We start from the raw sequence: 57,671 nt of genomic DNA on the forward strand, positions 1-57,671 counted from the left end.
GATAATTGGTTGTGCCATACCATCTACAACCCAGAAACAGAAGCAATGACCAAGCGTGATGTAAACATGGAACCGATTCATCGTGATACGTTCCCGCCTAAAGCGCGTACATACTAAGGGAGGTAGATAATTATGAAACTGAATTTCTCTGTATATCGTTACAACCCGGATGTTGATGACGCGCCGCACATGAAAGGGTACACCCTTGAAGTGCCAGACGGCTCGGACATGATGGTGCTGGATGCCCTGATCTTGTTGAAAGAACAAGATGCAACACTCGCGTTCCGTCGTTCTTGTCGCGAGGGTGTTTGTGGGTCTGACGGCATTAACATGAACGGTAAGAATGGATTGGCGTGTGTCACGCCGTTGTCAGCACTGACTGATAAATCCAGCATTGTTATCCGACCATTACCAGGTCTACCCGTTGTGCGTGACTTGATTGTAGATATGACGCAGTTCTACACGAATTACGAGCGCGTGAAACCGTTCTTGATTAACGATGGCACACCACCATCGCGTGAAAATCTGCAATCACCGGATGATCGTGCACACCTTGATGGGCTGTATGAATGCATCATGTGTGCGTGTTGTACAACGTCTTGCCCATCGTTTTGGTGGAACCCAGACAAGTTTATCGGACCTGCTGGTCTCTTGGCGGCCTACCGCTGGCTTATCGATAGTCGAGACACTGCGACGGACGAACGTTTATCAGATCTGGACGACGCTTTTAGTGTTTTCCGTTGCCATAGCATAATGAACTGTGTAAATGTTTGTCCTAAAGGGCTTAATCCGACAAAAGCGATTGGTCATATTCGATCGATGCTGCTCAAACGAGCTGTCTAAGCCGCCGAATTGATAAAAATCTAGATTTAGGCTCCTCGAAAGGGGGAGCTTAAAAGGAGCCCGGCTAGTCCCCAGGCATCGCAACACATATAACTAAGTGGTTAAGGGATAACAATGCAAAATGGCGTGATGAAGGCTTGGCTTGAGTCTTCTCATTTGGCTGGCGCCAATGCAACTTACGTAGAAGACCTCTACGAACTGTACCTCAGTGACCCCGAGTCTGTAGAAAGCGAATGGCGAGTAATTTTTGATGAATTGCCCGTTGTGAATGGAAAAGCACCCGAGCAGCCCCACTCAAGAGTTCGTGATTATTTCCGTAGACTCGCTACCGAGACAGCGCATCATAGTGCCTCAGTCAGTGACCCAGATGTAGACGCGAAGCAGGTTAAAGTATTGCAACTTATCAATGCTTACCGCTTTCGAGGACATCAACAAGCAAACTTGGATCCTTTAGGTATTTGGCAACGCGACCGTGTACCTGACTTAGATCCATCATTCCACAATCTCAACGAAGATGACTTCGAAGAGACCTTCAATGTTGGTTCTTTTGCTATTGGGCAAGAGAACATGAAACTTGCCGATTTGTATGACGCTCTGAATAAAACCTACTGTGGTTCTATCGGTGCAGAGTACATGCATATTACAGATACCGAAGAAAAACGTTGGCTCCAGCAACGCATCGAATCTGTAGTAGGTCAGCCTGAGTTTTCAACCGACGAAAAAATCACCTTACTTGAAGAGCTAACCGCAGCGGAAGGTCTTGAGCGCTATCTAGGCGCAAAATTCCCAGGCGCAAAGCGTTTTTCTTTGGAAGGTGGCGATGCCCTAATCCCAATGGTGAAAGAAATTATTCGCCAAGCGGGTGCAAACGGCGCACGCGAAGTTGTCGTTGGTATGGCTCACCGCGGTCGTCTGAACATGTTGGTCAACGTTCTTGGTAAGAAGCCTTCAGAATTGTTCGACGAATTTGCCGGTAAGCATGATGAAACATGGGGTACGGGTGATGTGAAATATCACCAAGGTTTCTCCAGTGATTTTGCAACGCCGGGTGGCGATGTCCACTTGGTCATGGCATTCAACCCCTCTCACCTAGAAATCGTGAACCCAGTTGTTATTGGCTCAGTTCGCGCACGTCAGGATCGTCTTGGTGATAAAGATGGTTCAACCGTCTTGCCCATTTCTATCCACGGTGACTCTGCGATTGCGGGTCAGGGTGTGGTTCAAGAAACGTTCAATATGTCGCAAGCGCGTGGTTATCGCGTGGGTGGTACTATTCGGATTGTTGTCAACAATCAGGTCGGTTTCACAACGTCTAACCCGAGCGATACGCGTTCAACACAGTATTGTACTGACATTGCAAAAATGGTTCAGGCACCAATCCTTCACGTAAACGCAGATGATCCAGAAGCGGTCGCTTTTGTTTCTCGCTTAGCGTTGGATTATCGCAATACGTTTAAGCGCGACGTCGTTATTGATTTGGTGTGTTATCGCCGTCATGGACATAACGAAGCTGACGAGCCTAATGCAACTCAGCCTCTGATGTACCAGAAAATCAAAAAACACCCAACACCTCGCAAACTTTACGCTGATGTCTTAGCGGACCAAAAAGTGGCAGACATTGAAAAGGCTACGTATCTCATCAACGAGTATCGTGATGCCTTGGATCGTGGTGAGCACGTCGTTAGAGAATATCGCCCGATGGCGCTTCATTCGGTCGATTGGTCTCCTTATCTTGGACACGATTGGACTATTGAGTGGCCAAACACGTTTGATATGACGCGGTTGGTTGAACTTGGTCATCGAGTATGCCAATACCCAGAAAGCCATGTATTACAAAGCCGTGTGAACAAGCTTTACAACGATCGCATGTCGATGGTTAACGGTGAGAAAGCACTTGATTGGGGTATGGCTGAAACGCTCGCTTACGCAACCTTGGTTGATGAAGGTAAACGTATTCGTATCAGTGGTCAGGACGCGGGTCGAGGAACATTCTTCCACCGACATGCGGTATTGCACAATCAAACCGATGCAAGCACCTATATTCCGCTATCGAATATTCACGACAACCAAGGACCATTCCAAGTGTTTGACTCCGTGTTGTCTGAAGAAGCGGTATTGGCTTTTGAATATGGTTATACCACGGCAGAACCAGGTGGTTTAACGATTTGGGAAGCACAATTCGGTGATTTTGCGAACGGTGCTCAAGTCGTTATTGACCAGTTTATTAGCTCTGGTGAGCAAAAGTGGGGTCGCATGTGTGGCTTGACGATGCTTCTACCTCATGGCTATGAAGGTCAAGGTCCTGAACACTCGTCTGCACGTCTTGAACGCTACTTGCAGCTTTGCGCTGAGCAAAACATGCAAGTCTGTGTGCCTTCTACGCCAGCACAGATTTATCACATGATTCGTCGTCAAGTACTTCGCCCAATGCGTCGTCCATTGGTTGTCATGTCACCTAAATCTTTGTTGCGTCATCCGTTATGTACCTCTTCGCTCGAAGAACTTGCCAATGGCAATTTCCAAGCAGCAATTGGTGAAGTGGATGATCTGGATGCTGAAGCAGTGAAGCGCGTAGTCTTTTGTTCAGGCAAAGTTTACTACGACTTGCTTGAAACCAGACGTAAAGAAGAAATTAAAGACGTTGCAATTGTACGTATTGAGCAGCTGTACCCGTTCCCGAAAGAGGACGTTCAAGCGGCGATTAGCCAGTATGTCAATGCGAAAGACTTTGTGTGGTGCCAAGAAGAACCTCAAAACCAAGGTGCTTGGTACAGTAGCCAACATAATTTCCGTCTCGCTATCCCGGCGGATGCCACGTTGAGTTATGCAGGACGCGCAGCGTCAGCATCTCCCGCTGTTGGTTATATGTCGGTGCACCTAAAACAACAAAAAGCGTTAATCGAAGACGCGCTTACCCTGAATTAAGAACTAGAAAGCTAAGGAAAATAACGATATGACAATCGAAATTCTGGTTCCCGACCTACCCGAGTCTGTTGCGGATGCGACAGTGGCAACATGGCACAAGAAACCTGGCGACGTTGTTGAACGCGACGAAGTTTTGGTAGATATCGAAACCGATAAAGTGGTTCTTGAAGTGCCTGCACCTGAAGCTGGTGTGTTGGAAGCTATTATTGAAGAAGAAGGTGCTACGGTACTTTCAAAGCAACTGCTCGCGAGAATCAAAGCGGGCGCCGTTGCTGGTGAACCAACGCAAGACTCCACAGCATCGACTGAAGCATCGCCAGACAAACGCCACACGGCGTCGCTGACGGAAGAACAAAGTGACGCGCTAAGCCCTGCGGTTCGCCGCTTGCTTGCAGAGAATGATCTGAAGGCTGAGCAAGTGAAAGGCACAGGTGTTGGTGGCCGTATCACACGTGAAGACGTGGAGGCGTTCGTTAAGCAAGGTGGTGCGAAAAAAGCAGCACCTGCGCAACAGGCAAAAGACGATACGCCATCTCTTGGCCACCGCAGTGAGAAGCGCGTCCCTATGACACGTCTTCGCAAGCGTGTTGCTGAACGTCTGCTTGAAGCGAAGAACAGCACTGCAATGCTGACAACGTTCAACGAAGTGAACATGAAACCTATCATGGACATTCGTAAGCAATATAAAGATGTGTTTGAAGAGCGTCATGGTATCCGTTTGGGCTTCATGTCTTTCTACGTGAAAGCAGTAGTAGAAGCATTGAAACGTTACCCTGAAGTAAACGCATCTATCGACGGTGATGAAATCGTCTATCACAACTTCTTTGATGTCAGCATGGCTGTTTCAACCCCTCGTGGTTTGGTAACACCAGTGCTTCGCGACTGCGACCGTCTTGGTTTGGCAGACGTTGAAAAGGGCATCAAAGAATTGGCGCTTAAAGGTCGCGACGGCAAGTTAACCGTTGACGATCTTACGGGTGGTAACTTCACTATCACCAATGGCGGCGTTTTTGGTTCATTGATGTCGACGCCAATCATTAACCCACCACAAGCTGCAATTCTTGGTATGCACAAGATCCAAGAGCGTCCAATGGCAGTGGATGGCAAGGTTGAGATTCTACCAATGATGTACCTTGCTCTTTCTTATGATCACCGTTTGATCGATGGACGTGAGTCTGTAGGTTTCTTGGTCACCATTAAAGAGCTTTTAGAAGACCCAACGCGTTTGCTGCTTGACGTATAAGCAGTCCGACTTCTGTCGGTAACAGGGGACATGACGTCCCCTGTGTGGAAAGCAATATTAGACTTATAACATGGAAACTGACACGGATAGAACATCATGAATCTGCACGAATATCAGTCAAAACAGCTGTTTGCTGAATACGGGCTGCCAGTATCGGAAGGGTACGCCTGTGACACTCCTCAAGAAGCTGCGGAAGCAGCGGACAAGCTTGGCGGCAACAAATGGGTTGTAAAATGCCAAGTACACGCTGGTGGTCGCGGTAAAGCGGGCGGCGTAAAGCTTGTTAGCACAAAAGAAGAAATCAAAGAGTTTGCTCAAAACTGGTTGGGCAAAAACCTTGTCACTTACCAAACAGATGCGAACGGTCAACCTGTAAGCAAAATCTTGGTTGAAGATTGCACTGACATCGACAAAGAACTTTACCTTGGTGCTGTTGTTGACCGTGGCACACGCCGCGTTGTTTTCATGGCATCAACGGAAGGTGGTGTGGAAATCGAAAAAGTTGCGGAAGAAACGCCGGAACTGATCCACAAAGCCGCGATTGATCCATTGGTTGGCCCTCAGCCATACCAAGGTCGTCAACTTGCATTCAAACTTGGCTTGCAAGGTGACCAAATCAAGCAGTTCACCAAAATTTTCATGGGCATCGCTAAGCTGTTCATTGAGCGTGACGTTGCATTGGTTGAAGTTAACCCGTTGGTGATTACTGACAAAGGTAACTTACACTGCCTAGATGCAAAACTGACCATCGACAGCAACGCTGTTTATCGTCAACCAAAAGTGCGTGAAATGCACGATCCTAGCCAAGACGATGCACGTGAAGCGCACGCAGCTCAGTGGGAACTGAACTACGTTGCTCTAGATGGCAGCATTGGCTGTATGGTTAACGGTGCAGGCCTTGCCATGGGTACGATGGACATCGTAAACCTGCATGGCGGTAGCCCAGCAAACTTCTTGGATGTTGGCGGCGGCGCGACAAAAGAGCGCGTTACTGAAGCATTCAAAATCATCCTATCTGACGATAATGTAAAAGCCGTTTTGGTGAACATCTTCGGCGGTATCGTACGCTGTGACCTTATTGCAGATGGCATCATTGGTGCTGTTGAAGAGGTAGGCGTTAAGGTACCTGTTGTTGTTCGCCTAGAAGGTAACAACGCAGAACTTGGAACTCAAAAATTGGCCGATAGCGGCCTGAACATTATTGCTGCGACCTCACTGACTGAAGCAGCTGATAAAGTTGTTGCTGCAGCGGAGGGCAAATAATGTCTGTTTTGATCAATAAAGATACCAAAGTTATTTGCCAAGGTTTTACCGGTGGTCAAGGTACGTTCCACTCTGAGCAAGCGCTTGAGTACGGTACGCAAATGGTAGGTGGTGTTTCTCCTGGTAAAGGCGGCACAACTCACCTTGGTCTTCCTGTATTCAACACAGTGGCGGAAGCTGTGGAAGCTACGGGTGCAACAGCATCTGTTATCTACGTGCCAGCACCATTCTGTAAAGATGCAATCCTAGAAGCGATTGATGCAGGCGTTGAGCTAATCGTCACCATCACAGAAGGCATTCCTACGCTAGACATGCTAGAAGTGAAAGTGAAGCTAGATGAAGCTGGCGTTCGCATGATCGGCCCTAACTGCCCAGGTGTTATCACCCCAGGCGAATGTAAAATCGGTATTATGCCGGGTCACATTCACAAGCCAGGCAAAGTGGGTATCGTATCGCGCTCAGGTACATTGACTTACGAAGCTGTTAAGCAAACGACAGATGAAGGTTTCGGCCAATCTACTTGTGTAGGTATTGGTGGTGACCCAATTCCAGGTTCAAACTTTATCGACGTTCTAGAAATGTTCGAGAAAGATCCTGCGACTGAAGCGATCGTAATGATCGGTGAAATCGGCGGTACTGCAGAAGAAGAAGCTGCTGCATACATCAAAGAGAACGTCACTAAGCCTGTTGTTTCTTACATTGCAGGTGTTACCGCGCCTCCAGGTAAGCGTATGGGTCACGCTGGTGCGATCATCTCTGGTGGTAAAGGTACTGCGGAAGACAAATTTGCGGCACTTGAAGCTGCAGGTGTGAAAACCGTTAAGAGCCTTGCAGACATCGGCAAAGCACTTCGCGAAAGCACTGGCTGGTAATACAGCTAACGCGCTGTCTTCGGATACGCTGAAAAACAAAAACCGCTCTTATGAGCGGTTTTTTTATGCGTTCAATACGGCGTATTGGCTTATTCCACTTGTCGGCGGAATTGGCTAATGAAAAACAATAACCCGGCAAACACAACCACTGATGGGCCTGCTGGCGTATCTTCAAACCAAGACAGCGAGATGCCACCAAGCACTGAAAGTACACCAATCACGCTGGCGAGTATCGCCATTTTTTCTGGGCTGGTAGAGAAACGTCTCGCGGTTGCGGCAGGAATGATCATCAAGGAAGTAATGATCAGCGCACCAACGAATTTCATCGCAATGGCAATAACCAACCCGACCATGAGCATGAGCACTAGGCGAAGTCGATCCACATTGTATCCGTCCACACGCGCGAGTTCTTCATTGACCGTAATGGCAAGAAGAGGACGCCACATTTTTATCAGTGTAAGCGTCACTAACCCACAGCCAAGCGCAATCCAGCCCAGATCAGTGCTTGAAACGGACAGCAAATCACCGAATAAATACGCCATAAGATCGACACGTAAATCATCGACCAAGCTGATAGACACTAAGCCTAACGATAGGGATGTGTGCGCGATAATGCCAAGGAGCGTATCGGTCGATACACTGCTTTTTCGTTGTAAGCCGACCAACAACATGGCGATCAGTAAACAACTCGCAACCAGCGCGACGTTCAAGTTAACTTGAAAAATAAACCCAAGCGACAAACCCAGCAGCGAGGCGTGCGCTAACGTATCACCGAAGTAAGCCATTTTTCGCCATACGACAAACGAGCCAAGGGGGCCGACTGCGGCTGCGATCAAAATGCCCGCGAGAACAGGGATGGTCAAAAACTCAAGCATCTTAATGATCTCCATGCTGGCAAGGACCAACAGGATTGCCTGATAGATCGTGGTCGTGATTATGGTGATGATGATACAAAGCGAGTTGCTCGCTTTCTTGGCGGCCAAACATCGCGACATACTCTGGGTGTGATGAAATTGAATCAGGCGCACCTGAACAGCAAATGTGGTGTTGCAAACAAATGACTTCATCCGTTTTTGCCATCACAAGGTGCAGGTCATGAGAGACCATTAAAATGCCACAGTGCAGTTTGGCTTTCAGTTTGGCAATAAGGCTGTAGAGTGCGAGTTGACCTGTGACATCAACACCTTGAACTGGCTCATCAAGTACCAACAAATCAGGTTTTTTCAGCACAGCATTTGCCAGCAAAACGCGTTGTGTTTCACCGCCTGAAAGTGTGTGCATGTTTGCGTTGAGTAACTTTGTTGCGCCCACGAGTGACAGGGCTTCGTTAATAGAAGCGGATGTCGCAAATGGGTTTAGCTTTAGAAAGCGCTCTACGCGAAGCGGCAGCGCATCGTTGAGGTGAAGTTTTTGGGGAACATAACCAATCTTCACATTGCGGCTGCGTTCAACACTGCCTTCCGTGGGTTTGTTTAGGCCTATAACCGTTTTGACCAATGTCGACTTTCCTGCACCATTGGGACCAATAAGCGTGGTGATTTTGTCTCTGTATAGGGAAAACGTAACCCTGTCCAGAACGCTTCTGCCATCAAACACGACGGAAACGTTATTGAGTGTAACAAGAGGTGCGGACATAAATTCGACATGATGTTTAAAAGGAAGTGTTATATTATAACACTTTGCGCTACGATCAAATCACCAACCGTCGGAACACTTATGAGATTGAATCTTCCCCGTCTCCTCGCTATTGCTAGCTTGGTTGTTACTTGTGCTGCCTCAGCATCCCCTCTATCCATTGTTACCACCATCAAACCGTTGGCCTTGATCGTAAATGATATTGCAGGCGAGAGAGCCAATGTTGATGTTCTGCTGCCAACCAATGCCTCGCCGCACGACTATGCGTTGAAGCCTTCTGACATTAAAAAGATAAAAACGGCGGACATGGTGGTTTGGGTTGGTCCTGAACTCGAGTTGTTCCTTGAAAAAATATTATTAACTCAAAAGAATGCACTGCAGCTAACCAATTATGATGGCATGCCAGTGATGTATTACGGAGAGCAGGTAGGGCATGACGATCACGATCATCATGGTCATGATCACGCAGGTATCGATGGCCATATCTGGTTAGGACCAGAACAAAGCAAAGTGATTGCAGAAGCAGTACGTGAATACTTAGCGAGAAAAGACCCGCAAAACGCCGCCGAATACAAAAATAATTACGATAAGTTTGTGGCTGAAATATCCCAAACGCAGCAGGTACTAACGGATAATTTCGCTGCGATCGAAAACAAAGGCTATTTCCTGTTTCATGATGCGTATGGTTACTTTGAAAGTGCTTTCGGTTTATCTCCGAGAGGGCACTTCACCGTCGATCCAGAACGTAAACCTGGTGCAAGAACCTTGGTGACCATTCGTACAACATTGCAGAATAAAGAAGCACAATGCGTGTTTACTGAACCTCAATTCAATCCGTCTCTCATAAAGAGTGTGACCAAAGGAACGGGTGTGAAACTTGTTGAGCTAGACCCAATGGCGCAAGATCTGGATCTAAATACTCAAGGTTATAAAGACTTCCTGCTGTCTTTAGGATCGAGCTATTTAGAGTGCTTTCAGCCTTAATTAAAAACGCGCACGACCATTTAATACCGTGCTCGATATCTTGGCGCTGAACCCTCAGGGTTTGGCGCTTTTTATTTTCCCTTCGTCATCCCCGTCTCAATCGAAGTGCTTCTTAAGGCTGTTTATTGGTTTCCGTATAGGCTTCATCCTTGTCGCGTTCAATGTTGTTTTGTTTGTGTGATCACTGTTGCAGTAATGAATCGCACTTGGATAGCAGTAAATAAAACCTGAGAAAATCTGCGGAATCAAAAATACGCGTTACTGCGGTGGAGCCCCCATGCCTCGCTTTTTGCATGTTCGAACCTTTTTCCGTTACTTTATGGCTTTTACACTGCTGATTGCAGCTCGTCTATCGTTTGCTGACCCTATTTTCTATGCCTTTCCTTTTCAGCAGCCGAATGATACGACGTCCGTCGAATCCATTAAGTCGGTGGGGAACTCGGGGATGTGGTTGCTCGATACCGCGGGTAACGTCAGCTATTACGACGGCGTTCACTTTCATGCACTTGAAGCGTTTGTCCCTACGCTGTCTACGCCTGTTTCTTGTATTGAAGTCTTTGATGGTGCCTTGTGGTTGGTCGCTGATGGCCATTTGTACGAATACAATCAAAATGAAAATACGCTGACAAGACATGACGTTGACGGTCCTACTCAAATCATCGCGAATAGAGAACGTCTATGGGTCTCCACCAAAAACGCCGTCGTTGCGTTTCAAAAGGGCCAACGAATACCTGAAACGATCTCTCTCCAACCCGTTAAGCGAATTTTCACGACGGCAAAGCGCACATATTTTCTAAAAGACAACGACCTCTATTTTGAAGAGAACACCGCCATTCCTGTGTTTTCACATGCATCAATAACAACGGTACAAGATGTCGATGATGCAATATGGGTTGGTACTCGTGAAGGTGTCTTCGTTTTACACCACGATGAACTGGCGGTTGCAAAAGGAAAGACATCGCAGCATTGGTATTTAGGGGGAAAGCTTCTCAGCGACTCAGTCATTTCAAGTATCAACGTCAACGATGAGGGGGTATGGGTTGGAGGGCGAGACGGCTTGCGCGTTAGCCTACACCTTGATTACTCATCTGTTCAATTTCGACAGATCGAGAATAATGCGGATGACATGTACGGTTTTGCTGGGAAGAACGTTTATGACATTGAAATCGCGGACAATGGTGACTTATGGGTAGCGACTGATCGGGCACTAAATTATCGTTCTATCATCGCAATCAATATTGCGCGCTTTCCGCTCCATGATGTTCGTGACGTGATGAGTGAAGGACGCGTAAGCGGCTTAGAAAAAGATAGTGATAGCTATTTTATGAGCGTAAGGAACAAGTTGATTGCACTGTCCTCCACTACCCTTGAAAAGCAACGTGTTGCCACATTAAACATTGTTGTCGAAAGTATGGATAGGTTAGATGCCACCCTTTGGGTTGCTGCATCATCGGGCCTGTATGCGTATTCATCAGCAACGTTAGAAGAAGAGCATTGGCGTGTACCATCGATGTTCACTCGACAGCCAATTGACCGCGTGATTGCGGATTCTCATTCGCTTTGGATCATGGCTGGAAGCAGTGTGTATCGTTATTGGCCAAAAACAGAAACGATCGTTAACTACGGCAGCGAGTGGTCGGGGGATGAGAATACACGTTTACATGCTGTGGTTGATATGGACGATGAAGGTATTTGGTTGGGTACGACCAATGGCATTTTTCATTTCTATGATGGTGCTTTCAAGAAAGTCGTGTCTCGCGAACAAATTGGTGCCGTTCAGAGTTTGGAGGCGGATAGCTATGGTTATCTATGGGTGCTAACGAATCGAGGCGTTTATCGCCGATTGCATCAACCATCGGCTGTGGGAATTGAACCGCTGATGTTCAATAGCGCAGAAGAGCGTACACGGTGCATTTCACTTACTGGTGAAGCAGCGTTGCTGGTGACCAGTAAGGGCTTACGTAAACTGCCTATGCTAGTTGGTGTACCAACTGTCGCTTACAACGCGAGCCAATTCAATCAAGCTTCGACATTGCCGCATTATTGCCATTTTAGTGATGACACCCTCGCGCTTGCTGGAGACTGGGGTGTGTTTTCCTTTAATCTACAAACAATGGGTGACCTGTTTGAACGGGAAGTGTTTGAAGCCAGCATCGGCGCGTTATTTGTAGATGGTCAGCCTTGGCGCTTAGGGTCTAAGCATAACGAGCCATTGGCACTTTCAAGTAAAAGTGCGTTGATGGTTGACGTTGGTCTGATGCCATTTGGAAATCGAAAAGAGCTCCAGTACCGTCTGGAAGGGCGTGGTGCCGGTAATTGGTACAGTACGCAAGATCAGCGTTTAGTCTTTGATTCCCTCGAACCTGGGAATTATGCCCTCATTGTAAAAAGCCCGACGCGCTCAGAGCCAGAACGTGAAGTAACATTGTTGTCTTTTTCGATCAACGCACCATGGTTCTATAACCCTTGGTACTACATCAGCTTTATGCTTTTGATGGGTGTGTTGGGGTACCTTGTGGCCCGAAAACGAACAATGGTTATCAAGGCTCAAAATAGACAACTTAGAGAAACGGTACATAAGAAAGTGGCAACCATTGCAAAACAGCAGCACTTTGTTGAGGTGACGCCGCAGGTCAGCGACGATTACCGCCACTTGCCTTTGCCTCAAATGCTATCGTCGATTGAAGAAACGCCGTTACTCGGGGAGTTGGAACGCTTAGTAGAACATCAGGAAGACGATCTTGATGAGTCCAATGAATGGCGAGCATCAGTCAGCGCGCATATTGGTACTCATTTCCATGATCCTGAATATTCACCATCTATCCTTGCAAAAGCACTGTTTATCTCAGAACGAAGTCTTCAACGGCGCTTTAAAGTAGAGTTCGGTTGTACGTTTAAGGAAGCGTTGATTACAACGCGACTGGAACAGGCAGGTTGTATGTTGCTGCAAGGGGATAAGATTTCCGATGTTGCTGTTGCATGCGGTTTTAATGAGCCGTCTTACTTTGCCAAATCGTTCAAAGCAAAATACAACTGCACACCTTCGCAGTTCAAAGAAGATAAAAATAAAGAAGGGATTGAGAAAAAAAAGAGCGTGGTATAGCCGCCAAGCTATACCACGGGTGCCAAAGACACCTTCGCTTGCTGCCGGAGGTGTGTGGGTAACCACACACCGTCTGGAATTTGTTTCGATTAGATGAATCCATTAAAGCGGTTTCCCCCATTCCGCAGATAGTAATTTCCCGCCATTATTTCATTCCGATTAAAAAGCTTGGTTTTTTTTGTAGCGCCTCTAAATTTTCAGGGTGCTAAATGCGTACATTCATCTGGTTTTTAACGAAATTAACGGGAAATGACGTAGTCCATAAAAAGGATGTGGATACAAAATATCGGCAAAGTGTCAGTTTTTCTGACAGTTTTACGTGTGCAGATGACGTGAATTTGACGATTTTAACGTTTAGTCCTTCTGACCGATCTTTCTAAACCGTTTGTTTGTTGATCAAAAACAACTTTGTGTGAGAAACATTTTGTAATACTTTAGTCGCAAATGTTTATGATTCTCATTTTGGTTGTGATTATGAAGTTAGCTGAGCTCAAACCGGGATTATCAGGTCGCGTAACGTCGCTTGCGAACGTACCGGTCATTCCGCGTAAAAAACTGATGGCGATGGGGTTGTTGCCTGATACACAAGTGACTGTGGTGCGCATTGCACCTATGGGTGACCCTATTCAGGTTCGAGTTCGTGGCTGTGATATCGCGCTTCGTTTAAGCCTTGCTGAAAATATTGAGGTATTAAACAATGCAAAGTAAGCAACTACTTACTGTCGGTAACCCTAACTCAGGTAAAACGACACTGTTTAACCGTTTGACCGGTGGTCGCCAAGAAATCGGTAACTGGGCAGGGGTGACAGTAGATAAAAAAACAGGGCAAGCACACATTGGCGATGAGAGTTTTCTGATCACTGATTTGCCAGGCATATACACGTTAGATAACGCTGACGGTGAAAACAGTCTTGATGAGTCCATCGCGATCACTGCGCTTTTCACACACCCAAGCGATCTCATCGTTAATGTTCTTGATGCCAGCAGTTTAGAACGCAGCCTTTATTTAACGCTGCAATTGCGAGAGCTTGGCCGCCCAATGGTGGTGGTGTTGAATAAAATGGATGTCGTGCAACAGCAAGGCTTCTCTATCAACACCGATGCGTTAGCTCACGCCCTTGGTTGTCCAGTTCTTACTGTGACAGCCACGTCGATGGCTGACGTTGAAGTATTCAAACAGGCGTTACCAACACAAATTCAACCTGCACAAGCGTGTCCGCCGTTATCTATTCAATATGGTTCTGATATTGAGTCCGCTATTTCGACGATCGCAGCATCCCTAAGAGACACCGAGATTCAGTATCAACGCGCAGCAGCGATCCGATTGCTTGCGGGTGATGCTATTTTGCTGAACCAGCTTTCAGCGGATGCGCAAGCAAATGTGAAGCAAATTACCACTGAACTAAGCAATAAAGCGGACACCGATTTAGTCATTGCGGATGTGCGCTATTCGCAAGTGGCCGACATGTGCCATCAGTGCAAACAGCAAGATTTACCGCTAACGGCGCGAGTGACCGACGCAATAGATGATGTATTGCTGAACCGTTGGTTAGGACTGCCACTGTTTTTTGTGGTGATGTACCTGATGTTCATGTTCTCTATCAACATCGGCAGCGCATTTATCGATTTCTTCGATATCAGTACAGGCGCAGTGCTGGTGGATGGGGGGCATTACCTGCTCGATAACCATTTACCTGTTTGGCTGGTGACGATCATCGCGGACGGCATTGGTGGCGGTATTCAAACGGTTGCGACCTTCATCCCTGTGATTGCGTGTTTGTACCTTTTCATGTCATTGCTGGAAAGTTCAGGCTACATGGCGCGCGCTGCCTTTGTGCTCGACAAATTTATGCAAAAAGTCGGTTTGCCAGGTAAAGCGTTCGTGCCATTGGTGTTGGGCTTTGGCTGTAATGTGCCTGCCATCATGGCAACGCGTACCCTTGATCAGGAAAGAGAGCGCCGACTTGCGGCTGCAATGGCACCGTTCATGTCTTGTGGTGCGAGGCTTCCTGTTTATGCATTGTTTGCCGCGGCATTCTTCCCAGAACATGGTCAAAACATCGTTTTCCTTCTTTACCTTCTTGGTATTGCCGCGGCGATTTTTACGGGCATGGTACTTAGACGTACGTTGTTCCCTGGTGATAGTGAAGCCTTGATCATGGAAATGCCTCGTTATGAGCTGCCGCGATTAAAAGACGTGATGCTCAAAACATGGCATAAGCTCAAGCGCTTTGTATTGGGTGCGGGCAAAACCATCGTCGTTGTGGTGACCATTCTGAGTTTCTTCAATTCGATTGGCACAGATGGCAGCTTTGGCAACCAAGATTCAGAACAATCCGTGTTGTCGGAAGCGGCGAAAATCGTCACACCTATCTTTGCACCTATTGGTATTCAAGAAGACAACTGGCCAGCAACGGTGGGTATCATCACGGGCATTTTTGCGAAAGAAGCCGTTGTAGGTACGTTGAACAACCTGTATGCCTCACCGTCTGATGAAGAAAGTGCTGAGTATGATCTTGCGGGCAGTCTTCAAGAAGCCGTGCAAAGCATTCCAGAGAACCTTTTAGGGATCAATTTTGCAGACCCGTTGGGCATTGATGTGGGCGATTTGCCTGATCAAGAAACGGTGGCGGAAGACCAAGGTGTTGATTTGAGCATCTTTGCGAACTTGAATGTGAACTTCTCTGCAGCGGGCGCATTCGCTTACCTTGTTTTCATCTTGCTCTACACGCCATGTGTTGCAGCAATGGGCGCATATGTTCGTGAGTTTGGGCGTGCGTTTTCGGCCTTCATTGCGGGTTGGACGATGCTGCTAGCGGTTGTCGCGGCAACCTTATGTTATCAAGTGCTGGCGTTCTCATTGTCGCCCGTTACCAGCATGCTGTGGATTGCCGCAAGTATTGCGGTGATGTTACTGAGCATTTTTGGTTTGGGTGTTTATGCGAAGCGAGAAAAAACACAGCGCTGGGCAACACTATGATTCTCACGGATCTTAAACAGTACATTGAGGCACACCCGAAATGCAGCCAAGCTGAATTGGCAAAAGTGTTTAACCTTTCAGAGGATGGTGTGGATGCCATGTTGTCTGTTTGGGTGAAAAAAGGCAGGGTGAAAACCATCGTATCGGCGCGACAAGGTAAACCAGAGCGGCGATATATTTGGTTGGCCAATGACGAGTTTGGGATCACAGTCATCCAATGACAAGAAAGCGCGGGAGACCGCGCTTTTTTTATATCTGATACATCGCGGAGTTACGTTTCGCGGATAGCTAGGATTAAGCAGCAGTAAACTCGGGGTGAGAGGCGAAAATCGCTGTCCATTTATCGACTTCCGCTGATTGCTCTTTGTCAGAACGTAAGTTGCCTGGCGTGTTTCCCCAAACAGGGCTTGGCCATGCTGCATCTGTTGTGAATCGCGCAATGTGGTGAATGTGAAGCTGTGGCACCATGTTTCCTAGCGCTGCAACGTTCATCTTTTCTGGGTTCGTTTCTTTTTCGATGATGCCTGAAAGCAAGCTAGATTCACGCATAAGTTGCTGCTGATCGGCGTCACCGAGGTGGTGAATTTCTCGTAGGTCGGCAATCTTAGGAACGAGGATAAACCAGGGGCCAATGGCTTCTTTAATCAGTAAAAGACGGCAAAGAGGGAAGTCGCCAATCCAACTGGTATCTGCAGCGAGACGTGGGTGTAAATCGAATGCCATGTTGTTTTCTCTTAAATGAAGGATTATTCAAAAAGCTACTTTGGATTGCTAACAATGTAAACCGATGACTCAGATAAAACTATCGACATCACCCGTTGCTTCATCTTGCGTAATTGTCTTGTAACAATCACAAAACGTAACCTTGTGTTGGCAATTACACACCGAGCTGTTTGATTAGCGTTTAGGCTAAAAATAACGGCAGTGGGCGTGAATAATCACGAGGTACGGGGATGGATTATATTGAGGTTTTAGATTTTTGGTTTGGGGATGCAGATGCACCTCAATCCGATGATGAACGTCAGTCGCTGTGGTTTCGAGGAAAAGGTGAAACGGACAGTATTATTCGAGAGCGTTTTTTACCCTATGTAAGCATGGCGGGAGAAGGGCGCTTTGCTCAGTGGTTAGACTCACCTGAAGGTTCGTTAGCCAATATCATTCTTTTGGATCAATTTAGTCGCAATATTTACCGCGGTTTGAGTGCCGCATTTCGTTATGATGAATTTGCACTGGCGCTATGTAAGCGTGGATTGGCAAGTGCACAAGATGAACAACTCCCTTTGATTCAGCGCGCGTTCTTCTACATGCCTTTGCAGCATTCAGAGCATCTGGAAGACCAGGAAGAAGCGCTTTTCCGCTACAGCCAGTTGTGTGAAAGCGCGGGGCCAGGGCTTGAAGGAATGTTTGAGCACTTTTATCGTCATGCTCGAATTCATCATGACATCGTGAAGCGATTTGGACGCTTTCCGCACCGAAATGCGTCGCTAGGACGACTATCTACGGAAGATGAAATTCAATGGCTTGCGGACGGCGGTGCGAGGTTTGGGCAGTAAAAATGCAGTCGCCAAACCTCGATATGTGCTTTACCTTTTGGCGCTAACGAAAACCCGGCATAACACGGTTTCGTCCATTTTCCTTCGCTTTATATAGCAATGCATCTGCCCTCGCCAATAAAGAAGCGCTTTCTTCTCCGGTCTCTAAAGCGGCAATACCAAATGAAGCAGTAATGGAGTTTATTTTCTGACCTGAACGTTTGTCTGTGACAGAAAGACGTTCCAAAGCTTTGCGTGTTTTCTCCGCAATTAACCAAGCCCCTTTGATCGAGACATCGGTCACCAGTACCGAAAACTCTTCGCCGCCAAATCGATACACTGTTGCCACTTCTTGCATGTTTTGCTCTAGCTTGTTCGCCACAATCTTGAGGACACTGTCACCCATTTGGTGACCGAATTCATCATTGAACAGTTTGAAGTGATCGATATCGACCATGATAAGACAAACACCATTTTTTTTGCCCACATGTTCGGCGAGTGCAATGTCAAAGGCACGTCGGTTGAGGCAGCCTGTTAGTGCATCATGGGTTGCTTGTTTACGGTAGTCTTCCAACTGTTGCTTAAGTTGGTCGATTTCGGTCCTTTGCGCTTTTACATGCAGTTGGTATTGTTCGGTTGCCGCCAAAAGATCATGAGAGCCTTGTAAAAGGTCGTGGGTGATTTTTTGGCTTTCGTTACCTTGAAGTTTACGGTTTTTTACGTCTTCTAACTTGGTAACGGAAGAGTTCAGAATGTCTTGGAATTCTTCAGTATTGGACATGGTTGTATCCATGCTACTGCCAAGACCTGCGGCTAAATCCTGTACTTTCTGGCGGAAGGTATCGAGTTCTTTTGTCGCGTCATCGAGTAAATACGTTTCAATGAAATCGTCACACTGCTCGACGGTACAAAGCTCCCCTTTTTTTACGATGGCGTCAACAGCGCGATTTAGGGCTGGGTGGGTGCCAGCACAATAGGCATACCACAAAGAAAAGTAGTGCGGTGTGGTCGGCACTTTATATTTCACCATCAAGGGCACTGCGCGTTTGAACACCCTTGTGGCTTCAATCAAAGCATATTCATTCATTCCTGATTCTCACTTCCATGTCAAAGCTATCAGTAATGATATGCACAAACCGTACGCTGTGTTAGTCGAGAACGAAAAAAGCCCCGATCTTTACGATCGAGGCTCTCATTTTGTGAACAAAGTTCAGCTTTTGGCTTACATACGCTCTAGCGTTTTAATACCAAGTAGATCAAGACCTTGTTTGATGGTTTTCGCCGTCAACGCAGCCAGTTTCAAACGGCTCTGCTTCGTTTCGCCTTCAGCATTTAGTACTGGGCAAGCTTCGTAGAAGCTGGAGAAAGTACCTGCCAATTCGAACAAATAGCCACACATAATGTGGGGTTGACCTTCACGTGCGACAGACTGCACTGCTTCTTCAAATTGAAGCAGCTTAGACACAAGCGCTTTCTCTTTATCGTCTGCAATCAGGATCTTACCGTCGATAGCGTTAGGATTGATCCCCGCTTTGTTGAAGATAGACGCCACACGCGTGTATGCATATTGCATGTACGGCGCAGTGTTACCTTCGAACGCCAGCATGTTGTCCCAGTCGAAGATGTAGTCGGTGGTACGGTGTTTAGACAGATCTGAGTATTTCACCGCAGCCATTGCAACTGTTTCAGCAATATTGGCTTTCTCTTCTTCAGACAGACCTGGGTTCTTTTCTTCGATCAGTGTCTTCGCACGCGTTTCAGCTTCATCTAACAAATCAGCTAAACGAACAGTACCACCTGCACGGGTTTTGAATGGACGACCATCTTTGCCCAGCATCATACCAAACGCGTGGTGCTCAAGGCTGACAGACTCTGGCACATAACCCGCTTTACGTACGATGGTCCATGCTTGCATCAGGTGCTGATGCTGGCGTGAATCGATGAAGTAAAGCACGCGATCAGCGTTGAAGGTTTCGTAACGGTATTTGGCACACGCGATATCCGTGGTGGTGTACAAGAAGCCGCCGTCGCGTTTTTGGATGATAACACCCATAGGTTCACCGTCTTTATTCTTGTATTCATTAAGGAATACAACGGTTGCACCATCGCTTTCTTCAGCCAAGCCTTTTTCTTTTAGGTCAGCCACAATACCTGCCAGCATGCTGTTGTACATGCTTTCACCCATAACGTCTTTGTCAGTCAACGAAACGTTTAGGCGATCGTAGTTACGTTGGTTTTGTTCCAGCGTAATCTTAACCAAGGTTTCCCATTTCGCTTTGCAGTACTCGTCACCACTTTGTAGGCGAACAACGTAGTTACGAGCGGTTTTCGCGAACTCTTCGTCTTCGTCATACAGCTTTTTAGATTCGCGGTAGAAGCTTTCGATATCGCTCAGATCCATCGAAATGTCACCGCCTTCCGCTTCGTGACGCTCAAGGTTCGCGATGAGCATACCGAACTGCGTGCCCCAATCACCAAGGTGGTTAGCACGCGTCACGCTGTGACCTAAGAACTCAAGGGTACGAACGACTGCATCACCAATAATGGTTGAGCGCAGGTGACCAACGTGCATTTCTTTGGCCACGTTTGGTGCTGAGTAGTCAACGATGATGTTTTGTTTGTCAGCTTTTTCCACACCTAGGCGGCTGTCTGAAAGTGCTGCTTCAGCTTGTGCTGCCAACCATTCAGTATCAAGGAAGATATTGATAAAGCCTGGGCCTGCGATTTCAGTTTTCGATGCAATGCCGTCTAGGTCCAGAACGTCCAACACTTTTTGCGCAAAATCGCGTGGGTTGCCGCCAAGTTTTTTAGCAACGCCCATAATGCCGTTTGCTTGATAGTCACCAAATTGTGGTTTTGCTGATTGACGAACTGCAGCTGGGCTGCCTTCTGGTGCACCGGCTGCAACCATCGCTGCCGATACTTTTTCATTGAGAAGGGCTTGAATATTCACGTGCTTACCTTAATTTTGATTCCCGACTGACACAGCGTGATATTGGACCACGACGGTGGGCTTACTTGCCATGGTACTAAAGCAAAAATCCGTCAACGATACCCAATGAGAAATGTTCATTGCAGGGCATGGTTGACGGCTTTAATACCAAGCGTTCGGCACAGAATACGGGTGCAGATAGATAGGCGTAATAATACCCACAAACAGCGACGGTTTGAAACCCAAATGCGGCGAAATACCCTGATTTCATTATCGCCGTGCTTTGTTCATTTCTTTACAGCGTTAATCTGGGGAAAATTCACGCGTTCGAGAGGCTATTGTTATTCCGCTTCTTGGAGTGGGATACTTAGCGTGTTTTCTATGACGATTAAAGAGATATTCATGTCATCACTTACTGTTGAGCACCTTTTCTCCTCACTGTTGCTGTTTAGCCAGCGTTTACAAGAACTGATTGAAACGCTTGAGATCGATTTATCACCGTATGAAGCCGACCATATTGCGCTACGTGTGAATAACACTGAGCAAGCCAAGCAATTGCACCTGGCGTGGTTAGCGTACGGCGATGAAATATCAAACAATATGATCAACGGTCGCCCAATCGTGGTGGTAAAAACACGTGAAGCGCTCACGTTTGGTGATTGGAAAACGCACTGTGTGGAATTGCCTTATCCCGGAGATAAAGCTTACCCAGAAGAAGGCTGGGAGCATGCTGAGTGGGTGATTCCTTCTCAGGCTACGACGCCTGAAGCGCTACTTGACGATGTGTTTTCTCTGTTTCCAAGCCTGAAAGCGCAGTGGAATGCATTGGGAGAAAAAGGGGTAAAGGTAAAACTGAGCTCACCATCTGGCGAAGGGGAACGCCTAGCAAACCCTACGGTGGCATTTAAGGCCAAAGGCGTGTGTATCAAGCTTCATTCGGTAACGTTAGAACAAGTGATTGAGAGCGAACAGTAATGCATTGTTGAATAAAGTAGAGAGGCGATGTGCCTCTCTATACCCAAACAACCTGAAGATGCAGGATTCAGCGAGGTTTACTGACGTTATGATCTAGGCGTCCCTTTGCCGATGTAGTGATCTTCATCAAAAAGGGATAACACCGAGCATGGCCTCTGACATCGAGCATCTTCAGGTTGTTTGGGTATATTAGCATGCATAAACTGGCGAACCGTTTATAAAATGACGGTCTTGTTACCGTAAACGAAGACCTTGTCCTCAAGCACCAAACTGAGTGCGGTGCTCAATACTGTCTTCTCGACATCACGTCCAGCTTTCACCATGTCTTCTGCACTGAATGTATGGTCAACATGCTTGATGTTTTGATCGATGATTGGACCTTCATCTAAATCATTGGTCACGAAGTGCGCCGTTGCCCCCGTGATTTTCACACCACGTTGGTACGCCTGATGATACGGGCGCGCACCGATGAATGCAGGCAAGAAACTGTGGTGAATGTTGATAATTTTACGCGGGAAGCGCGCAACAAAGTTTGGTGTAAGTACGCGCATAAACTTGGCCAGCACGATGTAATCCGGTGAGTAGGAATCGATAATCTCGATAACCTGATTCTCGTGTGCTTCGCGTTCAACATTCTCATGGCTGACAAAGTGGAACGGAATATCGAACTTCTCGGTCAAGGCCGCCAGCGTATTATGGTTACCAATGACCGCCGCGATATCAACATCTAACGATCCATCATAAGCTTTCATCAAAATGTCGCCCAAGCAGTGCGATTCTTTGGTGACGAGAATCACCACGCGCTTGCGGCGCTTAGCATCAACAAGGCTGCGATGGCTGCCAGCAGGCAGTGCTTGGTCGATATCCATCAAGAAGGTTTCATCATTAAAGATGCCTTCAAGCTCTGTGCGCATGAAGAACTGCCCAGTGCTGTGATCAACGTATTCGTTGTTATGGATAATGTTGAGTTGATGCTTGTAACAAATGTTGGTGATTTTGGCGATGAGGCCTTGCGCGTCAGGACAATCCGTCAGCAGAGTCTTTCTTTCCATAGAAGCGTGAATCTCGCGAAGTCAAAGTGGTGCTGTAAAGCAGATACGTATTCCATTTGTTTTACGCTGAATTTTCCAATAGGTCAAAAATTCGAGATAGATGGGATGATCGCCGCTGTTTTTTCACCGTCATACTCTCACTCTCACACCTTTCCCATTTGATGCATGGCAGGCCGATGGGTTTATTGGCATAATGCAGTCCTTTCTAACACTGTATATATGACCAATGATTTCGAAGGTTTTCTCCACAACAGGTGCACTCGCCAAAGCCATTAAAGGCTTTCAACCACGTCAACCGCAAACTGACATGGCGATGGCTGTCGAGCGTGCGATCAAAGACAGCTCTCAGCTGGTGGTCGAAGCGGGAACGGGAACGGGTAAAACCTATGCCTATCTTGCGCCTGCACTGCTTAGTGGTAAGAAAACCATCGTCAGTACAGGGTCGAAAAATCTTCAAGAACAGCTTTTTCATCGGGATTTACCGTTGATGATGAATACGCTGGGCTTTACAGGTCGCGTTGCGCTTTTGAAAGGGCGCTCGAATTACCTTTGTCCTGAGCGTTTAGGGCGTCAATTGATTGAGAGTCATGACGGGCAAGCCGATCCCACCTTACTCACGCAGCTCGTGAAAGTGCGCGGTTGGTCATCAGAAACCAAAACCGGTGATTTAGGCGAATGTGATGATTTGGCGGAAGACAGCCCAATCATTCCAACCATCACGTCCACGAACGACAATTGCCTTGGCAAAGAATGCCCAAGCTACAAAGAATGTTTTGTCGTTAGAGCCCGTAAGAAAGCGATGGATGCTGACCTTGTTGTGGTTAACCATCATCTTTTCTTGGCGGATTTGGCGATCAAAGAAACCGGATTCGGCGAGTTGATCCCCGAAGCCGAAGTGTTCATTTTTGATGAAGCTCATCAGATCCCAGACATTGCCAGCCAGTACTTCGGTCAAAGCCTGTCTAGTCGTCAAATCCAAGAGCTCGCTAAAGACATTCACATTGCGTACCGCACAGAATTGCGTGATACCAAACAGCTCGATAAAGTCGCAGACCGTCTTTCCCAATGCGCGTCGGATTTACGTATCGTGCTTGGTGAGCCGGGCTTTCGCGGAAACTGGCGTGAAATCAGCGCATCACCTGCGGTTGCGCGTGAATTGGTGAGATTGTCAGATGCACTAACGCTTGCGTATGACGTGATCAAACTGTCGCTCGGGCGCAGCCAATTACTGGATGCGGCGTTTGAGCGTGCCACCTTGTTGAAGGCACGGCTTGAACGTCTTAGTGATACCACGATTCCGGGGTATTCCTACTGGTATGAGTGCAGTCGTTACCACTTTAGCCTCAATATCACGCCGCTTTCTGTGGCGGAAAAATTCCGTGAACAAATTCAGATGCAACAGGGCGCATGGATCTTCACGTCAGCGACGCTGGCGGTAAACGACGATTTCAGCCATTTCAGCCATCGCTTAGGATTAGAACCCGCAGAGCAATTTACCTTGCCGAGTCCGTTTGACTATGAATCGCAAGCAATATTGTGTGTGCCACGTTTCCTACCAGAACCCAACAGCTATGGGTTGGCAGATAAGCTTGTGGACATGCTTACGCCAGTGATTGAACAAAACGGCGGGCGTTGTTTCTTCCTTTGCACATCTCACCAAATGGTGCGTGATTTGTCTGAAGGCTTTCGAGAGCGCTTTGATTTACCTGTGCTTGTTCAGGGCGAAATGTCGAAACAGAAACTGTTGGCTGAATTCCTCGAACTTGGAAATGCGTTGCTGGTGGCGACAGGCGCTTTCTGGGAGGGGATTGACGTTAGAGGCCAAGCCCTGAGCTGTGTTATTATTGATAAATTGCCTTTTACTGCACCGGACGATCCGCTTTTAAAAGCGCGAATCGAAGATTGCAGACTGCAAGGGGGCGATCCGTTTTCCCAAGTCCAAATTCCAGATGCTGTTATCACACTCAAGCAAGGGGTAGGACGTCTTATTCGAGACGGACGAGACCACGGTGCGTTGATCATTTGTGATAATCGTTTGGTGAGCAGACGCTACGGGGAAACATTCCTTCGCAGTTTACCTCCAATCCCACGTACGCGGGATTTAGAGAAAGTGAGCGAGTTTCTCGCTGCTATAGACACACATAACAACGATGATGCTGAAGTTCCAGCAACGCCTGAGGTGTAAATGACATCTAAAATTCTTGCCGTCGACACGGCGACTGAAAACTGCTCTGTTGCGCTAAAAATCGGTAATGACACGATTGTGCGCTGTGAAATGGCACCCCGCGAGCACACGGTAAAAATTCTGCCTATGGTAGACAGCGTGTTAGCAGAAGCGGGTGTGACCTTACGTGAACTCGATGCGTTGGCGTTTGGTCGTGGGCCGGGCAGTTTCACTGGAGTACGTATCGGTATTGGTATTGCGCAAGGATTGGCGTTTGGTGCAGACATTCCAATGGTGGGCATTTCTACCATGGCTGCCATGGCACAACAGGCTTACCGTCGTAATCAATCAACGCAAGTGTTGTCAGCGATTGATGCGCGTATGAATGAAATCTACTTCGGTGGTTACCAACGTCTTGAAAATGGTGATTGGGAAACCGTGCATGCGGAAGCGGTGCTTCCACCTGAAATGCTCGCAGCACAGCTCAGTGAAAATGCAGCGATCAGCGCAGAAAATGCATGGGCAATCGCCGGAACAGGTTGGCCAGCCTACCCAGATTTGGCAAGCCAACTACACTTATCCGTAACGGAGAGTGGTGTCTTGTATCCGGAGTCAGAAGACATGCTGATTCTTGCTCATCACGCGTTGTTGCGCGGTGAAGTGGTGGATGCAGAACATGCCAGCCCAGTGTATTTGCGAGACACGGTAGCGTGGAAAAAGCTGCCAGGTCGCGAATAACGCCTACTAATTACCAATAAGGTCAGCCATGGTTTCGATTCAAGGATTACCGCAGCCCATTCAACGCCCGTCAACCACACGGCGTAAGAAAAGCGACAATGCCTCACCCAGTGAGAATACGGCCAAGCCGTCTATTGTTGCTACTGCTGTCTCCCTTGGCATTCGAAACCCTGAAATGGCACAAGAAGCGCATCAGCAAATCCACTACGATTTGCCTGATGGCAAAAGTCGGCATGCTCTCGCGTCTTACATGGACATAAAAAACCAAGCAAGACGCGAAGAGTTGGCGGCCTTATTCGGTGTTGATATCTTTGTCTAAATCGGTTCGATTTAACTCCTCGTACCACTTAAGCCATATATTCTTCCCTGCACATTACTGTGTTAGGCTGCGCGCGCTCATTCTTAGCGCGGTGCTCAAGCTGTTCAATAGCTAAGGTCAACAGACCCTGGGTTTTATTCTGCGCATGATGACATTACAAGAAAGAAAATTCGCAGTAAGGCATGGCGATCTCGCTGCGCAAGTTTGCCTTACCGATAGCAATAAGCCAGTGCTTCTTATGTTGCACGGCTGGCAAGATAACAGTGGTAGCTTCGAACCACTCGTGCCACTGCTTACCGAACGATTTGACCTCGTGTTACCCGATTGGCCGGGACACGGTTTGTCTGATCACAAAGGCCCCGATAGCTTCTACCCTTTCTTTGACTATGTTGATGATCTTCATCAGCTTATTTTGCAGCTTGGTGATCGTTCTCTGTATTTGGTTGGGCACTCGCTGGGTGGCTTAGTGGCGTCTTGCTGGTGTGCCGCATTTCCTGAAAGGGCGAAGGGACTCATTATGATTGAAGCGCTTGGGCCAATGTCTGAGCGTGACGATAAAGTGGTCGATCGATTAAGAAGTGGTGTGCTGAGCAGAGAAACGCTCAAGCAACCTCGTGATTTACCCTCGTTCGAAGCCGCATTAAAACTGCGTCGTGGCATCAATAAAGTGCCGATGGACGACTTGTTGCCTTTGGTGCGACGAGGCATAGAGCAGAGAGGCGAAGTGTGGCAATGGCGACACGATGCGAAATTAAAAACGGACTCTGTGTATCGAATGTCAACGCACCATGCGGAGCATTTGATTCGTGGCATTCGTTGTCCGGTTCTTGCCATTATTGGCAATGACGGATACCCGGAATTACGCGGCCCTATGGCCCAACAACGCGCGGAATGGTTTAACGATCTGACCATAGAAACGGTGACAGGAACACATCACTGTCACTTACAAAGTCAGGCAGATACCGCGACGTTGATTAACGATTTTGTGACCAAGCTACACCTCATTGAGCATGAGGATGTTAATTGATTGTTACTCATGGTCTAATTGAGTATTAAAACGCTCGTTTAACTTTTTTGCGTCTGACGCGGGGGCGATACCCGCGAATAATACCCGCGAATAATAAATAGGAGAGTTCAAGTGGATAAGGTTTGGCTTAACCGCTACCCATCAGATGTACCAGCGGAAATCTCACCGGACAAATACCCGTCATTGGTAGAAATGTTCGAGAAGTCGGTACAAAAGTATGCCGATCAGACTGCCTTCATCAACATGGGGCAGGTGATGACCTTCCGTAAGCTGGAAGAACGCAGCCGTGCATTTGCCGCTTACTTGCAAAACGACCTAAAGCTTAAGAAAGGCGACCGTGTTGCAGTGATGATGCCGAACTTGCTGCAATACCCTATTGCGCTGTTTGGTATTCTGCGTGCGGGTTGTGTCGTGGTAAACGTAAACCCACTTTACACGCCTCGCGAGCTTGAGCACCAATTGAACGATTCAGGCGCGAAAGCCATCGTTATTGTATCTAACTTCGCGCATACCCTTGAAAAAGTGGTCGACAGCACCGGCGTACGCCATGTGATCTTGACGAGCTTGGGTGACCAGCTTCCACGCGCAAAAGGCACCATCGTTAACTTCGTGGTGAAATACATCAAGAAGATGGTGCCTAAGTACAGTTTGCCACATGCGACATCCATGCGCCTTGCGTTGAAAAAAGGCCGTCGCATGCAATACGTGAAACCGTTTATGAAAGGTGATGATGTCGCCTTCTTGCAATACACCGGTGGCACGACAGGCGTAGCAAAAGGTGCCGTGCTTTCACACCGCAACATGCTAGCCAACGTTTATCAGGCTAAAGGCACGTATTCACCCGTCTTGGTTGAAGGCCGTGAGTTAGTTGTTACTGCATTGCCGCTGTATCACGTCTTTGCCTTAACGGTTAACTGTCTGTTGTTCATCGAGCTTGGCGGTCAAAACCTGTTGATCACCAATCCACGTGATATTCCAGCGTTCATCAAAGAGCTTAAACAGCACCCATTCACGGCGATTACTGGCGTGAACACTTTGTTTAATGCGTTGTTGAATAACGAAGATTTCCACGAGTTAGATTTCTCAAACCTTAGCCTCACAGTGGGCGGTGGTATGGCCGTTCAACGCGCCGTCGCGGAAGGTTGGGTGAAACTAACGGGTAAACACCTATTGGAAGGTTACGGTCTTACCGAGTGTTCACCGCTTGTTGCCGCTTACCCGTATGACCTTGTTGAGTACAACGGTTCCATCGGTTTGCCTGTGCCATCTACTGATGTTCGTATTGTTGATGACGAAGGTAACGTGCTGCCAAACGATCAAATCGGTGAACTTCAAGTGAAGGGCCCGCAAGTCATGCAAGGTTACTGGCAGCGTCCTGAAGCGACGAAAGAAGTCCTGACTGACGACGGTTGGCTCTCGACGGGTGACGTCGTGAAGTTCGATGAAAATGGCTTCCTGCACATTGTCGACCGTAAAAAAGACATGATTTTGGTGTCAGGCTTTAACGTTTACCCGAATGAAATCGAAGACGTTGTTGCGTTACACGGCAAAGTGTTGGAAGTGGCCGCGATTGGTCAACCGCACGAAATGTCTGGCGAAATCGTGAAGATTTGTGTTGTGAAGCGTGACCCAAGCTTGACCAAAGATGAGCTACTGGCGCACTGCCGCGAACACTTGACGGGTTACAAAGTGCCTAAGATTGTCGAATTCCGTGAAGAATTGCCGAAAACCAACGTGGGTAAAATCCTGCGTCGCGCACTGCGTGAAGAGCAAGAAGCAAAAGCTGCAAGCGCGGAATGAGTCTCAGGTCTCGTGCTAACTGAATAAGTAGCGCGTACAATAGAGGCGAATCGCCAATTAAAAACATGCTGGCTTAGGCCGGCATGTTTGTTTTGATTGCCCCGTAAATTGATGGGCGCGTCGCTTGTCGCGGCAAAAACTAAAAAATGGAAGATAGTGTGAATTTTGAAATTGTAACTGAACTATCCCACCTTGAACGTGTTTGCCAACAAGCGCGAAACGTTCCTGTCGTGATGCTGGATACCGAATTTGTCCGCACACGCACCTTGTACCCGCGATTGGGTCTGATTCAAATGTTTGATGGCGAAACGCTGTCGCTGATTGATCCGATTGAGCTTGATGATCTTTCGCCACTTTGGGCGGTGCTGTCGGACGAATCTGTTATCAAGGTATTGCACGCATGCAGTGAAGACCTTGAGGTGTTTCACCACTACGCGGGTGTGATGCCAACACCCATGATTGATACCCAAATCATGGCGGCATTTTTGGGGCATGGCCTTTCTACTGGCTTTGCTGCGCTGGTGGACGAATACCTTGGCGTCGCACTCGACAAAGGTGAAGCGCGTACCGATTGGTGTGCCCGCCCACTGAGTGACAAGCAACTTGAATACGCTGCTGCGGATGTCCACTACTTACTTCCTCTTTACGAAATCTTGGCTGAGCGCGTTGAGCAAACTGGCTGGGGTGAAGCGGTGAAGCAAGAGTGTGCCTTGATGATGAGTAAACGCGGTAAAACCCCCGATCCAGACAAAGCGTACTTAGATATCAAAAATGCATGGCAGCTTCGTCCAAAGCAACTGGCGGTACTGCAGAAGCTAGCAAGCTGGCGTCTGAAAGAAGCGCAGCGTCGCGATCTTGCGTTGAACTTCGTGGTGAAAGAGCTGAACCTTTGGAAAGTGGCACGCTTTGATATTCGTTCGTTAGAAAAAATGGCGGATGAAGATTTTGATCGCTTTGAACTTGAGCGTCACGGTAAACGTTTGATTGCCATGGCGTTGGAAGCGGACAATACCCCGGAAACGCATTACCCTGAACCGATTGCGCGCTTGGTTGATATGCCAGGTTACAAGCAGACGGTGAAGAACATTAAAGATCAAACCAACGCGGTGGCAGAGCAGCTGGGTGTGGTGCCTGAGTTTGTTGGGTCTAAAAAGCAGATCCACCAAATGCTAAAATGGGCGTGGATCAACGAGTGTAACCCAGAAAAAATGCCTGATTTGCTGTCGGGGTGGCGCAAGCCTTACCTGGAAGACAAAGTACTGCCGTTGCTGCGCAAGTAATGCAGTTGTGACGACGAACCTTTGAGTACACCATCGGTGTGAATAATGCTCAGGGTTCATTGTGTGGTCAGCAAGAACAAAAAAACCGGCTATCAAAGCCGGTTTTTTATTAACGCTCAGAATCGGGCGTCAGCCTATTTGTCTTCGTCTGGCAGGGTGACATTCAGCTCTAGCACTGAAATGTCGCCATCGCGCTGCTCAAGACCCACAGACACTTGTTCTGGCGAGATATCTACGTACTTGCGGATAACGTTCAGGATATCCTGTTTAAGCTGGGGTAGGTACGTAGGCTCAGGACTCCCTGCGCGACGGCGCTCTGCAACGATGATTTGCAGACGTTCCTTCGCCAATGACGCAGACGATTTCTTGCTCGGACGGAAAAACTCCAGCAATGCCATAACTTATCCTCCAAACAAACGTTTTAGGAACCCTTTCTTCTCTTCCTCAAGGAAGCGGTAAGGGCATTCTTCACCAAGCAGACGGCGGATTGCATCGCCATAGGCTTGGCCTGCATCAGACTCTTCATCAAGGATAACAGGTTCACCTTTGTTTGAAGCGTGCAGTACGGAAGGGCTTTCAGGGATCACACTCAACAGCGGTATACGAAGAATTTCTTCGACATCCGCCACACTCAGCATTTCACCTCGAGTGACACGCGCAGGGTTGTAACGGGTCAAAAGAAGGTGAGTTTTAACCGGCTCTTCACCATTTTCTGCGCGACGAGATTTAGAATCCAAAATGCCTAGAATGCGGTCTGAGTCACGTACAGAAGAGACTTCAGGGTTCGTGGTGACGATGGCTTCATCGGCGAAGTAAAGGGCCATCAGAGCGCCTGCCTCGATGCCTGCGGGTGAATCACAGATGATGAAGTCGAAATCCATGGCTTTTAAATCTTCAAGCACACGTGCCACACCGTCTTTCGTTAGCGCATCCTTGTCACGTGTTTGTGACGCGGGAAGAACGAAAAGGTTCTCGATGCGTTTGTCTTTGATCAGCGCTTGGTGCAGGTTTGCTTCACCATTGATCACGTTAACGAAATCATAAACAACGCGACGCTCACAACCCATGATCAGGTCAAGGTTACGCAAGCCGATATCGAAATCGATAACCGCAGTTTTCTTTCCTGACTGAGCAAGGCCAGTCGCAATCGCAGCACTCGATGTTGTCTTACCAACACCGCCTTTGCCCGACGTAATAACGATAATTCGTGTCATTCCTCAATCCTTTGGATAGTTAGAGCGTGAGGGGTTCAATATTTAATGAATCATTTTGCAGTGATACCTTCACTGGACGAGATGCGTATTCGTCAGGAATGGCTTCACTGAGCCAATAAGTGCCTGCGATGGAGACGAGCTCTGATTGCAGGTTTTGGCAAAATATATGGGCTTCTTTTTGCCCACTCGCACCCGCAATCGCGCGCCCACGAAGTACGCCATAGATGTGGATACTGCCATCAGCAATGATTTCAGCGCCTGCGCTTACGTGATTCAGAATCACGAGATCGGCGTTTTTCGCATACACTTGCTGACCCGAACGGATTGGCGTGGTAACCACTTTGGTTGGGGTTTGAATTGGGTCGTTGATACGGCTTTGTTTCGCAGGCGCCATGATGGCAAGCCCTGCCAACTTCGCCGCTTCTCGGGTTGAATTCAACTTACAGCCCGTAATACCGACCACCAACATACCCATGTTGGCAATGGTTGCCTTTAGCGCGTCAAAATTGGGCTGGCGATGAAGTCGGGTAATATCGACAACCACCGGCGCACCATCGAAAAAGGCAGGCGCTTGGTTCACCTTTTCCAATAAAACATTCATTGCGCCATCAAGATCGTCATCGAGCAAATGAAGCACAGAAAGTGTGAATGAACTGCCTTTGAGTTCAGCATTTTTAGTCATTAAGGGTATTCCAGCTGGCACAGGCTTCTTTTGGGAAATAGAGCAAAGTGTGTCGTGACTTTCTAAAGCGGATTCGAGTACACCTTTTGCTTGCGTTTCTCTTTTGTTTTAGAGCAACGGGCGCAAAGAAAAGTTCATCGTGTTGTCGCTAACATTGTCATTAACACACTCCAAGAATAAAGCGGCATTCGTGCATTATCAGACAGTGCTCTGCATGGTATATTCATGAAAACATTGCGGCAAGCGCCAACACGAAATGAGACGAATTAATCGTCTGTTTCGTGACATTTTTCTAAGCCGTTTCTCTAAATTGGGATAGAGGTGATAAGGTCAGCGAGTCAGTGATCTTAAAAGCATGACGAAGAGGTACAACATGCATTGCGCGATTTATAAGAGCAGTAAAAAAGCGTCAACTTATCTATATATTAATCGAAAGGACGATTTTTCTGGTGTTCCTGAACAATTATTATCAACTTTCGGGAACCCTCAGTTCGTCATGATGGTCAACTTAGAGAAGAGAGAGAAGCTGGGGTTTGCTGATATCTCTAAGGTTCGTGATAGCCTGAAAACAGATGGTTTTTTCTTGCAGATGCCGCCGCAACCTGACGCTGCGCTGCAACACATTCGAAATAAAAACACGAAATTGTAAAGGAGCGCTATGCGTAAAGGATTAGTTGGTATCTTCATCGGTGCTGCGCTGTCGCTATCAGCGCCAGCGATGGCTGAAAAGCCAAGTTTTGAAAGCTATGTTGCCGAGCTTAAGCAGGAAGGTCTAAATAAAGGCATAGATGCTGCGCTTCTCGATAGTGCGTTTGACGGTATTCGTTATCGTGAAAGGGCAGTAAAGGCAGACCGCAATCAGCCGGAAAAAAGATTAACGCTGGATGAGTATATTCCACGTGCTGTGCCTGATTGGAAAGTAAAAAAAGCACGTCGCTTATATGATGAGCATTACGATGATTTAAAACGCATCGGCGATATTTATGGTGTGCAGCCAAGGTTCCTTGTGGCGCTTTGGGGTGTAGAAAGTAATTTCGGCGCGTTCACCGGAAAATATGATGTCGTGGAAGCACTCACAACATTGGCGTACGACGGACGACGTGAAGCCTTTTTTAGAGGCGAAGTATTTTCTGCTCTAAGTATTTTGCAAGAAGGCCATATTGGTGTGGATTCCATGAAAGGCTCTTGGGCTGGTGCAATGGGACAATGCCAATTCATGCCAAGTTCTTTCTTATCATTTGCCGCTGATGGGAATAATGATGGAAAGAAAGACATTTGGAACTCGAAGCCTGATGTTTTCGCGTCATCTGCCAATTATTTGAAAAATGCAGGGTGGGATGATGGTTATACTTGGGGCAGACAAGTTGTTTTACCAAAAGGTCTTAATTCCCAATTGTTAGGGCTAGGTCAGGATAAAGCTAAATCTTTAGCGGAATGGCAGTCATTGGGCGTTCGAACAATGAATAAGAGTGCGTTGCCAGATGTTGATATTAATGCATGGTTAATTCAGCCTGACGATGAATATGGTAGAGCCTACCTTGTGTATGGAAATTACCAAAGCTTGATGAGATGGAACCGTTCGCATTACTTTGCAATCGCTGTCAGCCATCTCGCAGATCGTATTAAATTTGGTTAATTGAAATACGGTATTTCCTGCAAAAGCCGAGCGAGAATTGTACCTCGCTCGGCTTTTCTATTTCTGCCGTTTACGGGGCACCAAGTTGTTAAGTAGTGCTATGTCGTTAAAGGGAAAAGTCACCACATACACGTGTTGATGCTTTAGAGCATTAGAAAAAGGCTTTGCTGTTTTTCAGGCATAAAAAAAGAGACGGGTAACCGTCTCTTTTTTGTGCTTTATGGGTATCAGTTAATGATGAATCTTTCTGACGATTCAGCGATACCAAGCATTAAAGCAATGAGCAATTAAAGAAGGTAATCTTCGATTTTCGCGCCGCCGTCTAGAGCGTCTTTGATTGCTTTAGGAGTACGACCTTGGCCAGTCCATGTTTTTTCTGAACCATCAATATCGGTGTACTTGTATTTTGCTGGGCGAGCAGCACGCTTTGATTTTGGCTTAGCACCGCTTAGTGATGCTAATAGTTCTTCAGGATCGATACCGTCTTGAATCAGCATTTCGCGGTATTTTTCCATTTTCTCAAGGCGTTCTTTTTCAGCTTCGTGTGCTTCAGCTTCTGATTCTTCACGCTCGCTAACAACAGCTTGAAGTTTTTCTAGGGCTTCTTGTAGTTGTTCAAGGGTAAGTTCACGCGCCACGGCACGAAGGCTGCGCAGGTTTAGCAATACTTTTAGTGCATCAGACATTATGCCTATCCTATTCTCTCGTTATGTAATAATTAATAGCTGCAATAAGAGTAGCAAGAATAATTAAATCTTTGCAATATCAGCTGAATTAATTTCTCCTTTATTAGATAACTATTTTATTGAAAGTGCAAATTCAAAATAATAAATAAAGACGTTTTTCATACTTATGGGTTCAATTTCTTTTGCACTGTCTGGCAAAACTGTCATTGATGCTCGATTAGCTATGCTACTCCGGTGCCAAAATCCGAGTGAATGTTTTGCATTTGTTAACGCTTGTGGTGTGCTGTGTAAAACCATTTGTCTGCTTATTGCAAAGTTTCCAAGGTTACATACAATACGATGGCTTTATGCACGTAGAGGTGCGCGGTTTATGAGTAACATGTCTTAGGGTGATTCCGTTGAGGATATGTGAAAGGAAATAGCGCCGAAGTAGAAATCGGTTAATCAAACCCTTCTGCTGGGGTTGTGCTCGAATAGACACAACACTGCCATAGTATTGGGATTTAGCTATGGAGCGCTACTGTAGTTTCTATCAATGTGTATAACCATTGTTTCGAAATATCTGGTTTTCCATTTCTGCAGTAGATCTCCAACCTAACAGGTTGATATAGAGATCATGAATTTAGTCGATTTTTCTTCTTCTTCTTTATCGGTGTTGCCCGCCATCTTGGCGTTGGGCCTCGCCATTATTACTCGTCGCGTTTTGCTTTCATTGGGTTTAGGTATTGTTTCCGGCGTCTTGCTGCTGAACGATTTCTCATTGTCTGCATCCACTTTTTATCTGTCTTCATTGGCGTTGAGCTTATTTGTTGAAGATGGTGCCATTAACTTTGGCAAGATGAGTATCGTCGCGTTCCTTATTCTTGTCGGCATGATCACCGCACTGATTACTTTATCAGGTGGTACTCGCGCATTTGCAGAATGGGCGCAATCACGCGTTAAAAGTAAACGCGGTGCAAAACTACTGGCCGCCTTTTTAGGTGTGTTCATCTTTATCGATGATTACTTCAACAGCTTGGCTGTTGGTGCAATCAGCCGCCCGGTGACTGATCGTTTTCACGTATCTCGCGCAAAGCTAGCCTACATTCTTGATTCAACGGCAGCACCTATGTGTGTGATCATGCCTGCTTCAAGCTGGGGTGCTTACATCATTACTGTGATTGGCGGCATTTTGGTGAGCCATGGCGTGACGGAATACAGCCCCCTGAGTGCGTTCGCACACATGATCCCAATGAATTTCTACGCAATCTTTGCATTGCTAATGGTCTTTGCTGTTGCTTGGTTCCAAATGGATGTTGGCCCAATGCGTCGCTTTGAATACCAAGCCTCAACGGGCAGCCGTTTGGGTGATGAAGAATGTGGTGGTCCTTCGCTGGACGATGAGCTCGGCATTGAAGAAAGCAGCAAAGGCAACGTCTCTGACCTTGTTGTACCCATCATTGTGCTGATCGTCGCGACCATTTCTCTGATGATTTTCACCGGCGCGCAAACGTTGGAAGAAAGCGGCAAAGCTTTCTCTGTGCTGGGCGCGTTTGAAAACACCGATGTGGGTACATCACTGCTTTATGGTAGTGGCATGGGCTTAATCTCGGCATTGTTCACTGTGTTCAAACAACGCATGCCACTGCCTGAAATTGGTCGCACCATGTGGATTGGTGCCAAGTCGATGTTCGGTGCAATCTTAATTCTTTTCTTCGCATGGACCATCGGTAGCGTTATTAGTGACATGGAAACGGGTAAATTCCTGTCCACCCTGATCCAAGGTAACTTGCCACCGCAGTTGTTACCTTTGATTCTGTTTGTACTGTCAGCAGCAATGGCGTTCTCAACGGGGACATCTTGGGGCACGTTCGGCATCATGCTGCCAATCGCAGGTGACTTATCAGCAGCAACAGAAATTGCGCTGATGCTACCAATGCTTTCAGCTGTGCTTGCAGGTGCGGTATTTGGTGACCACTGTTCACCAATTTCTGACACCACAATCTTGTCTGCGACGGGTGCACGCTGTGGTCACATTGACCACGTATCAAGCCAGCTGCCTTATGCATTGGCGGGCGCTGTGGTTGCGGCATTCTCTTACCTTGTATTGGGTTTCACAGATTCACTGACGTTATCTCTGGTGACGGGTTTCTTTGTCTTTACCTTGGTGTGCATGTTCCTCATGTGGTTGTCGCGACGTCCAGGTAAACTGGCTTAAAGGAAGGAGCCTCCCCTTGGGAGGCTTTTTTTATTTCGCTAACACATTGTTCAGTCATCTTATTTCTAATTTCGCGGCCAGCACCGCTTTTACCGATCCTCGTTTTTCGGTAGCATGCCACCGTATTTTTTCCTCGGGAGAGCTTAATGGCCCAGCTGTACTTCTATTACTCTGCAATGAATGCGGGTAAGTCGACGACACTTCTGCAATCGTCATTCAATTACCAAGAGCGCGGCATGAATCCGCTTATCTTTACCGCTGCCATTGATGATCGCTATGGGTTGGGCAAAGTCAGTTCACGTATTGGTCTTCAAGCCGATGCGCAATTATTCTCACCTGAAGACAATATTTTTGCTGCGGTGAGCGATATTAATAGCAATCAAAAAGTCGATTGTTTGTTGGTGGACGAGTGCCAGTTTTTGACGAAAGAACAGGTGCATCAAATTACCGAAGTGGTCGATAAATTGCGTATTCCAGCGCTGTGTTACGGCCTGCGCACTGATTTTCTTGGTGAGTTGTTCGAAGGGTCGAAGTACCTGCTGGCGTGGGCAGACAAATTGGTTGAGCTTAAAACCATTTGTCACTGTGGACGCAAAGCGAACATGGTTATTCGTACTGACGCTGATGGCAACGCGATTGCTGATGGTGATCAGGTTGTGATTGGCGGCAATGACAGATACGAATCGGTCTGCCGTGTGCATTACAAAGAAGCGCTGGGTAAATAAGCGCAGCTGAAACGACGGTGGCCGAAACGAATAGCAACAGGCACGTTTCAAAATAAGTCTAAAAAGCGGCGATTATCGCCGCTTTTTTTGTGCCTGAATACGCTTTGGCTATGTGGGACAGGTTATAGACGAAACGCTACAGTCGAGACGCCAGTGGAATGATGGTGACGCGATCGCCCACTTCCGCATTGTCCACATCCGGCGCGACTTCAATTAAGCAGTTGGCTTCACTCATTGAACGCAAAATACCTGAACCTTGTGAGCCCGTTGCTCTCACTTCCAGCTGGCCATTGGCACTGATGTTGTATATGCCACGTGTATATTCAGTGCGACCGCGACGTGAGCGGATGCGCTCTTGCGTAATGGCTGACAGGGTTTCAGGTTGCCAGTAGGCGTCTCCCTGCATTTTTCGTATCGCTGGCTCAACGAATTGCAGGAACGTCACCATCACGGCCACAGGGTTGCCTGGAAGCCCAAAGAAAGGCACATCGCCTAGCTTGCCAAAAGCGAGCGGTCTGCCGGGGCGCATGTTTACGCGCCAAAAATTAATGTCACCCAGCTGGTCTAACACGGTTTTGATGTAGTCAGCATCGCCCACAGAGACGCCACCGGACGAAATCACCATGTCAGCTTGTTCAGTTGCAGCACTGAGCGTGGCGTGTAATGCCGCTTCGGTGTCTTCAATAATGCCGAGATCGAGGATCTCGCAACCGAGTTTCGCGAGCATGGCGCGCAACGTGTATCGGTTTGCGTCATAAATGCAGTGAGATTTTGCGGCTGTGCCCGGCGCTTGTACTTCATCGCCGGTTGAAAACAGGGCAACCTTTATCGGTTTGAATACCTCAGCGCGGTCAAAACCGAGCGATGCCATCATCCCCAGCTCTGCTGCGCCTATGCGTTTTCCAGTATGAAAGACCGTCGTGCCTTTTCGAAGATCTTCACCTGCTTGACGGACATTTTGCCCTGCTCGGATAGCCCCTTTGGTCGTGTCGAAAGACACGGTGCCGTTATCGTCGCTTGCTTGCTCACGCATGATCACTGTATCTGCGCCTTCTGGAACGGGCGCGCCCGTCATAATGCGCACGCATTCTCCCGCCGTAAGGGTTTCCGCGTAGTGGTGACCTGCAAACACATCACTAACGAGGCGATAGTCTTCGCGCTTAATGTCGTCACTGCGAATGGCATAGCCGTCCATTGCCGAGTTAGTTGAAGAAGGCACGTTCACAGGCGCAATGATATCCGCTGCCAACACACGATGAGGCAGTTCGTTCAGATCGCATGTTTCGGTGTGTTCCGACACCGCAATCGCGTCAAGGATTTTTGCTCTGCCATCGTCCACTGACAACAGAGTTGGCGACAGGGAATCGCACGTGGCGGTTTGTGCGTTGTGGCTTTCCATCCAACGTTGAACAAACCCCACCAAGCTCGCAATGTCATTGATATCTAAACGAGGCAGGGACGTTGATGGAAGCTCGGAAGAGGGGACAGAAGACGGAGAGTCATCGCAGGCGACCGCCACAATATTTGGATCATTTGGGTGAAGCCAAGGCTTGTCGAGTGCTGCGCGGTGAAGCTCTATCTTGGGGAAAGCGTTGTGTTTAAAGCCTTCCACTAACACCAAATCCGCGTTGTTCTGATCGAGTTGCCCGAGCAATTGATTAAGCGTGCATTCGTGATCGGGGGTTTCTGTCATCAATGCGTGACGATAGCGAGAGCTGATCAACATTTGTGTCGCCCCGGCTTTGCGCAGGCGATAACTGTCTTTGCCCGGTTTATCGACATCAAAATCATGATGCGCGTGTTTGACCATGGCGATGCGAATGCCTTTTTCCACCAAGGCTGGAATGAGCTTTTCCAGCAGGGTTGTTTTGCCTGTACCACTAAATGCTGCAAACCCTAAAACGGGCAGTGAGCAATGGGTCAGGCTCATGACAACTCTCCGTAACGCGACAGTTCGTCGGGCGTATTGAGGTTGATAAAGGCGTCATGCTCGGCGCTGAAATCCACAAAGACGGTATTGCATAGGTCGTAGAGCAAGACAATTTTGCGGTCACCGTTTGCGAGAAACGTGTTCAACCTTTCGAAGATGCTGCGCTTCATCATGGTCACAACCGGTTGTACCGACTCACCATCATGGGCAACCACGATTTCCGCGTCTGCGCTGATGGCGTGATACATCTTTTCCAGCAAGGCGTGGGGCAGGTTAGGGCAATCGCAAGGGACGAAGCCAAGCCACTCGCTGTCGATGTTCGACATCGCAGCATGCATGCCACCTAATGGGCCGGGAAAGCCCTCCAATACGTCACCAAAAACCGGGCCGTATTGTTCGTACCTTTCTTGGTTTCGATTGGCGTTAATCGCAATGGTTGCGCCTTGTTCTGTTAGGCGCTCATGGACGAATTCAATAAACGGTTTGCCGTTGAGCGTGACAAGCCCTTTGTCTTGGCCGCCCATGCGGCGTGCTTGTCCGCCGGCAAGAATGACCCATGTAATGTCAGGATGCGAAGGCATGGTTATCCTTGTTAATGATATTGAGTTTTGGTTTGTGTATGAGGCGTTGGTTTTCGAGCAACCATTGCTGATTACAGCCGTCGGTGAGCGTGTTGGGGTGGTGACTGGTGAGCACCAAACTCGCGCCGCGGTCACGCAAATCATCCACCATGACTTTCTGTGCGTTAATCGCTTCAACATCGAGGTTAGCGCAGGATTCGTCCATCAACAAAATCGAAGGATTAATCGCCCAAGCACGCGCCATGGCCACTTTCTGTTTTTCACCGCCAGAGAGCACAGAAATATGCTCGCGACTCAGCGATTCTAGCCCAATCATACGTAATGCCTGCATTGTAAGCTGTCGCTGTTTTCTTTGACAGACATGCTTTCCTTTCAGGCCATAGGCGATGTTTTCAATCACTGAACCATCGAACAAATACGGCGATTGGTGCATGTAAATCACACCACTTTGCCCCGTAAAACCTGCTAAACGTTGTAGCCAAGAGGCGCGAGCTAAATTGAGCGAACCACTGGACGGTCGCTGAATACCCGCGAGCACTTTCAGCAGGGTCGTTTTGCCAATGCCGTTTTGGCCTGAAAGGTACACGGCATCACCCGGACACAACTTCAATGAGGGAATGTGAAACAACAAACGATGTTTGTATTTCACTGAGAGATCAAAAGCTTCTAAGGTTATCTGACTCATACTCTCGCTCAATTTAGGTTCTCAGGTGGCCATTGCCATGGGCAAAGCTGATGAAGAAATTCATGGTGAGTGCCAGTAACAGCAGCACCATGCCGAGTGCGATGCCTTGGGCGAAGGCGCCCTTTGATGTTTCTAGCGCAATCGCGGTGGGAATATTTCGGGTGAAATACAAGATGTTGCCGCCGACCATCATGGAGCACCCGACCTCTGTGATGATGCGGCTGAATGCAGTGATCACAGCGGCAAGCAAAGGGAAACGGATCTCCCACATCAAGGTCATCATGGCGCGAGGAATGGATGCACCGAGCGTATAGGCCGTCTCCCATGCGCGTCGGTCACTGTTTTGGAATGCTGCGTGCATCATGGAAATCAAGATCGGGAAGCTGATCAGGATCTGTCCCAAAATCATCGCCTTTTGCGTAAACAGCATCTTCCAATCACCCAGTGGCCCGGCGCGAGACAGCATCATATAAAGCAGTAATCCCACCACCACGGTCGGCACAGATTGAAGTGTGTTGACGAGAGAAAGCACGAACCATTTTCCCGGCACACGCCAATACGCTAGGGCGAAGCTGATGAGGAGGGCTGGAATCAAGACCAGCCCGATAGCGATAAGTGAAACGGAAAACGACACGCCAACAATGCCCCATAGCGTTGTATCGCCGCTAAACAGCAGGGAAACCGCTTGTTGGGTGGTGTCGAGTAAGTTCATTAGCTTGCGTCCGCCACAAAGAGTTGCTGCCCGCTGACCTTGAAGTTATCAATCAAGTGTTGGGCTTTTTCGTTTACCAGCCAATCGCTGAACGTTTTCGCGCCTTGATAGTTCAAATCAGGGTAGCGCGTCGGGTTGATCAAGATAACCTGATAAGGGTTAAACAGACGGTCATCGCCTTCGACGAGCACGGCCATGTCGAGTTTGCTTTGGTACGCCAGCCATGTGCCTCTGTCGGTCAGGGCATAACCTTGTAATTCATTCGCCATGGTCAGTGTTGGCCCCATTCCTTGGCCCACGGCTTTGTATCCAGAAAATGCCGGTTGCACGCCCGCCGCTTCCCAAAGCAGCAGCTCTTTTTTGTGGGTGCCAGAATCATCACCACGAGAAACAAACGTCTGATCCATATCTGCCACCTTGCTCAATGCCTGTGCGACGCTTTTGCTGCCCTTGATGTTGGCCGGGTCACTCTGTGGGCCAACAAGCACGAAATCGTTGTACATCAGGGTGCGGGGCAGCACGCCAAATCCTTTGTCGACAAAGGTGGCTTCGGCGTTGGGTGCATGGGTCATTACCACATCCACATCGCCGTTCTCCCCCATTTTAAGGGCTTTACCTGTGCCTGCAGCGAGAACTTGCACGTCATACCCCGTGTCTTTTTTAAATTCTGGAAGAAGAAAATCGAGTAACCCTGAATGGTAAGTACTGGTGGTGGTCGCAAGGCGAATCACCTCCGCCGCATTGGCGGTGAAACAAATTGAAAGGAGCAAGCCTGTTAACGCAATGGCTTTGGTTTTTCTTCTGACTGTCATGTGTCTTCCTGACGTTGTTGACGAAACTTCTTATCGAGTTGTAGAAAAGGAAGTAGACAAAGCAACAAAAATGCCAACCTTGCTATTTGTGGTGGAATTACTTTATCGTGATGAAATATAAGAGATTAAGCGTTCATGTGTTGATGTCGGCGAGTCATGCTCGTGCATGAAAAAGTGATGCTGCTATCGGACTGAGTCAAAATGTCCCATGTATCATATGGGCACCTGAGAGAGGAAAGGCATTCAAGAAATGAAAGATGCATTACAGCAGTTTGGGTTCTCCGCCTTGGTGGTTGATGATGAACCTGGCATGCGCGCGATATTGAACAAAGCGCTATCGAAAAAGCTCACTCAGGTAGAAACGGCGTCTTCTCTTGAAGAAGCGGAAGCCTTGCGAAAGCGAAACCACTTCGACTTGTTGATTGTCGATATCAACCTCCCCGGGCGTTCTGGCATTGATTGGCATGAAGCCTTTAATGACGATGAACGACGCAGCGACATCATCTTCATGACGGGTTATGCCGAGCTTGAAACCGCCATCAAAGCGCTGCGAGCGGGTGCATCCGATTTTATTCTCAAGCCATTCAACCTCGAACAAATGCTGCAATCTGTTCAGCGCTGTTTAGATAAACGCATGATGGAACGACGAAATGTCGCGCTGCAACGCGACGTCGCACGGTCTTTCCCTGTCGATATCATTGGCGACGCCCCCAAAACCTTGGCGATGCGAGAGCTGGTGACACGCCTCGCGCCATCGCCTGCCGCTGTGTTGATTGAAGGTGAATCAGGCACGGGGAAAGAGTTGGTGGCGCGTGCACTGCATGCGGTAAGCGGTAGAAATGGCCCTTTTGTGCCCTTGAACTGCGGGGCGATAGCGCCAGAGCTATTGGAAAGCGAGTTATTTGGTCATGTGGCGGGCGCATTTACGGGGGCGAGGAAAAGCAAAGATGGCTTGTTTCGCGTGGCTGACAAAGGCACGTTGTTTCTTGATGAAATCGGCGAAATGCCGTTGTCGATGCAAGCCTCACTCCTTCGCACCTTGGAGCAGAAAACCATTCGTCCCGTTGGTGCAGAACGCGAGGTGAATGTGGATGTGCGCATTGTGGCTGCCACCAACCGCAACCTGCATGAAGAAGTTGCAGCAGGGCGTTTTCGCAAAGATTTGTTTTACCGCTTGAATGTCTTGTCGGTGGAGATCCCGCCACTGAGAGAGCGCGTTGAAGACATTGGCCTTTTGCTCAATCACTTCTCCGATGTGCTCGCCAGAGACATGGGAATGAAACCCGTGGTGTGGGCAAATGAAGAAGTGGCTGCCATGAAACACTACGGCTGGCCGGGCAATATTCGAGAGCTCAAAAACACCGTTGAACGCGCGATACTGCTCGGCAAGCCAGATGTGACGCAGTGGCTCGGCAGTTCCGGGGTGACAGCACCTGCGCATGACCTTGAGTGTGATGAACAAGAAATAGCCCTGCAAGAGGACGGTTATCCGTTGGGTTGGCCGTTGAAAGACGTTGAACGCGCGCACATCGAGCGGGTGGTCGATGCGCACGAAGGGAATAAATCTGCTGCGGCGCGTCAACTGGGCGTGGCGAGAAAGACCTTAGAGCGCAAATTCAAAGAATGGCTGTAACCATGGTGTGCTTATCCCGCCGCTACGTAAACACATGGTTTGCATGGGGTGGTTGCGGATGAAGTGGCTAACAAAGTGGCGAACACGATTTCGTACTGCGGTGCGCTATCGCTTGCTGGTATTAACGTCAGTCCCAATTTTGTTGACGCTGTTCGTCTTGATTGGACTCACCTTGTATTGGACGCTGGCGTATTCATGGACCAACGCCTTAGCGGGTGTTCGCGCCGATCTTGCGGTGGCGAGCAATAGCATGGAAGTGTTGCAGCGAGAGCAACGTCGCCAACTTCACGCCATCGCAGATTCCTATGAATTCCAAATGCAAATCCAAACCGACCCTGATGGGCTCACTGCGTGGGCGCAATCACGGGCAGGGAAATACGATGTGGATTTTCTTGCCGTGTATGCAGCAGAAGACATCGATCGCTTGCCGCAAACCTTGCGCCTTCCTTTGCTGAGAGGCCAGCAGCGTACCTTCTTCCAAGTCATGTCAGAAATTGAGTTAGCATCGCTAACCAACGACCTTCCTGCCCGTGCTGAAATCCCGCTTTTGAACGAAAACACCTTTGAAGAGCGTGGGCTGATCAGCCGCAGTTTACTGCCGCTTTTCGATGCCAATGGTGAGCTAGAGTGGATCGTGGATGGCGGTATCTTACTGAATAACAGCACGGTGCTGGTCGATAGGATCCGCGACCTTGTTTTCCCCGAAGGAAAACTGCCCGATGCGGGCGTGGGCACTGTCACCCTCTTTTTGGACGACGTTCGCGTCAGTACCAATGTGCCGTTAAACAGCGACAGCAAATTTGGCCGCGCCATTGGTACGCGCGTGTCGCAAGAAGTGCAGCAAACGGTGCTGGTGGAAGGTGAGGAGTGGGTAGACCGCGCCTATGTGTATGACGCTTGGTATATTTCGGCATACATGCCAATTCGAGATTTCAACAATCGTGTGATTGGCATGCTTTATACCGGCTATCTCGAATGGCCATTTATTAGCCGCTATTTGACCAACATTGTTGAATTGGGCATTGGTGTGTTGCTCACACTCCTTGTGTCCGGGTTATTTGTCTACCGCGGCGCACGGGATCTGTTCCGCCCGATAGAAAAAATTCACCGTGCAGTGAGATTGGTGCAATTCGAAAAAGACATCAGAATTGGCAAGCTAGGGCTAGATCCTGAGCACGAGCTGGCAAGTTTGGCGCGTCAGTTCGACAGCATGCTCGATCAACTAAAGCAGCAAAACGACGCGATTCGCCAAAATGCGTTAGAGCTTGAAGACAAAGTGCGCCAGCGCACGGCGAGCTTGCATGAACGCACCGAGCAGCTGGGCTACCACATCAAACTGTTAGAGCAGACACGACACAAACTCTTACTCAATGAAAAACTGGCGGCCTTGGGTGAGCTAACCGCGGGCATTGCCCATGAAATCAATAACCCAGCGGCGGTGATCCTCGGCAATATCGAGCTCATGGAATATGAACTCGGACAGCATGCCGATTTGGTGTCGGAGGAAATGTCTGCCGTCTTAGCGCAAATCGACCGTATTCGAAACATCACGCGCAGCTTGTTGCAATACAGCCGTCAAGGCGGCGTGCAAGATGAAATTACCTGGCAGCGCGTCAATCCCGTCATAGAAGAAAGTGTCATCTTGGTGCGTTCTGGCACGAAGAAACAAGACGTTGAAATCGTGACGGCGTTGAACGCCAAATGTAGCGTTGAGATTAACCGTCATCAATTGCTGCAAGTCTTGGTTAACCTGCAAATGAATGGCATTCATGCTATGAACGACAAAGGTAAGTTGATAGTGCGTTCTGACGATTGGATCGACGAGCGCGGCGACACCATCGGCGCAGTTATTGCGGTCGAAGACTTTGGCTGCGGCATTGCGAACGAAAATCTGACCAAAGTGTTCGATCCGTTTTTTACCACTAGGCGCTCAGGTACTGGCTTAGGCTTGTCTGTGACACAAGGTATTGTGAGCGGCTTGGGGGGCGAAATTAAGGTTGAGTCCGAAGTGGGGAAAGGCAGTACATTCGTGCTGTATCTCAGAGAAAAAATCCCGTCTGATGATGACATTACACCACTGAAAATGCTTGAGTAGCGGGTGACGCGTGAAACAAAAAACACGCCATCGTCGGCGTGTTTTTTATTGTCTGACATCGTTAAACATCAACTCGCTGACCACATCTGTTTGCCTGTGTGTTGAAAGTCATAGCCACCAAACAATTCGCTTTGCTGACGACTTTCTTCATCATCCAGATGGTGAATAACCTGCTGCACCAAGGTGCGGAAATAGATGTTTTTCGGGATCACCAATTCGAACGCTTCGTTGGCGATGGGCAGAAAGGCCAAGCCAAATTCTCCTGCCGCACTTTTACTGCCAAAGCCTATGTCGGCAGAACCGCGCGCAATCGCGGAACCGAGTTCGCGTTCACTCAAGCAAGTGGTGACGGTGTTTAACGTGTCTCGCGTCATGTCGTTGCGAAACAGCCATTCGTCCATGGCGCGCGCACTGCCCGCGCCATCTTGTCGGCCAGCCCAACGCCACCGTTTGTCGGAAAAATGGTAAGGGTCATTGAGCTTATCTGCCAGTTCTGGCCTTACAATCAAGCCTTGAAGTCGTTCGAAACCGTGGACTAACACCCAATTCTTATGCCCCGAATATTGTTGCAGCAAAGCGGGATGACGAAGTTTTGCTTCTTCCGCGTTACCCCAATGAATGGCGCACATATCAACATGGCCTTTTTCAAGCATGGCCAGTCCTTGCTTGGTGCCCGTGGCGGTATACCCCACCAGCGCTGTGCTGCCGAGTGTGGCGGCCATTTTACTCACGATGTGTTGCAACAGCGGGTCGTCAGAACCCGCGATGAGCAGCCTGTCGTTGAACACCCCATTATGGCTCGATGCTAACAACCAACGGTCGAGCAAGCTTTTCGGGAAAAGCCATTTCCCAGTGACCTTGGTGGCGGGGATCACGCCATCATTAGCAAGGCTATAGACCTTCTTTTCATTGAGGTCGATGTATTCCGCGACTTGGCGGGCGTTCATGAATTCAGGGAAATCACTCATCCCGCGATCCTTTGACATCAAAGTCGATGTTCTCTGCGCCGTTAAACACTTGGAAGCGATGGCCTTTGGCGCGCGCGATCATGGTAATACCAAGTTGTTTGGCTAAATCAAAGCCCATCTGTGTGACGCCAGAGCGCGATAGCAGCACAGGAATCCCCATTTGCGCGACCTTGATGACCATTTCAGACGTGAGGCGGCCTGTGGTGTAAAAGATTTTGTCGCCCCCCGTTTGGTCTTGAAGCCACATTTCTCCGGTTAGCGTATCGACCGCATTGTGACGGCCGATGTCTTCAACAAAAGAGAGGATATCAGTGTCTTTGCAGACCGCGCAGCCATGCACAGCCCCTGCAGCTTTGTAGGTGTCATTGTGATGTGTCAGAGATTCAAGCAACCCGTAAAGTGTCGATTGTTTCAGGTGGGGCGTAGGGAGCACTAAGTCGTCGAGCTTCTTCATCACATTGCCAAACATAGTGCCTTGTCCGCAGCCCGACGTGACCGTTTTCTTGGAAAGTGTTTCTTCGATGTCGTCGTTTTGCTCGTTGGTGACGACAGCCGCTGATTGGGTTTCCCAGTCGATGATGACGGAGTCTAAGGCATCGACGTCATGCAACAAGCCTTGGTTGCGAAGGTAACCCAACACCAACATGTCAGGCCTCGCGCCGAGCGTCATCAAGGTCACGATTTCTCGCCAGTTCAGATACACAGTGAGTGCCCGCTCGCAGGCAATCTGTTTTGTCATGGGCTCGCCGTATTCGTCGAACACGGTGACATCAATGGTTTGCGGGATATCAGACTGCGTTTTGATGATTTTTGGTTGGGTCATTTACCCGCTTCCTTTGCGTTGGGGAATGAAAACAGCGCGCCTGTTTCCAGCCCGCTAGAGAAGCAAAAAGCAAAACCTGTTCCAGCATTTTGCGTTGGCATGACTTTTTGAATGGGGTGAAGGCGCGCTGGTATGTGTTTTGCGCCACGCTGGTATGTGTTTTGCAAATTGACACCTTGAGGGTCAGCTAAACCCCGCTGCAGCGCGCGCGTATTTCGCTGCGGAAACACGAAGGAGTGATGTGTGAGTGAGATAATTAAAGACCCACAACAATGGTTACTGCAATTCGATTTAGAGACAACGATCGTCACGGTTGGCCGCTGGAATACAACGCGGTGGTCGCTGGTAAATTTGCACCTTCCTAAAGACCAAGAAACGCTGTCTGAATCAGCGCATTCGTTGCCTTTGATGCTGTTTAAAGACGAGCGTACTGACTACCGATTTAACCTCAGTTCCCGAGACCCCCACCTATTTTTTATCTTTGAAGTGGAAGAGGATGAATCGCTAAAACCTTTGCAAGTCACGGCATCTCAAACCGGGGCGGCGAGCTTTATGGATGGCGATTATCTGGTGCTTTCTGAACCGATGCCGCTGCCAATCCAAGCGTGGATGGAAGCCTATATTGGTCGCCATGGTGAGCTGCTGGAAACCCGCAAGAAAAAACGCAAAGGCGCGGGGAGGGCAAGTGGCAACTGATTCTTTTCTCCAACGCTGGTCAGCGAAAAAACGCGGCGAGTTGATTGATGACGCAGAAGAAATCCGCGAAGACGACACGCAATGCGACAGCGCGTGCCTCCCCTCAGAGCCTTCTTTCACCGATGTTATCGAACATGGCGAAAGCCCTGACGATGCTGATGCTTTGCCGCCGCCTGCGACCATGGACGACGTTGAAAACCTTCAGGAAGGTGATTCAGCCGCGGTGTTTCTGGCGAAAGGCGTGTCATCCGAAGTGAAAAAAGCGGCGCTGCGAAAGCTGTTTCGAAGCGATGCCTACAACGTGCTGGATGGCATGAACGACTACGACCTCGATTATTCCAACACCGCAAATCTGGCTGCTGAGGTGGCTGCGAATCTGCGTCAGTGGACGAAAGAAAACGTCGAGGAAATGACCGAGCTTAATGATCAAGCATCCTCCATCACTGAAGAAGAATCCGCGTCTTCTCCTGATCCGAACGCACGCCCACACGCAAACGCTGAGGAAACAGGAAATGAGGGTGAAGAGGAGAGTGGAACTGAACCCGACCTCACCTTAGCAAGTGAGACAAAAAGTACCCTAGAGAAAAATAGGGACAATTTGTCGTACGGCGTGCGTCAAAATGTCCCAACTGAAAGCATGGATAAGAATTCAGACGGATTCTGACTCCGTATTCGTCATTTTTCTTCCCTCAAAGCTGGTTCAATACTTGCTCTATAAAAGGCCACTAATGACAAGTTATTGTTTCAATTGAATTGCTGTTGATTTTTCCTCTGCGTCACCTGCCAGCCTAGGCAAGCTATGCCTAAGTGAGTGAACGTCGCCACAGCCAATGATGTGATTGAAATAATAGACAAATCAAAAATAGATTGGATGCATAGAACAGCCAGTACAGACCAACATGCGTTATACCGCAGGATGGGTTGAACCAGCTTGGAAAGCAGGTGTTTATGGCTAACGAGACAATGTCGACAGAAAATACAATAACAACAATCAATCAGGTTCTTACGCAACACACTGATCGCAATGGCGTTGCAAGACAACATGCGTTGCAGAGCACGGTGACGTTGGGAAACCTCATTCCTCCGACGGTGAGCTTCGAAAGTCACGGTCGCATTCTTGTGGCTGGCGCAGCGACAGCGGTTTTCCGCTTTGCGCAAAAGCTACCACCCTCGATGCATGCCAATACCGTGTTGCTCTGCACTGAAGGCGTCAGCAGTGGTGCGGTGACCCCGCCGGAATTTTCCGTGTTCTACGCCAACGATATCGTGATTGGTGGGTTTCTCGGTGCCTTTGATGTGCAGATTGGCGTGAGTGCGGCAGCCGATGGAAAGCCTCAAAAAGGCGCGCTTGGTCATGAAGCGCAAAACCTCGCAGTCATAACCACTGGGCAACCACAGTTCGATGTGGTGGTGGATTTGACGGAGCAGGGCATTCACCAGGCTGAGTTGCCCCCTTTGGGGTATTACGCTGTAGGGCGAGGATTGTGTTCAGAAGCGGATGCCATCGAAGCATTGCCTGATTTGACGGGAACATTCGACAAACCGAAGTATTTCCGTTTGGATACGGAGAAATGCGCGCATACATCTCGCGGGCTAGAAGGGTGTACGCGCTGCATTGATGCGTGTCCTGCCGATGCCTTGGATATCGTGAAGAGTGCCATCACCATCAACCCGTATTTGTGTCAGGGCATGGGATCGTGCGCGACGGCGTGTCCGACAGAAGCCATAAGCTATGCATTGCCTGATCCCGACAACACGCAGTATTTTCTCCACCAGCTTTTGACGCATTACCATGCAAAAGAGGGTGTCGCACCAATCGTGCTTTTCTATGCTGACGACGACATGGCTCCTGCGGGCGAAACCGCATTGGCGAATGCCATCGCGCAAATGCCGAGCCGAGTCATTCCTGTTCGTTTGGAAGAACTGGCATCCGTGGGCATTGATACCTGGTTCTCTGCCTTGGTGTATGGCGCTACGCAAGTGGTGTTAGCTGAATCACCACAACTTCATGCGAAAACACGCCGTGTGCTTGTGCAAGAACTGGACATTGCCGCGCGTTTTTTAAAGGCGCTCGGGCTGGAAACGCAACGTATCGCCATGCTCCCCGTCGCTGAATTGCGCCACGCGACCTTGTTCGACAGCGACGTGATGTCATCCGATGCGTCGAACGACAACGCGCCCCGAGCCAAATTAGAAGGCAGCAAACGAGAAAAACTCACTAGCGCGCTAGATTTGCTCGCCGCCCACACCGACATACTGCCCCCCATTGTCGCCGTGCCTGAAAACGCCCCGTATGGTCGCATTGATATCGACACCTCGGGCTGCACCCTGTGCATGGGGTGTGTCACCGTTTGTCCGACCGATGCATTGAAATCCATCGGCACCGCGCCGGGCATGACATTCAGAGAGCAAGATTGCGTGCAATGTGGCCTCTGTGAGCAAAGCTGTCCTGAATCCGTTATCTCATTAACACCAAGATATAACTGGGACAGTGCATCCCGCCAGCAACGCCAAACCCTTCATGAAGAGGAAGCCGCCGAGTGCATCAGCTGCGGCAAGCCTTTCGCCCCCGTTTCCATGGTCAACATGTTGATCGAACGTCTTCGCAATCACAGCCATTTCCAAGATGACGCCATAAAACGTTTATCGATGTGCGAAGACTGCCGTGTGCGCGACATGGTCGCAGACATGATTGAAAACCCTGACCAGCAGATAAAGGCGTAGGAGGCGAAGATGGCAATGCAAGAGATGATCAACGTCGACGATATCAGCAATGAAGAGAACCAGCTTCGCCACCATATTTACGGCCTGCTAGCGCATCTGCTGCGACAAGCTCCTGATGAGAGCACCTTGGCGTGGCTGGCAACATTGGAAACCGAGGGCGATGAACATTCTGCGGGCATGGCTGCGGCGTGGTCAGTGCTGAAATTGAGTGCGAAAACCACGCGACCTGTGCAAGCAGCAGATGAATATCAATTGCTGTTTATTGGCGTAGGGCGTGGAGAGGTGATGCCGTTTGGGTCTTGGTACTTAACAGGTTCGCTGATGGAGTTGCCGCTCGTACTGCTTCGCCAAGATTTACGTCAGCTTGGTTTTGAGCGCCAAGAAGAAACCAAAGAGCCTGAAGACCACATTGCCGCGTTACTCGAAGTCATGGGCATGTTGGTGGAAGAAGGGGATGAAACGCTACAAGCCGCCTTCTTTAACCGTCATGTTGCCCCCTGGTTTGAGACGCTTTTTACCGACATTAAACGCGCAGACGCGGCGGTGTTTTATACCGCGGTGGCTGAGCTTGCACAGCAGTTTTTGATGATAGAAAAAATACGCTTTACCCAACGCCCTTGGTGAGCAGAACCCGCGAAAACACAGTGGTCGCTAAAGTGTTGGACGAATAAGCACAAAGGAGCAAGTCATGTCAGAGAACAAAAAAGAGAGCGCACAACCCAACGAAAAACGGCGCGAGTTCCTCAAAGGATTGGGCGTTGCTGCGGCAGCAAGCGCAGCGGCATCTGTGGTCAGTACGTCTGCGCAAGCGGATGTGGACGTCGTGAGCCCCGAAGAAAAGCCCAAGTCTGGCTATCGTGAAACGCAACATATACGCGATTACTACGATTCTCTATAACCCTGCGATTGATGGAGTTTGACCATGAAATTAACCAAACGCTCTGACTCAGTCAGCAAGGATGAAAAACAGCTTGGGGTATCGCGTCGAACCTTTATGCGCAATTCAACCTTGGCCACCGCAGGCGGCATCGCAGCGGCGGGCATGTTTGCGCCCGGCATGATGAAAAAAGCAACTGCCAAAGACGTTGACCCCAACAAACCTGTCGAAGTGAAACGTACCATATGCTCGCATTGCTCCGTGGGCTGTGGCGTCTATGCATACGTACAAGATGGCGTATGGACTGAGCAAGAGCCGGCATTCGATCATCCTTTCAATGCCGGAGGCCACTGCGCCAAAGGCGCGGCGTTGCGTGAACACGGACACGGTGAACGTCGATTGAAATACCCGATGAAGCTGGTCGATGGTAGGTGGCAGAAAATCACGTGGGATCAAGCCATCGACGAAATCGGCGACAAGGTCATGGATATCCGCAAAGAGTCGGGGCCCGATTCGGTGTATTTCCTAGGGTCGGCGAAACACAGCAATGAACAGGCGTATTTGTTCCGCAAAATGGCTTCACTGTGGGGCACCAACAACGTCGATCACCAAGCTCGAATTTGTCACTCCACCACGGTTGCAGGTGTTGCCAATACGTGGGGCTACGGCGCCATGACCAACTCTTTTAATGACATGCACAACTGCAAATCCATGTTGTTTGTTGGCTCAAACCCTGCGGAAGCACACCCTGTCGCGATGCAGCATATCCTCATCGCGAAAGAAAAGAGCGGCTGCAAAATTGTCGTCGCCGATCCGCGCCGCACCCGCACTGCCGCAAAAGGTGACCACTTTGTGCAATTGCGTCCGGGAACGGACATCGCCTTCATTTGGGGGCTGCTCTGGCACATTTTCGACAATCAGTGGGAAGACAAAGAATTCATTCGCCAGCGCGTGTTTGGTATGGATGAAATCCGCCAAGAAGTTGCGAAGTGGACGCCAGAAGAAGTCGAACGCGTGTCCGGTGTCGGACGAGAAGACATGTACAAAGCCGCGAAAATCCTCTCTGAAAATCGTCCGGGCTGTGTAGTTTGGTGCATGGGCGGAACGCAACATACGACGGGTAACAACAACACCCGTGCATACTGCGTCCTTGAACTGGCGCTGGGTAACATGGGTAAATCTGGCGGAGGAGCAAACATCTTCCGTGGTCACGATAACGTGCAAGGCGCGACCGATTTAGGCGTACTCTCTCACACCCTGCCTGGGTATTACGGTCTTTCCGACGGAGCATGGAAGCACTGGTCACAAGTGTGGGATGTGGATTTCACTTGGATTCAAGATCGCTTCGACCCAACGGTATACAACGGGTCAAAACCCATTAATAGCAACGGCATTCCTGTCTCTCGATGGATTGATGGTGTGCTGGAAGACAAAGACAAGATCGCGCAGAAAGAGAATATTCGCGCCATGTTCTATTGGGGGCATGCGGTGAACTCTCAGACTCGCGGGCCTGAAATGCGTAAAGCCATGCAAAAGCTCGACATGATGGTGATTGTCGACCCGTATCCAACGGTTGCAGCGGTCATGAACGATCGTACTGATGGCGTTTACCTCCTGCCATCCACCACGCAGTTTGAGACCTTTGGCTCTGTCACTGCATCTAACCGCTCGCTGCAATGGCGCGATCAGGTGATTGAACCGCTGTTCGATTCTAAACCTGACCACACCATCATGTATTTGCTCTCCAACAAGCTGGGTTTCTCCGATCAATTGTTCAAGCATATCGAGGTGAAAAACAATGAGCCTGTGATTGAAGACATCACCCGAGAGTTCAACAAAGGCATGTGGACGATCGGTTATACCGGCCAAAGCCCCGAACGCATTAAAACTCACCAACAGAATTGGCATACCTTCAATTTCACGACGCTTGAGGCTGAAGGGGGACCGGTTAGCGGGGAAACCTATGGCTTGCCTTGGCCTTGTTGGGGAACGCCGGAAATGAAGCACCCGGGCAGCCATATTCTTTACGACACATCCAAAGAAGTGGCGAGAGGTGGCGGTAACTTCCGCGCCCGTTTTGGCGTGGAGTACGAAGGCAAGAACTTACTGGCCGTTGATAGCTATTCGAAAGGCTGCGAACTGGAAGATGGCTTCCCAGAGTTTACCGATAAAATGCTCAAGCAGCTTGGCTGGTGGGATGAACTCACGGCGGAAGAGAAAGCGGCTGCGGAAGGCAAAAATTGGAAAACCGATCTGTCAGGCGGCATTCAGCGTGTCGCCATTAAACATGGCTGCATTCCTTACGGCAACGCGAAAGCTAGAGCCATTGTGTGGACCTTCCCTGATCGCGTGCCGCTTCACCGAGAGCCACTGTATACACCGCGTCGCGACTTGTTGCCTGAATACGCCACATGGAATGACAAAGCCGATATTTACCGTCTTCCTACCTTGTACAAGTCGATTCAAGACAACGATGTGTCGAAAGAGTACCCCATTATTCTGACATCCGGTCGCTTGGTGGAATACGAAGGGGGCGGCGAAGAAACCCGGTCAAACCCTTGGCTTGCTGAGCTGCAACAAGAAATGTTTGTTGAAATTCACCCCGTGGATGCGAACAACTTAGGCATTCGCGATGGTAAGGATGTGTGGGTTGAAGGGGCAGAGCAGGGCCGCGTAAAAGTGAAAGCCATGGTGACGCGCCGCGTGAAAGAGGGACTCGCATTCATGCCATTCCACTTTGGCGGCAAGTTCGAAGGTGAAGACTTGCGCTCGAGATACCCAGAAGGTGCCGACCCGTACGTGATTGGCGAGGCGGCCAATACCGCCACAACCTATGGCTACGACCCTGTTACTTTGATGCAGGAAACGAAAGTCACCCTTTGCAAAATCAGCGCTGCGTAATAGGAGATCACGTTATGGCGAATATGAAATTTCTGTGTGATACCAAGCGCTGCATTGAGTGTAATGGTTGTGTCACTGCGTGTAAGAACGCAAATTCGGAAGCGGTGGGTTGGGGTATGCAGCGTCGACGCGTTGTCACCTTGAATGATGGTGTACCGGGGGAGAACTCAATCTCTGTGGCGTGTATGCACTGTACCGATGCGCCTTGCATGGCAGTGTGCCCTGCTGATTGCTTTTATCGAACGGAAGACGGCATTGTTTTGCACAACAAAGACTTGTGCATAGGCTGCGGCTATTGCCTGTTTGCTTGCCCGTTTGGCGCACCTCAGTTCCCCAAAGAAGAGGCGTTTGGCGAAAGAGGCAAAATGGACAAATGCACCTTCTGTGCGGGCGGTCCTGAGCCGGATGGCTCGGAGGCTGAACGTGAACTTTATGGTGCAAACCGCATTGCGGAAGGCAAATTGCCGCTTTGTGCCGAGTTCTGTTCCACCAAAGCCTTGCTAGCGGGTGATGCAGCAAAAGTCTCTGACATTTTCCGTCAACGCGTGGTTGAGCGTGGCGCGAAAGGCGCAGGCTGGACCAATGGTGAAGACTTGGCTTACGACGCAACGAAAAGCTAATGATTATCGACATGGCAGTGACGTGTTACGTCGCTGTTTAGGAGGAGATATGTTGAAAACATTGCTCGCCATGTTGATGGTGATAGCGACCTGCTGGGTTCCCGCGAGTGTTGCTGACGACGCGGAGTCGGCCAAACCGTCGAAAGAAATGGTGCAATTGGTGGGCGCCGATGTGTGGCGTCAGATCCGTGCGGGGGAAGAAGGGTATACCACCTCGCAATCGCCTGAACATGGTGTGCTGATTAATACCCCTGGCGAAACCTGGTTCATTTTGAAAGAAAAATGGATGTCGCCAGCAGCGGCGGTCGCTATTTTTGGCAGTATTGCATTGGTGATCATGGCGTACGTGTTTGTTGGCCCCTTGATGCTCAGCAAACCCAGAACCGGTAAAAAGCTCAAACGCTGGTCTCGTTGGGACAGAGCGCTGCATTGGAGCATGGCGTTTACCTTCCTCACGCTTGCGTTGAGTGGCTTGATGCTGGTGTATGGCAAACACTTTTTGAAACCCTATGTGCCAGAAGCTTTGTGGGGCGGCATCGTGATGTTGGCGAAGCAATACCACAACTACATCGGCCCATTGTTCTTCATTTTGCTGATCTTTGTGCTCCTCAAGTGGTGGCGTAAATCTTTGTTTAACAAAACCGACGTGAGCTGGTTCATGAAGCTTGGAGGCATGGTGGGCAAACACAAAGGCACGCACCCTTCGGCGGGTTTTTCAAATGGCGGTGAAAAAGCCATTTACTGGCTGTTGATTGTGTTTGGCGCGATTGCTGCCGTGAGTGGGTTGATTTTGGATTTCCCCATCTTCGGTCAAACGCGCAGTGACATGGAAGTGTCGAACCTCGTTCACATGGTCTCCGCGTTGATCCTGATTTGTGGGTTTGTTTTCCATATCTACATTGGCTTGTTCGGGATGGAAGGCGCGCTCGAAGGCATGGTCACGGGCGAAGTGGATGAAACTTGGGCCAAAGAGCACCATGATCTTTGGTATGAAGAACTCACGGGAGAAAAGGTGTCGCACTCGTCCGAACATGAGGATAAGCCAATGCCTGATCACAAGCCGAACATTGGAGGACCGCCGCTCAATGACTAAGCATCATAATGGCATATGGGTTGCCTATATTCTTAGCTTGCTGACGCCGTTCACCTTGATGATTTCGGGCGTGATCGCCATTGTTTATGCTGGGTATCGGTTAGATAAAGGGGAAGATTCAGACGTGGTGAATACCCATTACTATGGGTTGATTCGCACCTTCTTTCTGACCTTTACCTTTTTCGTCGTGCTGGTGGTAACGGTGGCGACATCGAATGGCATTTTGGTGGGCATCAGTGATTACTGGTACCAAAATCCGATGATAGATCGCTTGGCCTATGCCATTCCTTTTGTGGGAATGGTGTTCGCAGTTGGTGCGATCGTGCTTTGGATTTATCGCTTAACGCAGGGCATGCAGCAGCTCAGAGATAATCATCCATTGAGTTTTGCAAAAGGGCCAAACCTCTGAGCCTTTAATGGCAGGTTTAGTAGCAGAGATGTTGACGAACAAACAGGCTTGCTTTGGCGAGCCTGTTTGTGCGTTAAGCGCCGTTCTATCTGCAATTGACCAAGGCTTGCGCAAACGATTGCTTTGATCTTTTCTTTCTCCGCGTTTTCGCTATGATGCGCGTCTCTCAACTGCTTGGAATGTTCCAATATGCGTAAGTTCTCCTTGGCGTGTTCGCTTTTCCTGTCCCTGATTTCGTTTAATGCCTTCGCAGCGCAACCCATTGCCATCATGGGCGCGATGGATGCTGAAATTGAAAAACTACTGCCTGAAATCCAGCACCGTAAGACGCATACTGTGTCTGCAAATACGTATTACACTGGCGAGATCGCAGGAAAACCTGTGGTGGTAACGCGCTCTGGCGTGGGCAAAGTGAATGCGGCCATTACAACGTACGTGCTGATTAATCATTTTGATGCTGACAGAATTATTTTTACCGGTATTGCGGGTGCAGCCAGCCCTGAGCTCAATGTCGCGGATGTGGTGGTGTCTTCTGCACTCGTGCAGCATGACGTTGATCTTACAGTATTTGGTGCGCCGAAAGGACAACTGAGCGGCTACGATGACCGATTCTTTTATGCCGACGAAAAGCTTCAGCAATTGGCGCTAGACGCGGCGAAAGCGTCGATCGGCGAGAAGCGCGTGCATCTTGGCGTGATAGCAACAGGTGATCAATTCATTGCTGACAAAGGCGTGGTGAAAATGCTGCGCGAAGAGTTTGATGCCATGGCGGTTGAGATGGAAGGTGCTGCCGTCGCGCAAGTCACCGACATGTTTGATATCCCACTGGTAGTTATCCGCACTATCTCCGACAAAGCGGATGGCTCGGCACACATGGTGTATGCAGAAGCGAAGCAAGTGACGGCGGACAATTCCGTGGCGATTACGTTGAAGATGATGAATACGCTGTAAGCACAAAAAAGCGCGGGGGTCGCCCGCGCTGATTTCTCTGATTAAATGAAATGCTCGCCTAATCAATCAAATCCCAGTTAAGCGCGGTACCGAACGGAATGTCCGTTTTAGCTGTTTTGCCAACAACATCATCATAGTATTTCGGCGCTAAGCCAAAGCCCGGTCGGACACTACGCACGTTATCCGCGGTGAAGGTGTCGCCTGCTTTCATTGGCTGGCTGACATACAGCGAGCGTCGAAACTGCTTGTTGCCTTTCTCTGCTTCTTTGAGCTGATAACCTGCATGCCCCAGAGCTTGCCATGCGGTGTCAGTATCACGGCATAGCGTCGCGAGTTCATCTGGCTCTAACGAGA

At 48.9% G+C, this 57,671-nt stretch carries 52 protein-coding genes, 1 pseudogene and 1 riboswitch (2 of these 54 running past the window's edge); of the genes and pseudogenes, 35 read left to right on the plus strand and 18 right to left on the minus strand.

Annotation, left to right across the window (positions count from 1 at the left end):
- The 6 genes from sdhA to sucD form a co-directional block, all read left to right on the plus strand.
- A protein-coding gene (gene sdhA, locus BCT27_RS18035) for a succinate dehydrogenase flavoprotein subunit (RefSeq protein ID WP_017008827.1) crosses the window boundary here: on the plus strand, positions 1-117 show its 3' portion. 1,650 nt of this gene lie to the left of the window's left edge; 117 of the gene's 1,767 nt are visible here — the last part of the coding sequence; its start codon lies off the left edge, out of view; the stop codon is at positions 115-117.
- A 15-nt stretch (positions 118-132) separates the two neighbouring features.
- Positions 133-843 (plus strand): succinate dehydrogenase iron-sulfur subunit, encoded by a 711-nt coding sequence (locus BCT27_RS18040; protein ID WP_017008828.1) that lies wholly within the window; start codon positions 133-135, stop codon positions 841-843.
- Positions 844-957: 114 nt separating this feature from the next.
- Positions 958-3,768, plus strand: a complete 2,811-nt coding sequence (gene sucA, locus BCT27_RS18045; RefSeq protein ID WP_102316613.1) for a 2-oxoglutarate dehydrogenase E1 component — start codon at positions 958-960, stop codon at positions 3,766-3,768.
- Between the two features lie 28 nt (positions 3,769-3,796).
- The gene (gene odhB, locus BCT27_RS18050) at positions 3,797-5,011 is read left to right on the plus strand and encodes a 2-oxoglutarate dehydrogenase complex dihydrolipoyllysine-residue succinyltransferase (RefSeq protein WP_102316614.1); all 1,215 of its coding nucleotides are present in this window, start codon (positions 3,797-3,799) and stop codon (positions 5,009-5,011) included.
- A gap of 96 nt (positions 5,012-5,107) precedes the next feature.
- Complete coding sequence (gene sucC / locus BCT27_RS18055) at positions 5,108-6,274, plus strand: ADP-forming succinate--CoA ligase subunit beta (protein ID WP_017008831.1); 1,167 nt, start codon at positions 5,108-5,110, stop codon at positions 6,272-6,274.
- The gene (gene sucD / locus BCT27_RS18060) at positions 6,274-7,146 is read left to right on the plus strand and encodes a succinate--CoA ligase subunit alpha (protein ID WP_102258744.1); all 873 of its coding nucleotides are present in this window, start codon (positions 6,274-6,276) and stop codon (positions 7,144-7,146) included. Before sucC ends, sucD begins: the two co-directional genes overlap by 1 nt.
- A gap of 89 nt (positions 7,147-7,235) precedes the next feature.
- Here sucD and znuB read toward each other — a convergent pair whose 3' ends face one another.
- Positions 7,236-8,021, minus strand: a complete 786-nt coding sequence (gene znuB, locus BCT27_RS18065) for a zinc ABC transporter permease subunit ZnuB (RefSeq protein ID WP_102316615.1) — start codon at positions 8,019-8,021, stop codon at positions 7,236-7,238.
- 1 nt (position 8,022) lies between these two features.
- The gene (gene znuC / locus BCT27_RS18070) at positions 8,023-8,781 is read right to left on the minus strand and encodes a zinc ABC transporter ATP-binding protein ZnuC (protein WP_102316616.1); all 759 of its coding nucleotides are present in this window, start codon (positions 8,779-8,781) and stop codon (positions 8,023-8,025) included.
- A gap of 81 nt (positions 8,782-8,862) precedes the next feature.
- On the opposite strand from znuC, the gene znuA reads away from it, so the two are divergent.
- The 5 genes from znuA to BCT27_RS18095 all read left to right on the plus strand — a co-directional run bounded on the left by znuA (position 8,863) and on the right by BCT27_RS18095 (position 16,069).
- The gene (gene znuA, locus BCT27_RS18075) at positions 8,863-9,765 is read left to right on the plus strand and encodes a zinc ABC transporter substrate-binding protein ZnuA (RefSeq protein ID WP_102396390.1); all 903 of its coding nucleotides are present in this window, start codon (positions 8,863-8,865) and stop codon (positions 9,763-9,765) included.
- A 277-nt stretch (positions 9,766-10,042) separates the two neighbouring features.
- On the plus strand, positions 10,043-12,868 hold the full coding sequence (locus BCT27_RS18080; RefSeq protein WP_102396391.1) for an AraC family transcriptional regulator: 2,826 nt from the start codon (positions 10,043-10,045) through the stop codon (positions 12,866-12,868).
- A 474-nt stretch (positions 12,869-13,342) separates the two neighbouring features.
- On the plus strand, positions 13,343-13,576 hold the full coding sequence (locus tag BCT27_RS18085; RefSeq protein WP_026024483.1) for a FeoA family protein: 234 nt from the start codon (positions 13,343-13,345) through the stop codon (positions 13,574-13,576).
- Positions 13,566-15,848 carry a Fe(2+) transporter permease subunit FeoB gene (gene feoB / locus BCT27_RS18090; protein ID WP_102396392.1) on the plus strand — a complete coding sequence of 761 codons (2,283 nt, stop codon included), beginning with the start codon at positions 13,566-13,568 and terminating at the stop codon, positions 15,846-15,848. Before BCT27_RS18085 ends, feoB begins: the two co-directional genes overlap by 11 nt.
- On the plus strand, positions 15,845-16,069 hold the full coding sequence (locus tag BCT27_RS18095; protein WP_102316620.1) for a FeoC-like transcriptional regulator: 225 nt from the start codon (positions 15,845-15,847) through the stop codon (positions 16,067-16,069). Before feoB ends, BCT27_RS18095 begins: the two co-directional genes overlap by 4 nt.
- A gap of 73 nt (positions 16,070-16,142) precedes the next feature.
- Here the strand turns inward: BCT27_RS18095 and BCT27_RS18100 are convergent, their stop codons facing one another.
- Positions 16,143-16,571: an HIT domain-containing protein gene (locus tag BCT27_RS18100; RefSeq protein ID WP_102316621.1), complete on the minus strand. Its 429-nt coding sequence runs from the start codon at positions 16,569-16,571 to the stop codon at positions 16,143-16,145.
- Positions 16,572-16,801: 230 nt separating this feature from the next.
- On the opposite strand from BCT27_RS18100, the gene BCT27_RS18105 reads away from it, so the two are divergent.
- Complete coding sequence (locus tag BCT27_RS18105; RefSeq protein WP_102316622.1) at positions 16,802-17,401, plus strand: DUF924 family protein; 600 nt, start codon at positions 16,802-16,804, stop codon at positions 17,399-17,401.
- A gap of 43 nt (positions 17,402-17,444) precedes the next feature.
- On the opposite strand, the gene BCT27_RS18110 is transcribed toward BCT27_RS18105, so the two are convergent.
- Both BCT27_RS18110 and argS read right to left on the minus strand, forming a co-directional pair.
- Positions 17,445-18,467 (minus strand): GGDEF domain-containing protein, encoded by a 1,023-nt coding sequence (locus tag BCT27_RS18110; RefSeq protein WP_102396393.1) that lies wholly within the window; start codon positions 18,465-18,467, stop codon positions 17,445-17,447.
- A gap of 135 nt (positions 18,468-18,602) precedes the next feature.
- A complete protein-coding gene (argS, locus tag BCT27_RS18115) occupies positions 18,603-20,333 on the minus strand; it encodes an arginine--tRNA ligase (protein WP_102316624.1) in 1,731 nt (576 codons plus the stop codon).
- Between the two features lie 381 nt (positions 20,334-20,714).
- Here argS and BCT27_RS18120 point away from each other — a divergent pair, with 381 nt between their 5' ends.
- The gene (locus BCT27_RS18120) at positions 20,715-21,287 is read left to right on the plus strand and encodes a VOC family protein (protein WP_102396394.1); all 573 of its coding nucleotides are present in this window, start codon (positions 20,715-20,717) and stop codon (positions 21,285-21,287) included.
- Between the two features lie 215 nt (positions 21,288-21,502).
- Here the strand turns inward: BCT27_RS18120 and purU are convergent, their stop codons facing one another.
- Positions 21,503-22,339, minus strand: a complete 837-nt coding sequence (purU, locus tag BCT27_RS18125) for a formyltetrahydrofolate deformylase (RefSeq protein WP_102316626.1) — start codon at positions 22,337-22,339, stop codon at positions 21,503-21,505.
- A gap of 226 nt (positions 22,340-22,565) precedes the next feature.
- Between purU and BCT27_RS18130 the strand changes: the two genes are divergently transcribed.
- The 6 genes from BCT27_RS18130 to rnd all read left to right on the plus strand — a co-directional run bounded on the left by BCT27_RS18130 (position 22,566) and on the right by rnd (position 29,667).
- Entirely contained in the window at positions 22,566-24,524 is a 1,959-nt protein-coding gene (locus tag BCT27_RS18130) for a DNA repair helicase YoaA (RefSeq protein ID WP_017008848.1), read from the plus strand.
- On the plus strand, positions 24,525-25,241 hold the full coding sequence (tsaB, locus tag BCT27_RS18135) for a tRNA (adenosine(37)-N6)-threonylcarbamoyltransferase complex dimerization subunit type 1 TsaB (protein ID WP_102316627.1): 717 nt from the start codon (positions 24,525-24,527) through the stop codon (positions 25,239-25,241).
- 28 nt (positions 25,242-25,269) lie between these two features.
- The gene (locus BCT27_RS18140; protein ID WP_102316628.1) at positions 25,270-25,560 is read left to right on the plus strand and encodes a chromosome segregation ATPase; all 291 of its coding nucleotides are present in this window, start codon (positions 25,270-25,272) and stop codon (positions 25,558-25,560) included.
- Between the two features lie 145 nt (positions 25,561-25,705).
- On the plus strand, positions 25,706-26,587 hold the full coding sequence (locus BCT27_RS18145) for an alpha/beta fold hydrolase (protein WP_102396395.1): 882 nt from the start codon (positions 25,706-25,708) through the stop codon (positions 26,585-26,587).
- 111 nt (positions 26,588-26,698) lie between these two features.
- Entirely contained in the window at positions 26,699-28,387 is a 1,689-nt protein-coding gene (fadD, locus tag BCT27_RS18150; protein WP_102391900.1) for a long-chain-fatty-acid--CoA ligase FadD, read from the plus strand.
- Positions 28,388-28,545: 158 nt separating this feature from the next.
- Positions 28,546-29,667 (plus strand): ribonuclease D, encoded by a 1,122-nt coding sequence (gene rnd / locus BCT27_RS18155; RefSeq protein WP_102310347.1) that lies wholly within the window; start codon positions 28,546-28,548, stop codon positions 29,665-29,667.
- A 134-nt stretch (positions 29,668-29,801) separates the two neighbouring features.
- Here the strand turns inward: rnd and minE are convergent, their stop codons facing one another.
- Genes minE through minC form a run of 3 tightly spaced genes read right to left on the minus strand, consistent with a single transcriptional unit; the run spans position 29,802 to position 31,563 of the window.
- The gene (minE, locus tag BCT27_RS18160; RefSeq protein ID WP_017008854.1) at positions 29,802-30,065 is read right to left on the minus strand and encodes a cell division topological specificity factor MinE; all 264 of its coding nucleotides are present in this window, start codon (positions 30,063-30,065) and stop codon (positions 29,802-29,804) included.
- A gap of 3 nt (positions 30,066-30,068) precedes the next feature.
- A complete protein-coding gene (gene minD, locus BCT27_RS18165; RefSeq protein ID WP_017008855.1) occupies positions 30,069-30,881 on the minus strand; it encodes a septum site-determining protein MinD in 813 nt (270 codons plus the stop codon).
- Positions 30,882-30,900: 19 nt separating this feature from the next.
- The gene (gene minC, locus BCT27_RS18170) at positions 30,901-31,563 is read right to left on the minus strand and encodes a septum site-determining protein MinC (RefSeq protein ID WP_102316630.1); all 663 of its coding nucleotides are present in this window, start codon (positions 31,561-31,563) and stop codon (positions 30,901-30,903) included.
- Positions 31,564-31,936: 373 nt separating this feature from the next.
- Between minC and BCT27_RS18175 the strand changes: the two genes are divergently transcribed.
- Positions 31,937-32,212, plus strand: coding sequence for a YcgL domain-containing protein (locus tag BCT27_RS18175; RefSeq protein WP_017017796.1), 276 nt, complete (start codon positions 31,937-31,939; stop codon positions 32,210-32,212).
- A 9-nt stretch (positions 32,213-32,221) separates the two neighbouring features.
- Positions 32,222-33,199, plus strand: a complete 978-nt coding sequence (locus BCT27_RS18180; RefSeq protein ID WP_102316631.1) for a lytic murein transglycosylase — start codon at positions 32,222-32,224, stop codon at positions 33,197-33,199.
- Positions 33,200-33,486: 287 nt separating this feature from the next.
- Here the strand turns inward: BCT27_RS18180 and BCT27_RS18185 are convergent, their stop codons facing one another.
- Positions 33,487-33,885 (minus strand): H-NS family histone-like protein, encoded by a 399-nt coding sequence (locus BCT27_RS18185; protein WP_017008859.1) that lies wholly within the window; start codon positions 33,883-33,885, stop codon positions 33,487-33,489.
- A 346-nt stretch (positions 33,886-34,231) separates the two neighbouring features.
- Positions 34,232-34,413: riboswitch (Lysine riboswitch) on the plus strand.
- A gap of 88 nt (positions 34,414-34,501) precedes the next feature.
- On the opposite strand from BCT27_RS18185, the gene BCT27_RS18190 reads away from it, so the two are divergent.
- Positions 34,502-36,082 (plus strand): Na+/H+ antiporter NhaC family protein, encoded by a 1,581-nt coding sequence (locus BCT27_RS18190; RefSeq protein WP_102316632.1) that lies wholly within the window; start codon positions 34,502-34,504, stop codon positions 36,080-36,082.
- A gap of 146 nt (positions 36,083-36,228) precedes the next feature.
- Positions 36,229-36,807 (plus strand): thymidine kinase, encoded by a 579-nt coding sequence (locus BCT27_RS18195; RefSeq protein ID WP_017008861.1) that lies wholly within the window; start codon positions 36,229-36,231, stop codon positions 36,805-36,807.
- A 136-nt stretch (positions 36,808-36,943) separates the two neighbouring features.
- On the opposite strand, the gene BCT27_RS18200 is transcribed toward BCT27_RS18195, so the two are convergent.
- From BCT27_RS18200 to BCT27_RS18220, 5 genes are read right to left on the minus strand one after another with little or no spacing between them, the layout of a single operon-like run.
- A complete protein-coding gene (locus tag BCT27_RS18200; RefSeq protein WP_102396396.1) occupies positions 36,944-38,737 on the minus strand; it encodes a bifunctional molybdopterin-guanine dinucleotide biosynthesis adaptor protein MobB/molybdopterin molybdotransferase MoeA in 1,794 nt (597 codons plus the stop codon).
- Positions 38,734-39,318: a molybdenum cofactor guanylyltransferase MobA gene (mobA, locus tag BCT27_RS18205; protein ID WP_102316634.1), complete on the minus strand. Its 585-nt coding sequence runs from the start codon at positions 39,316-39,318 to the stop codon at positions 38,734-38,736. The genes BCT27_RS18200 and mobA overlap by 4 nt, the downstream gene beginning before the upstream one ends.
- Positions 39,302-40,003 (minus strand): ATP-binding cassette domain-containing protein, encoded by a 702-nt coding sequence (locus tag BCT27_RS18210; protein WP_102396397.1) that lies wholly within the window; start codon positions 40,001-40,003, stop codon positions 39,302-39,304. The genes mobA and BCT27_RS18210 overlap by 17 nt, the downstream gene beginning before the upstream one ends.
- A 13-nt stretch (positions 40,004-40,016) precedes the next feature.
- A complete protein-coding gene (locus BCT27_RS18215) occupies positions 40,017-40,715 on the minus strand; it encodes an ABC transporter permease (protein WP_102316635.1) in 699 nt (232 codons plus the stop codon).
- The gene (locus tag BCT27_RS18220; RefSeq protein WP_102396398.1) at positions 40,715-41,527 is read right to left on the minus strand and encodes an ABC transporter substrate-binding protein; all 813 of its coding nucleotides are present in this window, start codon (positions 41,525-41,527) and stop codon (positions 40,715-40,717) included. Before BCT27_RS18220 ends, BCT27_RS18215 begins: the two co-directional genes overlap by 1 nt.
- 250 nt (positions 41,528-41,777) lie before the next feature.
- On the opposite strand from BCT27_RS18220, the gene BCT27_RS18225 reads away from it, so the two are divergent.
- Both BCT27_RS18225 and BCT27_RS18230 read left to right on the plus strand, forming a co-directional pair.
- Positions 41,778-43,160, plus strand: a complete 1,383-nt coding sequence (locus tag BCT27_RS18225) for a sigma-54-dependent transcriptional regulator (protein WP_102396399.1) — start codon at positions 41,778-41,780, stop codon at positions 43,158-43,160.
- Between the two features lie 58 nt (positions 43,161-43,218).
- Positions 43,219-45,255, plus strand: a complete 2,037-nt coding sequence (locus BCT27_RS18230; RefSeq protein WP_102396400.1) for a sensor histidine kinase — start codon at positions 43,219-43,221, stop codon at positions 45,253-45,255.
- A gap of 68 nt (positions 45,256-45,323) precedes the next feature.
- Here the strand turns inward: BCT27_RS18230 and BCT27_RS18235 are convergent, their stop codons facing one another.
- Both BCT27_RS18235 and BCT27_RS18240 read right to left on the minus strand, forming a co-directional pair.
- Positions 45,324-46,223 carry a helix-turn-helix transcriptional regulator gene (locus BCT27_RS18235; protein WP_102310341.1) on the minus strand — a complete coding sequence of 300 codons (900 nt, stop codon included), beginning with the start codon at positions 46,221-46,223 and terminating at the stop codon, positions 45,324-45,326.
- Positions 46,216-47,046 carry a formate dehydrogenase accessory sulfurtransferase FdhD gene (locus BCT27_RS18240; RefSeq protein WP_102396401.1) on the minus strand — a complete coding sequence of 277 codons (831 nt, stop codon included), beginning with the start codon at positions 47,044-47,046 and terminating at the stop codon, positions 46,216-46,218. Before BCT27_RS18240 ends, BCT27_RS18235 begins: the two co-directional genes overlap by 8 nt.
- A gap of 243 nt (positions 47,047-47,289) precedes the next feature.
- Between BCT27_RS18240 and BCT27_RS18245 the strand changes: the two genes are divergently transcribed.
- The 10 genes and pseudogenes from BCT27_RS18245 (at position 47,290) to BCT27_RS18290 (ending at position 57,317) form a co-directional block, all read left to right on the plus strand.
- Positions 47,290-47,742, plus strand: a complete 453-nt coding sequence (locus tag BCT27_RS18245) for a DUF3305 domain-containing protein (protein ID WP_102396402.1) — start codon at positions 47,290-47,292, stop codon at positions 47,740-47,742.
- A complete protein-coding gene (locus tag BCT27_RS18250; protein WP_102396403.1) occupies positions 47,732-48,406 on the plus strand; it encodes a DUF3306 domain-containing protein in 675 nt (224 codons plus the stop codon). Before BCT27_RS18245 ends, BCT27_RS18250 begins: the two co-directional genes overlap by 11 nt.
- A gap of 299 nt (positions 48,407-48,705) precedes the next feature.
- Complete coding sequence (locus BCT27_RS18255) at positions 48,706-50,466, plus strand: 4Fe-4S dicluster domain-containing protein (RefSeq protein ID WP_102396404.1); 1,761 nt, start codon at positions 48,706-48,708, stop codon at positions 50,464-50,466.
- 9 nt (positions 50,467-50,475) lie between these two features.
- Positions 50,476-51,090, plus strand: coding sequence for a TorD/DmsD family molecular chaperone (locus tag BCT27_RS18260; protein ID WP_102396405.1), 615 nt, complete (start codon positions 50,476-50,478; stop codon positions 51,088-51,090).
- A 64-nt stretch (positions 51,091-51,154) separates the two neighbouring features.
- Positions 51,155-51,364, plus strand: a complete 210-nt coding sequence (locus tag BCT27_RS18265) for a twin-arginine translocation signal domain-containing protein (protein ID WP_102316645.1) — start codon at positions 51,155-51,157, stop codon at positions 51,362-51,364.
- A 24-nt stretch (positions 51,365-51,388) separates the two neighbouring features.
- A complete protein-coding gene (locus BCT27_RS18270) occupies positions 51,389-54,244 on the plus strand; it encodes a formate dehydrogenase subunit alpha (protein WP_102396406.1) in 2,856 nt (951 codons plus the stop codon).
- Between the two features lie 14 nt (positions 54,245-54,258).
- Positions 54,259-54,864 (plus strand): formate dehydrogenase FDH3 subunit beta, encoded by a 606-nt coding sequence (gene fdh3B, locus BCT27_RS18275; RefSeq protein ID WP_102391883.1) that lies wholly within the window; start codon positions 54,259-54,261, stop codon positions 54,862-54,864.
- 124 nt (positions 54,865-54,988) lie between these two features.
- A pseudogene (locus tag BCT27_RS18280) lies at positions 54,989-55,957 on the plus strand (formate dehydrogenase subunit gamma); the annotation flags it as partial.
- Positions 55,950-56,366, plus strand: coding sequence for a hypothetical protein (locus tag BCT27_RS18285; protein ID WP_102316649.1), 417 nt, complete (start codon positions 55,950-55,952; stop codon positions 56,364-56,366). The pseudogene BCT27_RS18280 and the gene BCT27_RS18285, both read left to right, overlap by 8 nt.
- 189 nt (positions 56,367-56,555) lie before the next feature.
- Complete coding sequence (locus BCT27_RS18290) at positions 56,556-57,317, plus strand: 5'-methylthioadenosine/adenosylhomocysteine nucleosidase (protein WP_102396408.1); 762 nt, start codon at positions 56,556-56,558, stop codon at positions 57,315-57,317.
- Positions 57,318-57,375: 58 nt separating this feature from the next.
- Here the strand turns inward: BCT27_RS18290 and pseI are convergent, their stop codons facing one another.
- Positions 57,376-57,671, minus strand: partial view of a pseudaminic acid synthase gene (gene pseI, locus BCT27_RS18295; protein WP_102396409.1) — the final stretch only. Its footprint extends 754 nt past the window's final position; 296 of the gene's 1,050 nt are visible here — the last part of the coding sequence; its start codon lies beyond the right edge, outside the window — the gene reads right to left on this strand; it ends in the stop codon at positions 57,376-57,378.

The organism is Enterovibrio norvegicus (assembly GCF_002876705.1).
Lineage (GTDB): Bacteria > Pseudomonadota > Gammaproteobacteria > Enterobacterales > Vibrionaceae > Enterovibrio > Enterovibrio norvegicus_B.

Bases quoted from the DNA above. Each gene is read 5' to 3' on its own strand.
- BCT27_RS18180 (WP_102316631.1), top strand. From the start codon at position 32,222: ATGCGTAAAGGATTAGTTGGTATCTTCATCGGTGCTGCGCTGTCGCTA.
- BCT27_RS18260 (WP_102396405.1), top strand. From the start codon at position 50,476: ATGGCAATGCAAGAGATGATCAACGTCGACGATATCAGCAATGAAGAG.
- BCT27_RS18100 (WP_102316621.1), bottom strand. From the start codon at position 16,571: ATGGCATTCGATTTACACCCACGTCTCGCTGCAGATACCAGTTGGATT.
- sucC (WP_017008831.1), top strand. From the start codon at position 5,108: ATGAATCTGCACGAATATCAGTCAAAACAGCTGTTTGCTGAATACGGG.
- BCT27_RS18080 (WP_102396391.1), top strand. From the start codon at position 10,043: ATGCCTCGCTTTTTGCATGTTCGAACCTTTTTCCGTTACTTTATGGCT.
- znuA (WP_102396390.1), top strand. From the start codon at position 8,863: ATGAGATTGAATCTTCCCCGTCTCCTCGCTATTGCTAGCTTGGTTGTT.
- BCT27_RS18265 (WP_102316645.1), top strand. From the start codon at position 51,155: ATGTCAGAGAACAAAAAAGAGAGCGCACAACCCAACGAAAAACGGCGC.
- tsaB (WP_102316627.1), top strand. From the start codon at position 24,525: ATGACATCTAAAATTCTTGCCGTCGACACGGCGACTGAAAACTGCTCT.
- sucD (WP_102258744.1), top strand. From the start codon at position 6,274: ATGTCTGTTTTGATCAATAAAGATACCAAAGTTATTTGCCAAGGTTTT.
- BCT27_RS18255 (WP_102396404.1), top strand. From the start codon at position 48,706: ATGTCGACAGAAAATACAATAACAACAATCAATCAGGTTCTTACGCAA.
- BCT27_RS18235 (WP_102310341.1), bottom strand. From the start codon at position 46,223: ATGAGTGATTTCCCTGAATTCATGAACGCCCGCCAAGTCGCGGAATAC.
- BCT27_RS18210 (WP_102396397.1), bottom strand. From the start codon at position 40,003: ATGAGTCAGATAACCTTAGAAGCTTTTGATCTCTCAGTGAAATACAAA.
- BCT27_RS18175 (WP_017017796.1), top strand. From the start codon at position 31,937: ATGCATTGCGCGATTTATAAGAGCAGTAAAAAAGCGTCAACTTATCTA.
- BCT27_RS18140 (WP_102316628.1), top strand. From the start codon at position 25,270: ATGGTTTCGATTCAAGGATTACCGCAGCCCATTCAACGCCCGTCAACC.
- BCT27_RS18110 (WP_102396393.1), bottom strand. From the start codon at position 18,467: ATGAATGAATATGCTTTGATTGAAGCCACAAGGGTGTTCAAACGCGCA.
- znuB (WP_102316615.1), bottom strand. From the start codon at position 8,021: ATGCTTGAGTTTTTGACCATCCCTGTTCTCGCGGGCATTTTGATCGCA.
- BCT27_RS18095 (WP_102316620.1), top strand. From the start codon at position 15,845: ATGATTCTCACGGATCTTAAACAGTACATTGAGGCACACCCGAAATGC.
- minD (WP_017008855.1), bottom strand. From the start codon at position 30,881: ATGACACGAATTATCGTTATTACGTCGGGCAAAGGCGGTGTTGGTAAG.
- purU (WP_102316626.1), bottom strand. From the start codon at position 22,339: ATGGAAAGAAAGACTCTGCTGACGGATTGTCCTGACGCGCAAGGCCTC.
- odhB (WP_102316614.1), top strand. From the start codon at position 3,797: ATGACAATCGAAATTCTGGTTCCCGACCTACCCGAGTCTGTTGCGGAT.
- BCT27_RS18145 (WP_102396395.1), top strand. From the start codon at position 25,706: ATGATGACATTACAAGAAAGAAAATTCGCAGTAAGGCATGGCGATCTC.
- BCT27_RS18120 (WP_102396394.1), top strand. From the start codon at position 20,715: ATGTCATCACTTACTGTTGAGCACCTTTTCTCCTCACTGTTGCTGTTT.
- BCT27_RS18040 (WP_017008828.1), top strand. From the start codon at position 133: ATGAAACTGAATTTCTCTGTATATCGTTACAACCCGGATGTTGATGAC.
- BCT27_RS18285 (WP_102316649.1), top strand. From the start codon at position 55,950: ATGACTAAGCATCATAATGGCATATGGGTTGCCTATATTCTTAGCTTG.
- sucA (WP_102316613.1), top strand. From the start codon at position 958: ATGCAAAATGGCGTGATGAAGGCTTGGCTTGAGTCTTCTCATTTGGCT.
- BCT27_RS18185 (WP_017008859.1), bottom strand. From the start codon at position 33,885: ATGTCTGATGCACTAAAAGTATTGCTAAACCTGCGCAGCCTTCGTGCC.
- BCT27_RS18290 (WP_102396408.1), top strand. From the start codon at position 56,556: ATGCGTAAGTTCTCCTTGGCGTGTTCGCTTTTCCTGTCCCTGATTTCG.
- minC (WP_102316630.1), bottom strand. From the start codon at position 31,563: ATGACTAAAAATGCTGAACTCAAAGGCAGTTCATTCACACTTTCTGTG.
- BCT27_RS18200 (WP_102396396.1), bottom strand. From the start codon at position 38,737: ATGAGCCTGACCCATTGCTCACTGCCCGTTTTAGGGTTTGCAGCATTT.
- BCT27_RS18270 (WP_102396406.1), top strand. From the start codon at position 51,389: ATGAAATTAACCAAACGCTCTGACTCAGTCAGCAAGGATGAAAAACAG.
- BCT27_RS18105 (WP_102316622.1), top strand. From the start codon at position 16,802: ATGGATTATATTGAGGTTTTAGATTTTTGGTTTGGGGATGCAGATGCA.
- minE (WP_017008854.1), bottom strand. From the start codon at position 30,065: ATGGCATTGCTGGAGTTTTTCCGTCCGAGCAAGAAATCGTCTGCGTCA.
- BCT27_RS18085 (WP_026024483.1), top strand. From the start codon at position 13,343: ATGAAGTTAGCTGAGCTCAAACCGGGATTATCAGGTCGCGTAACGTCG.
- BCT27_RS18130 (WP_017008848.1), top strand. From the start codon at position 22,566: ATGATTTCGAAGGTTTTCTCCACAACAGGTGCACTCGCCAAAGCCATT.
- feoB (WP_102396392.1), top strand. From the start codon at position 13,566: ATGCAAAGTAAGCAACTACTTACTGTCGGTAACCCTAACTCAGGTAAA.
- BCT27_RS18225 (WP_102396399.1), top strand. From the start codon at position 41,778: ATGAAAGATGCATTACAGCAGTTTGGGTTCTCCGCCTTGGTGGTTGAT.
- BCT27_RS18230 (WP_102396400.1), top strand. From the start codon at position 43,219: ATGAAGTGGCTAACAAAGTGGCGAACACGATTTCGTACTGCGGTGCGC.
- fdh3B (WP_102391883.1), top strand. From the start codon at position 54,259: ATGGCGAATATGAAATTTCTGTGTGATACCAAGCGCTGCATTGAGTGT.
- znuC (WP_102316616.1), bottom strand. From the start codon at position 8,781: ATGTCCGCACCTCTTGTTACACTCAATAACGTTTCCGTCGTGTTTGAT.
- BCT27_RS18215 (WP_102316635.1), bottom strand. From the start codon at position 40,715: ATGAACTTACTCGACACCACCCAACAAGCGGTTTCCCTGCTGTTTAGC.
- BCT27_RS18220 (WP_102396398.1), bottom strand. From the start codon at position 41,527: ATGACAGTCAGAAGAAAAACCAAAGCCATTGCGTTAACAGGCTTGCTC.
- BCT27_RS18190 (WP_102316632.1), top strand. From the start codon at position 34,502: ATGAATTTAGTCGATTTTTCTTCTTCTTCTTTATCGGTGTTGCCCGCC.
- BCT27_RS18195 (WP_017008861.1), top strand. From the start codon at position 36,229: ATGGCCCAGCTGTACTTCTATTACTCTGCAATGAATGCGGGTAAGTCG.
- mobA (WP_102316634.1), bottom strand. From the start codon at position 39,318: ATGCCTTCGCATCCTGACATTACATGGGTCATTCTTGCCGGCGGACAA.
- BCT27_RS18240 (WP_102396401.1), bottom strand. From the start codon at position 47,046: ATGACCCAACCAAAAATCATCAAAACGCAGTCTGATATCCCGCAAACC.